The 57,671-nt window shown below is 63.2% G+C and carries 48 protein-coding genes, 4 pseudogenes and 1 riboswitch (2 of these 53 cut by a window edge); of the genes and pseudogenes, 23 read left to right on the top strand and 29 right to left on the bottom strand.

Going from position 1 to position 57,671, the window contains the following annotated elements:
• From OVA00_RS14925 to OVA00_RS14940, 4 genes are all read left to right on the top strand, one after another.
• Positions 1-133, top strand: partial view of a pirin family protein gene (locus OVA00_RS14925; protein ID WP_060516327.1) — the 3' end only. It extends 791 nt beyond the left edge of the window; the window shows 133 of its 924 coding nt (coding positions 792-924); the start codon falls outside the window, past its left edge; the stop codon is at positions 131-133.
• Between the two features lie 246 nt (positions 134-379).
• Positions 380-2,293 (top strand): 1-deoxy-D-xylulose-5-phosphate synthase, encoded by a 1,914-nt coding sequence (gene dxs / locus OVA00_RS14930; RefSeq protein WP_162770768.1) that lies wholly within the window; start codon positions 380-382, stop codon positions 2,291-2,293.
• Positions 2,294-2,431: 138 nt separating this feature from the next.
• Positions 2,432-3,202, top strand: a complete 771-nt coding sequence (locus OVA00_RS14935) for a TlyA family RNA methyltransferase (RefSeq protein WP_268089261.1) — start codon at positions 2,432-2,434, stop codon at positions 3,200-3,202.
• Positions 3,199-4,449 carry a class I SAM-dependent RNA methyltransferase gene (locus tag OVA00_RS14940; protein WP_268089262.1) on the top strand — a complete coding sequence of 417 codons (1,251 nt, stop codon included), beginning with the start codon at positions 3,199-3,201 and terminating at the stop codon, positions 4,447-4,449. Before OVA00_RS14935 ends, OVA00_RS14940 begins: the two co-directional genes overlap by 4 nt.
• Positions 4,450-4,576: 127 nt before the next feature.
• Here the strand turns inward: OVA00_RS14940 and OVA00_RS14945 are convergent, their stop codons facing one another.
• From OVA00_RS14945 to OVA00_RS14960, 4 genes and pseudogenes are all read right to left on the bottom strand, one after another.
• Positions 4,577-6,763, bottom strand: coding sequence for a methyl-accepting chemotaxis protein (locus OVA00_RS14945; protein ID WP_268089263.1), 2,187 nt, complete (start codon positions 6,761-6,763; stop codon positions 4,577-4,579).
• Between the two features lie 330 nt (positions 6,764-7,093).
• Positions 7,094-9,193 (bottom strand): methyl-accepting chemotaxis protein McpU, encoded by a 2,100-nt coding sequence (gene mcpU, locus OVA00_RS14950; protein ID WP_442780510.1) that lies wholly within the window; start codon positions 9,191-9,193, stop codon positions 7,094-7,096.
• Between the two features lie 357 nt (positions 9,194-9,550).
• Positions 9,551-10,303 carry a crotonase/enoyl-CoA hydratase family protein gene (locus tag OVA00_RS14955; RefSeq protein WP_268089264.1) on the bottom strand — a complete coding sequence of 251 codons (753 nt, stop codon included), beginning with the start codon at positions 10,301-10,303 and terminating at the stop codon, positions 9,551-9,553.
• A gap of 11 nt (positions 10,304-10,314) precedes the next feature.
• Positions 10,315-12,131 (bottom strand): annotated as a pseudogene (locus tag OVA00_RS14960) (acyl-CoA dehydrogenase).
• A gap of 289 nt (positions 12,132-12,420) precedes the next feature.
• Between OVA00_RS14960 and OVA00_RS14965 the strand changes: the two are divergent.
• Together OVA00_RS14965 and OVA00_RS14970 are read left to right on the top strand one after the other, a co-directional pair.
• Positions 12,421-13,412, top strand: a pseudogene (locus tag OVA00_RS14965) (transporter).
• 76 nt (positions 13,413-13,488) lie between these two features.
• A complete protein-coding gene (locus tag OVA00_RS14970; protein WP_090294832.1) occupies positions 13,489-13,923 on the top strand; it encodes a VOC family protein in 435 nt (144 codons plus the stop codon).
• A 131-nt stretch (positions 13,924-14,054) separates the two neighbouring features.
• Here the strand turns inward: OVA00_RS14970 and OVA00_RS14975 are convergent, their stop codons facing one another.
• On the bottom strand, positions 14,055-14,483 hold the full coding sequence (locus tag OVA00_RS14975; protein WP_060584355.1) for a BA14K family protein: 429 nt from the start codon (positions 14,481-14,483) through the stop codon (positions 14,055-14,057).
• Positions 14,484-14,899: 416 nt separating this feature from the next.
• On the opposite strand from OVA00_RS14975, the pseudogene OVA00_RS14980 reads away from it, so the two are divergent.
• Positions 14,900-15,910: pseudogene (locus OVA00_RS14980) on the top strand (glycoside hydrolase family 25 protein); the annotation flags it as partial.
• 249 nt (positions 15,911-16,159) lie between these two features.
• On the opposite strand, the gene OVA00_RS14985 reads toward OVA00_RS14980, so the two are convergent.
• Together OVA00_RS14985 and OVA00_RS14990 are read right to left on the bottom strand one after the other, a co-directional pair.
• On the bottom strand, positions 16,160-17,254 hold the full coding sequence (locus OVA00_RS14985) for a hybrid-cluster NAD(P)-dependent oxidoreductase (RefSeq protein WP_268089266.1): 1,095 nt from the start codon (positions 17,252-17,254) through the stop codon (positions 16,160-16,162).
• 1 nt (position 17,255) lies between these two features.
• A complete protein-coding gene (locus OVA00_RS14990) occupies positions 17,256-18,500 on the bottom strand; it encodes an aromatic ring-hydroxylating oxygenase subunit alpha (protein WP_060516342.1) in 1,245 nt (414 codons plus the stop codon).
• A gap of 104 nt (positions 18,501-18,604) precedes the next feature.
• Positions 18,605-18,805, bottom strand: a riboswitch (cobalamin riboswitch).
• Positions 18,806-19,122: 317 nt separating this feature from the next.
• Here OVA00_RS14990 and OVA00_RS14995 point away from each other — a divergent pair.
• The 3 genes from OVA00_RS14995 (at position 19,123) to OVA00_RS15005 (ending at position 22,352) form a co-directional block, all read left to right on the top strand.
• Positions 19,123-19,722 (top strand): DUF6656 family protein, encoded by a 600-nt coding sequence (locus tag OVA00_RS14995; protein ID WP_060602176.1) that lies wholly within the window; start codon positions 19,123-19,125, stop codon positions 19,720-19,722.
• Between the two features lie 77 nt (positions 19,723-19,799).
• Complete coding sequence (locus tag OVA00_RS15000; protein ID WP_268089267.1) at positions 19,800-20,774, top strand: L-threonylcarbamoyladenylate synthase; 975 nt, start codon at positions 19,800-19,802, stop codon at positions 20,772-20,774.
• 144 nt (positions 20,775-20,918) lie between these two features.
• A complete protein-coding gene (locus OVA00_RS15005) occupies positions 20,919-22,352 on the top strand; it encodes an FAD-binding oxidoreductase (protein ID WP_268089268.1) in 1,434 nt (477 codons plus the stop codon).
• A 69-nt stretch (positions 22,353-22,421) separates the two neighbouring features.
• On the opposite strand, the gene OVA00_RS15010 is transcribed toward OVA00_RS15005, so the two are convergent.
• Positions 22,422-24,896 (bottom strand): DUF1217 domain-containing protein, encoded by a 2,475-nt coding sequence (locus OVA00_RS15010; protein WP_034801120.1) that lies wholly within the window; start codon positions 24,894-24,896, stop codon positions 22,422-22,424.
• 343 nt (positions 24,897-25,239) lie between these two features.
• On the opposite strand from OVA00_RS15010, the gene OVA00_RS15015 reads away from it, so the two are divergent.
• Positions 25,240-25,806, top strand: a complete 567-nt coding sequence (locus OVA00_RS15015) for a DUF6101 family protein (protein ID WP_034801118.1) — start codon at positions 25,240-25,242, stop codon at positions 25,804-25,806.
• Between the two features lie 401 nt (positions 25,807-26,207).
• Here the strand turns inward: OVA00_RS15015 and ubiA are convergent, their stop codons facing one another.
• The 4 genes and pseudogenes from ubiA to OVA00_RS15035 form a co-directional block, all read right to left on the bottom strand.
• Positions 26,208-27,167, bottom strand: a complete 960-nt coding sequence (gene ubiA, locus OVA00_RS15020; RefSeq protein WP_034801116.1) for a 4-hydroxybenzoate octaprenyltransferase — start codon at positions 27,165-27,167, stop codon at positions 26,208-26,210.
• Between the two features lie 73 nt (positions 27,168-27,240).
• Entirely contained in the window at positions 27,241-28,047 is an 807-nt protein-coding gene (locus OVA00_RS15025; RefSeq protein ID WP_060516353.1) for a MipA/OmpV family protein, read from the bottom strand.
• Positions 28,048-28,217: 170 nt separating this feature from the next.
• Positions 28,218-28,808 (bottom strand): annotated as a pseudogene (locus OVA00_RS15030) (helix-turn-helix domain-containing protein); the annotation flags it as partial.
• Complete coding sequence (locus tag OVA00_RS15035; RefSeq protein ID WP_268089269.1) at positions 28,796-29,191, bottom strand: AraC family ligand binding domain-containing protein; 396 nt, start codon at positions 29,189-29,191, stop codon at positions 28,796-28,798. The pseudogene OVA00_RS15030 and the gene OVA00_RS15035, both read right to left, overlap by 13 nt.
• Positions 29,192-29,300: 109 nt before the next feature.
• Between OVA00_RS15035 and OVA00_RS15040 the strand changes: the two genes are divergently transcribed.
• From OVA00_RS15040 to OVA00_RS15060, 5 genes are all read left to right on the top strand, one after another.
• On the top strand, positions 29,301-30,497 hold the full coding sequence (locus OVA00_RS15040) for an MFS transporter (RefSeq protein WP_060516356.1): 1,197 nt from the start codon (positions 29,301-29,303) through the stop codon (positions 30,495-30,497).
• 172 nt (positions 30,498-30,669) lie between these two features.
• Complete coding sequence (locus tag OVA00_RS15045) at positions 30,670-31,710, top strand: ABC transporter substrate-binding protein (protein WP_268089270.1); 1,041 nt, start codon at positions 30,670-30,672, stop codon at positions 31,708-31,710.
• The gene (locus OVA00_RS15050) at positions 31,707-34,076 is read left to right on the top strand and encodes a putative bifunctional diguanylate cyclase/phosphodiesterase (protein ID WP_034801106.1); all 2,370 of its coding nucleotides are present in this window, start codon (positions 31,707-31,709) and stop codon (positions 34,074-34,076) included. The genes OVA00_RS15045 and OVA00_RS15050 overlap by 4 nt, the downstream gene beginning before the upstream one ends.
• A 107-nt stretch (positions 34,077-34,183) precedes the next feature.
• Positions 34,184-35,455 carry a phosphoribosylamine--glycine ligase gene (gene purD, locus OVA00_RS15055; RefSeq protein WP_034801104.1) on the top strand — a complete coding sequence of 424 codons (1,272 nt, stop codon included), beginning with the start codon at positions 34,184-34,186 and terminating at the stop codon, positions 35,453-35,455.
• Between the two features lie 105 nt (positions 35,456-35,560).
• The gene (locus OVA00_RS15060; protein WP_034801101.1) at positions 35,561-36,082 is read left to right on the top strand and encodes a plant virulence effector HPE1-like domain-containing protein; all 522 of its coding nucleotides are present in this window, start codon (positions 35,561-35,563) and stop codon (positions 36,080-36,082) included.
• A gap of 118 nt (positions 36,083-36,200) precedes the next feature.
• On the opposite strand, the gene OVA00_RS15065 is transcribed toward OVA00_RS15060, so the two are convergent.
• The 6 genes from OVA00_RS15065 to OVA00_RS15090 form a co-directional block, all read right to left on the bottom strand.
• The gene (locus OVA00_RS15065; RefSeq protein ID WP_034801098.1) at positions 36,201-36,704 is read right to left on the bottom strand and encodes a DUF523 domain-containing protein; all 504 of its coding nucleotides are present in this window, start codon (positions 36,702-36,704) and stop codon (positions 36,201-36,203) included.
• A gap of 63 nt (positions 36,705-36,767) precedes the next feature.
• Entirely contained in the window at positions 36,768-37,148 is a 381-nt protein-coding gene (locus tag OVA00_RS15070) for a cupin domain-containing protein (RefSeq protein WP_268089271.1), read from the bottom strand.
• Between the two features lie 112 nt (positions 37,149-37,260).
• Positions 37,261-39,426 carry a glycine--tRNA ligase subunit beta gene (glyS, locus tag OVA00_RS15075; RefSeq protein ID WP_060584105.1) on the bottom strand — a complete coding sequence of 722 codons (2,166 nt, stop codon included), beginning with the start codon at positions 39,424-39,426 and terminating at the stop codon, positions 37,261-37,263.
• Positions 39,427-39,538: 112 nt separating this feature from the next.
• Positions 39,539-41,479 carry a DUF2207 domain-containing protein gene (locus tag OVA00_RS15080; RefSeq protein WP_268090337.1) on the bottom strand — a complete coding sequence of 647 codons (1,941 nt, stop codon included), beginning with the start codon at positions 41,477-41,479 and terminating at the stop codon, positions 39,539-39,541.
• A 109-nt stretch (positions 41,480-41,588) separates the two neighbouring features.
• Positions 41,589-42,845, bottom strand: a complete 1,257-nt coding sequence (locus OVA00_RS15085) for a 3-phosphoshikimate 1-carboxyvinyltransferase (RefSeq protein WP_442780511.1) — start codon at positions 42,843-42,845, stop codon at positions 41,589-41,591.
• Positions 42,846-42,932: 87 nt separating this feature from the next.
• On the bottom strand, positions 42,933-43,481 hold the full coding sequence (locus OVA00_RS15090; RefSeq protein WP_134885807.1) for a LemA family protein: 549 nt from the start codon (positions 43,479-43,481) through the stop codon (positions 42,933-42,935).
• Positions 43,482-43,728: 247 nt separating this feature from the next.
• On the opposite strand from OVA00_RS15090, the gene OVA00_RS15095 reads away from it, so the two are divergent.
• Entirely contained in the window at positions 43,729-43,926 is a 198-nt protein-coding gene (locus OVA00_RS15095; RefSeq protein WP_034801082.1) for a hypothetical protein, read from the top strand.
• Here OVA00_RS15095 and OVA00_RS15100 read toward each other — a convergent pair.
• From OVA00_RS15100 to OVA00_RS15125, 6 genes are all read right to left on the bottom strand, one after another.
• Positions 43,919-44,485, bottom strand: coding sequence for an AAA family ATPase (locus tag OVA00_RS15100; RefSeq protein ID WP_268089272.1), 567 nt, complete (start codon positions 44,483-44,485; stop codon positions 43,919-43,921). The genes OVA00_RS15095 and OVA00_RS15100 overlap by 8 nt on opposite strands.
• Positions 44,482-45,438: a glycine--tRNA ligase subunit alpha gene (locus tag OVA00_RS15105; protein WP_060516372.1), complete on the bottom strand. Its 957-nt coding sequence runs from the start codon at positions 45,436-45,438 to the stop codon at positions 44,482-44,484. The genes OVA00_RS15100 and OVA00_RS15105 overlap by 4 nt, the downstream gene beginning before the upstream one ends.
• Before the next feature lie 125 nt (positions 45,439-45,563).
• On the bottom strand, positions 45,564-45,755 hold the full coding sequence (locus OVA00_RS15110) for a membrane protein (protein ID WP_034801076.1): 192 nt from the start codon (positions 45,753-45,755) through the stop codon (positions 45,564-45,566).
• 34 nt (positions 45,756-45,789) lie between these two features.
• Positions 45,790-46,656, bottom strand: a complete 867-nt coding sequence (locus OVA00_RS15115) for a S49 family peptidase (protein ID WP_110818499.1) — start codon at positions 46,654-46,656, stop codon at positions 45,790-45,792.
• Between the two features lie 172 nt (positions 46,657-46,828).
• On the bottom strand, positions 46,829-47,599 hold the full coding sequence (locus tag OVA00_RS15120; protein ID WP_060584101.1) for a tRNA1(Val) (adenine(37)-N6)-methyltransferase: 771 nt from the start codon (positions 47,597-47,599) through the stop codon (positions 46,829-46,831).
• Between the two features lie 11 nt (positions 47,600-47,610).
• Positions 47,611-47,832 carry a putative signal transducing protein gene (locus tag OVA00_RS15125; protein WP_034801069.1) on the bottom strand — a complete coding sequence of 74 codons (222 nt, stop codon included), beginning with the start codon at positions 47,830-47,832 and terminating at the stop codon, positions 47,611-47,613.
• 107 nt (positions 47,833-47,939) lie between these two features.
• On the opposite strand from OVA00_RS15125, the gene OVA00_RS15130 reads away from it, so the two are divergent.
• The 4 genes from OVA00_RS15130 (at position 47,940) to moaB (ending at position 52,415) form a co-directional block, all read left to right on the top strand.
• Entirely contained in the window at positions 47,940-48,956 is a 1,017-nt protein-coding gene (locus OVA00_RS15130; RefSeq protein ID WP_034801067.1) for a polyprenyl synthetase family protein, read from the top strand.
• Between the two features lie 160 nt (positions 48,957-49,116).
• Positions 49,117-50,952 carry a tetratricopeptide repeat protein gene (locus OVA00_RS15135; protein WP_060516379.1) on the top strand — a complete coding sequence of 612 codons (1,836 nt, stop codon included), beginning with the start codon at positions 49,117-49,119 and terminating at the stop codon, positions 50,950-50,952.
• A 7-nt stretch (positions 50,953-50,959) separates the two neighbouring features.
• Positions 50,960-51,871 carry a 4-(cytidine 5'-diphospho)-2-C-methyl-D-erythritol kinase gene (locus tag OVA00_RS15140; protein WP_268089273.1) on the top strand — a complete coding sequence of 304 codons (912 nt, stop codon included), beginning with the start codon at positions 50,960-50,962 and terminating at the stop codon, positions 51,869-51,871.
• 1 nt (position 51,872) lies between these two features.
• Complete coding sequence (gene moaB / locus OVA00_RS15145) at positions 51,873-52,415, top strand: molybdenum cofactor biosynthesis protein B (RefSeq protein WP_034801059.1); 543 nt, start codon at positions 51,873-51,875, stop codon at positions 52,413-52,415.
• Between the two features lie 293 nt (positions 52,416-52,708).
• On the opposite strand, the gene OVA00_RS15150 is transcribed toward moaB, so the two are convergent.
• Entirely contained in the window at positions 52,709-53,230 is a 522-nt protein-coding gene (locus tag OVA00_RS15150) for a glycosyl transferase (RefSeq protein ID WP_034801056.1), read from the bottom strand.
• A 175-nt stretch (positions 53,231-53,405) separates the two neighbouring features.
• On the opposite strand from OVA00_RS15150, the gene OVA00_RS15155 reads away from it, so the two are divergent.
• On the top strand, positions 53,406-54,563 hold the full coding sequence (locus tag OVA00_RS15155) for a PA0069 family radical SAM protein (RefSeq protein WP_034801053.1): 1,158 nt from the start codon (positions 53,406-53,408) through the stop codon (positions 54,561-54,563).
• A 218-nt stretch (positions 54,564-54,781) separates the two neighbouring features.
• Complete coding sequence (locus OVA00_RS15160; RefSeq protein WP_034801051.1) at positions 54,782-55,432, top strand: ribonuclease HII; 651 nt, start codon at positions 54,782-54,784, stop codon at positions 55,430-55,432.
• A 299-nt stretch (positions 55,433-55,731) separates the two neighbouring features.
• Here OVA00_RS15160 and OVA00_RS15165 read toward each other — a convergent pair whose 3' ends face one another.
• The 4 genes from OVA00_RS15165 to OVA00_RS15180 all read right to left on the bottom strand — a co-directional run.
• On the bottom strand, positions 55,732-56,217 hold the full coding sequence (locus OVA00_RS15165; RefSeq protein ID WP_034801048.1) for a F0F1 ATP synthase subunit B: 486 nt from the start codon (positions 56,215-56,217) through the stop codon (positions 55,732-55,734).
• Between the two features lie 13 nt (positions 56,218-56,230).
• Positions 56,231-56,848, bottom strand: coding sequence for a F0F1 ATP synthase subunit B (locus tag OVA00_RS15170; protein ID WP_034801046.1), 618 nt, complete (start codon positions 56,846-56,848; stop codon positions 56,231-56,233).
• Between the two features lie 76 nt (positions 56,849-56,924).
• Positions 56,925-57,152: a F0F1 ATP synthase subunit C gene (locus OVA00_RS15175; RefSeq protein ID WP_025426100.1), complete on the bottom strand. Its 228-nt coding sequence runs from the start codon at positions 57,150-57,152 to the stop codon at positions 56,925-56,927.
• A gap of 82 nt (positions 57,153-57,234) precedes the next feature.
• Positions 57,235-57,671 carry the 3' portion of a F0F1 ATP synthase subunit A gene (locus OVA00_RS15180; RefSeq protein WP_043620932.1) on the bottom strand. Its footprint extends 316 nt past the window's final position, so only the last 437 of its 753 coding nucleotides appear in the window; the start codon falls outside the window, past its right edge; its stop codon occupies positions 57,235-57,237.

A 57,671-nucleotide genomic window follows, 5' to 3' on the forward strand; every position in this document is an offset into this window, starting at 1 on the left:
CCGCCACATCTGGTGGAATTTCGTTTCGTCTTCGAAGGAGCGCATCGAGAAAGCCAAGGAAGAGTGGCGCAGCGGACGCTTCGACATCGTGCCCGGAGACGAAGAGGAATTCGTTCCGCTGCCCGAGGGCTGACCGCGACCTAAAGTGGCACAGGATGGATGCGGAAAACCGCGCAACATTGCCTCATGGCGCTTGAATCGATTTCGATTCACAGAATCATGCGCTAGTCTCTTGGTTGACGACGCAGGAACGCCTAATTTTGCATTCAGCAACGATTGCGTCTAAAGAGCCGCTTCGACGGTACCCACCAACTATCGCGCGCCCGACCTTTGGGGCGCGCATGAGGCATGCAGCGTGACACAACTGCCAACCAATCCGATGCCGGCTACTCCCTTGCTCGACAAGGTGACCTATCCCGACGATCTGAAGAAGGTCGACGACAAGGATCTGCCGCAGCTTGCCGGAGAAGTCCGGGCAGAAATGATCGACGCAGTGTCGCGCACCGGCGGGCACCTTGGCGCGGGCCTCGGCGTCGTCGAACTGACGATCGCCATCCACAAGGTGTTCAACACGCCGCATGACCGGCTGATCTTCGACGTCGGCCATCAGTGCTATCCGCACAAGATCCTCACCGGCCGCCGCGATCGTATCCGCACGCTCCGTCAGGAGGGCGGCCTCTCGGGCTTTACCCGCCGCGCCGAGAGCGAATTCGACCCCTTCGGCGCCGCGCACTCCTCGACCTCGATTTCCGCCGGCCTCGGCATGGCGGTCGCAGCCGATCTCGACGGCAAGAACCGCAATGTCATCGCCGTCATCGGCGACGGTGCGCTTTCGGCCGGCATGGCCTATGAGGCGCTGAACAATGCCGGCGCGCTCGACGCGCGGTTGATCGTCATCCTCAACGACAACGACATGTCGATCGCGCCGCCGACCGGCGCGATGAGCGCCTATCTGGCGCGCCTTGCCTCCGGCCGCACCTATATGGGCATCCGCGAAGTCGGCAAGAAACTGACCGCGTATCTCGGCAAAACCGTCGATCGCGCGATCACCCGCGCGGTCGAGCATGCCCGCGGCTACGTCACCGGCGGTACGCTCTTCGAAGAGATGGGCTTCTACCATATCGGCCCGATCGACGGGCATTCGTTCGACCATCTGCTGCCGGTGTTGCGCAACGTGCGCGACAACGCCAAGGGTCCGGTTCTGATCCATGTGGTGACGCAGAAGGGCAAGGGCTATCCGCCGGCGGAAGCTGCCGCGGACAAGTACCACGGCGTCAACAAGTTCGACGTCATCACCGGTGCCCAGGCGAAGGCGAAGCCGAACGCGCCCGCCTATACCTCTGTTTTCGCCGATGCGCTGACGCAGGAAGCCGGCTTCGACGACAAGATCGTCGCCGTCACCGCCGCCATGCCGTCCGGCACCGGGCTCGACAAGTTCGCCAAGGTCCATCCGTCGCGCTGCTTCGATGTCGGCATTGCCGAGCAGCACGCCGTAACCTTTGCCGCCGGCCTTGCCGCCGAAGGCTACAAGCCGTTCGCAGCGCTTTATTCGACCTTCCTGCAGCGCGGCTACGACCAGGTGGTCCACGACGTGGCGATCCAGGGTCTACCGGTGCGCTTCCCGATCGACCGTGCTGGTTTCGTCGGCGCCGACGGTCCGACGCATGCGGGCTCGTTCGACACGACCTATCTCGCCACCCTTCCCGGCTTCGTGGTGATGGCGGCTGCCGACGAGGCGGAACTGAAGCACATGGTGCGCACGGCTGCTGCCTATGACGCCGGCCCGATCTCGTTCCGTTATCCGCGCGGCGAAGGCGTTGGCGTCGAGATGCCGGAGCGGGGCCAGATCCTCGAGATCGGCAAGGGCCGTATCGTCAAGGAGGGCTCCAAGGTGGCGCTGCTTTCCTTCGGCACGCGCCTTGCCGACTGTCTGCTGGCCGCCGAAGACCTCGACGCCGCCGGCCTTTCGACCACGGTCGCGGATGCGCGCTTTGCCAAGCCGCTGGACCATGACCTCATCCGCGAGCTTGCCCGCAACCACGAGGTGCTGATCACCATCGAGGAAGGTGCCGTCGGCGGCTTTGCCAGCCACGTGCTGCAGTTCCTCGCCGAGGACGGCCTGCTCGACGGCGGCCTCAAGGTTCGCCCGATGGTCATGCCCGACGTCTGGATGGAACAGGCCAAGCCGGAGGCGATGTATGCCGCAGCGGGCCTCGACCGCGCAGGCATCGTCTCGACCGTCTTCAAGGCACTCGGCCAAAAGCAGGATATCGGCATCGGCGCTGCCGGCTGAGGCTTCCGTGCGACTTCAAGCAAAAACCCCGGCTCGTCCCCGGGGTTTTTGCTTTTCCGGACGGAATTGCAGGAAGGGCTCGATGGCTGCGAGCACAGGGGGCTTGCCATTGCGACGGCAAGTCGCCATGAGAAACACATGTCAGAAGATCGCCAGAACGAAGAACACAAGAACCGGGTCCGCCTCGATCAGCTGCTGCTGAACTCGGGGCTGGTCGCAAGCCGCGCGCGTGCCCGTGACGCAATCCAGCGCGGGACCGTCAAGGTCGATGGCCGCACGGTCACCAAGGCAGCGTCGATGTTTGCCGAGAACGTGACGATCACCATCGATGACCCGGCGCAGGACTATGTCTCGCGCGCCGCGCTGAAGCTGGTCGCGGCACTCGATCATTTCGGGCTCGACCCCGCAGGCCAAAGCTGTCTCGATATCGGCGCCTCGACTGGCGGCTTTACCGAAGTGCTGTTGAAGCGCGGCGCCGAGCACGTGGTTGCGATCGATGTCGGCCATGGCCAGATCCATCCGCGCATCGAAGGTGACGAACGCGTCACCAGCATTGAGGGCCTCAATGCACGCGCGATGACCGAGGAGGACATCGACGACCGCGACGTCACTTTCGTCGTCTCCGACGTCTCGTTCATCTCGCTCAAGCTCGCGCTGCCGCCGGCACTCGACATGGCGCTTCCCGGTTCGCACTGCATCCTGCTGGTGAAGCCTCAGTTCGAGGCGGGCCGCGACGCCATTAGCAAGGCGGGCCTGCTCAAGGATCCCGACAGCGCACCTGATGTCGCCGCCGAACTCGAGCGCTGGCTCGTCGAGGACATGGGCTGGCAGAGCCTTGGGCTCATCCCCTCGCCTATTGCCGGCGGCGACGGCAATGTCGAATACCTGCTGGCAGGCAAGAAGCCATGACCACTGAAGCCGTCACCATCAAGCGGCTGGGCGCTCAGGGCGACGGCATTGCCGAAGGTCCTGACGGGCCGATCTATGCACCCTTCACCCTGCCCGGCGAAAGCGTCGCGCTCGCCGTCAACAAATCGCACGGCACGCTGATGTCGGTGAGAGAAGCCTCACCCGAGCGCGTCGAACCGCACTGTCGGCACTTCGGGCCGGATGGCATCAACGGCACCTGCGGCGGCTGCACGATGCAACATGCCTCCGACACGCTCTACCACGGCTTCAAGCGCGATCTGGTGATCGCCGCCCTGAAATCGAAAGGGCTCACACCCGAGGTGGCGCCGCTCATCACCGCCGAGCCCGGCCAGCGCCGCCGCGCGGTCTTCACCGCCCGCAAGACCGAGAAGGATCTGCTTCTCGGCTTCAACCAGGCGGAAAGCCACCATATCGTCGCGATCTCGGAATGTCCGATCGCGAGCCCGGGTATCGTCTCGAAGCTCGCCACCATTGCCAAAGTCGGCGCGGCCATGGCCGTCAATGCCGAGCCATTCCGCATCACCGTGCTCGAAACGCTCTCCGGCCTCGACCTCTCGGTCGATGGCATCAAGAAGCTCGACGACCGCGAGCGCCGCCGCACGGTCGAAGCCGTGCTCGGCGAGCGCGGCATCGCCCGCGTCAGCCTCAATGGCGAGATCATTGTCGAGCCGTTGAAGCCGGTCATTGATTTCGGCGGTGTTTCCGTTTCGCCACCGCCCGGCAGTTTCACCCAGGCGACGGCGCAGGGGGAAGAGGCAATGGCGAAGCTGGTGCTCGACCATCTCGGCAAGTCCAAGCGCGTCGCCGACCTCTTTGCCGGCTGCGGCACGTTTGCGCTGCGCATCGCCCGCAAGGCGCGGGTGCATGCGGTCGAAGGCGAAGACAAGGCACTGAAGGCGCTCGATCTGGCGGCTCGCAACACGCAGGGGCTCAAGCCCGTCACCGTCGAGAAGCGTGATCTCTTCCGCCGCCCGCTCATGGCGCAGGAACTGAAGGTCTTCGACGCGGTCGTCTTCGATCCGCCACGCGCCGGCGCGGACGTGCAGTGTCACGAGATCGCCCGCTCCGGCGTCAAGAAGGTCGTCGCCGTCTCCTGCAATCCAGTGACGCTTGCGCGCGACCTCTCGATCCTCGTTGCCGCCGGATACCGCATCACCTCGGTGACGCCGATCGACCAGTTCCTCTGGTCGGCCCATGTCGAGGCGGTGGTCACGCTGGAGAAATGAGAAGGCCCGGTTTCCCGGGCCTTCGTTATCGTTCGACTTGAAGCGTCTGCCAGACTGATTCACGCTTGCGTGCTATCCTCTTGTTTTTGCACTCGTCTTAGCATGACCCGCGGACGCCGATCCGTCGTCACGCCGCGCGGCGGCGGTATCCACCCCCACCTGCGTAAGAGCCCTGCCCTTCTCCGAGGTTGAACTGGGCGAGCAGCGCATTGAGCGAGGCTGCTTCCGACGCCAGGCCATGGCTTGCCGCCGTCTGTTCCTCGACCATGGCCGCGTTCTGTTGCGTGCCCTGGTCCATGGTGTTTACGGCCGTGTTGATCTCCTGAAGACCGGTGGACTGTTCGCGCGTCGCGGTCACGATCGCGCTCACATGCTTGTTGATCTCATGAACTTCGGCAACGATCGTCTCCAGTGCCTTGCCGGTATCGCCGACCAGCGTGACACCGTTTCGAACCTGGTTTCCCGAGGTCGTGATCAGCGCCTTGATCTCCTTGGCGGCCTGTGCCGAGCGCTGGGCGAGTTCACGCACTTCCTGCGCGACGACCGCAAAACCCTTGCCGGCTTCACCGGCACGGGCCGCCTCGACGCCGGCGTTCAGTGCAAGGAGGTTGGTCTGGAAGGCGATATCATCGATGACGCCGATGATGTTGGAGATCTCGCCCGAGGACTTCTCGATCGCATGCATCGCATCTACGGCGTTGGCAACGACTTCGCCGGACTTCTCAGCGCCGGCACGGGTGCGGGCGACCAGCGCACCAACCTCTTCGGCGCGGCGAGCCGAGTCCTTGACCGTCGTGGTGATCTCCTCGAGTGCCGCGGCGGTCTCTTCGACCGAGGCTGCCTGCTGCTCCGTGCGGCGGGCGAGATCGTCGGCGGCCGAGCGGATTTCCGTCGCGCCGGCGTCGATGCCGCGGGCATTGGCACCGACGGCGCAGAGCGTGTCGTGCAGCTTGGCGACCGAATTGTTGAAGTCGGCTCTGAGACTGTCGAGGCGATCGGCGAAGGGGTTGTCGATGCGGTAGGCGAGATCGCCGTCAGCAAGACGGCCAAGGCCCGTCGCGAGACCGTTTACAGCCTGCTGGATTTCGGCCGCATCGCGCGCCTTCTGCGCCTCGCGTTCCAGGCGCTCGCGTTCCGACAGCGAGCGGTTCGCATCCGCCTCGCTTTCGAGCTGCATCTTGGCGATCGTCGCATCACGCAGGACACGCAGCGACCGGGCGAGATCGCCGATCTCATCCTTGCGCTCGGCCTCGGACAGGTCGACGTCGGTCTCGCCAGCGGCGATCTGGCCGGTGACGCCGATGACATTGGCGACGCGCTTGCGGAAGCGGCTCGCCAGTGTCCAACCGACGATGATCATGATCGCGGCGGCAACGGCAATGACGGCGATCGAAATCATCGCGAGATGCGAAAGGCCGGCAAAGACCGTGGCTTCGGGCACCGAGACCACGACGTACCATTCGGTGTCGGGCAGCAGGTTGACCGGTACGGCGACGGCCAGATGCCCGCTGCCATCCGTGTGCTTCAGCGCGAAGGCCTGGCCGGTGTGGCTCAGGAGGTCACCCCACCCCTCACCCGCGAGCGGCGTGTCTTTCAGCACCTTGCCGAGGACCTTGGCATCCGGATGGCTGATGATGCTGCCATCCTTGCTGAGCAATGAGACGAAACCGGTGCCGAAGGGCTTCAGTTTGGCGAGTTCGGTCGAGAGTTCGCCGAGCGCCATGTCGACGCCGACCACACCGATGAAGGCGCCGTCCTTCTTCAGCGGCACCATGATCGAGGTCATCAGCACGTCCTTGCCGTTGATCGGGTAGACATAAGGCTCGGTGACCATGTCGAGGCCGGTCTTCTTCGGGATCTGGTAGTAGTCGCCCGGACCCGGCTTGTCATAATCGGCCAGCGCCTCGTGGATCACCTTGTCGCCGGAGCGGGCGATATAGGGAACGAAGCGGCCGGTCGCGTCATGGCCGGGCTTGCCGACGAATTCGGCGTCCTTGCCGTCGAAGGCGTTCGGCTCCCAGCCGGTGCTCATGCCGACGGCAAGCGGATTGTCGACGATCCAGCGTTTCATCAGGGTTTCGATTTCGGCGCGCGACGGCTCGCCGGTGCCCTTTACCGCATAGAGCGCGGAGCGGATGTTGTTTGCGAGCGTCTTTGCCTCGGCAAACTTCGTCTCGACGCTGCGCGCGCTTGCGGATGCGGCATTGGTCATTTCGGCGATGCTGCGCTCGCGCAATTGCTGATAGGAGAGCCAGAAGACGACGGCGGCGGTGACCATGGAGGTCAACAGGCCGGTCATCACGATGGCGAACATGTTTCTTGCCGTTGCAGTCTTTAGGATCACCGTATGTCTCCCCTCGCGCCTCCGCCGTTGCGGTCGTGCGCGGCCAAATCATCGATTGCGTGACGGGCACGCTGAGCATTGGGACAGGTGTCTGGGGCACATCGCGATGATGAATGCTGGAGGCGACGTGCGGGCGAAGTCATTTCGCGGCGAAGAAACGGTATGCGCGAGCGCTTTATCAAAGCTTAAGAAACAAGGGGATGACTCGCGATCCTGCAGTGAAAAGCGAGAATCCTGATGCACTGCGCAAAGAAAAGGCCCGGTCTCCCGGGCCTTTTGCTTCTCAAATGTCGGCGAGGACTAGGCTGCCCGGCGGCGGTGGCTGGTCGCTGCCGCGTATACGCTCTGCGTATCGCCGAGGTTAAACTGGGCCAGCAGTGCGTTGAGCGAGGCTGCTTCCGACGCCAAACCATGGCTTGCCGCCGTCTGTTCCTCGACCATGGCCGCGTTCTGCTGCGTGCCCTGATCCATGGTGTTGACCGCCGTGTTGATCTCCTGGAGGCCCGTCGACTGCTCGCGCGTCGCGGTCACGATCGCGCTCACGTGCTTGTTGATCTCCTGGACTTCGGCGACGATCGTCTCCAGTGCCTTGCCGGTGTCGCCGACCAAGGTCACGCCGTTGCGGACCTGGTTGCCGGAGGTGGTGATCAGTGCCTTGATCTCCTTGGCCGCATTGGCCGAGCGCTGGGCGAGTTCACGCACTTCCTGCGCGACGACGGCAAAACCCTTGCCGGCTTCACCGGCACGGGCCGCCTCGACGCCGGCATTCAGTGCGAGCAAGTTGGTCTGGAAGGCGATGTCGTCGATGACGCCGATGATGTTGGAGATCTCGCCCGAGGACTTCTCGATCGCATGCATCGCATCTACGGCGTTGGCAACGACTTCGCCGGACTTCTCAGCACCGGCACGCGTGCGGGCGACCAGCGCGCCGACCTCTTCAGCCCGGCGGGCGGAGTCCTTGACCGTCGTGGTGATCTCTTCAAGCGCTGCGGCGGTCTCCTCGACCGAGGCTGCCTGCTGCTCCGTGCGGCGGGCGAGATCGTCGGCGGCCGAGCGGATTTCCGTCGCGCCGGCATCAATGCCGCGGGCATTGGCACCGACGGCGCAGAGCGTGTCGTGCAGCTTGGCGACCGAGTTGTTGAAGTCGGCGCGCAGGCGATCGAGACGATCGGCAAAGGGATTGTCGATGCGATAGGCCAGATCGCCGTCAGCAAGACGGCCGAGACCGGTTGCCAGACCATCGACGGCCTGCTGCACTTCGGCAGCATCGCGCGCCTTCTGCGCTTCGCGTTCCAGTCGCTCGCGTTCCGACAGCGAACGGTTCGCATCCGCTTCGCTTTCGAGGCGGGCGCGCTCGACTGCATTGGCCTTGAAGACGGCGACGGCGGCGGCCATCGAGCCGATCTGGTCGGTCCGCTCTTCGCCGGGGATCTCGACGTTGTGGTTACCCGACGCGAGTTTCTCCATCGCGCTGGTCATGTCCGTAACCGGGCGGATGACGAGGCGGTTGAGGAAGGTCGCGAGGAAGACGAGCATCACGCCGACCGCAAGGATCGTGGCGATGGTAGCGGCAATGCGGAACTGATCGATCGCCGAATAGGCGGCGTCGGCGTCGATGACGAAGCCGACATACCATTCGACCGAGGGCAGGCCCTGGACCGGAACGAAGCTCACCAGCATCGGCTTGCCGTCGAGCTCGGTGTTCATGATACCGGAGCCGATTGCCGGTGTGTCGATCGGGAAGGCATCGGCGAGCCACTTGGTGACCAGCTTGGCATCGGGATGAACCAGGATCTGGCCGTCCTTGCTGGCGAGGAAGGCAAAGCCTTCACCGCCGACATCGACGCCCTTGATCATCGTCACCAGGGTATCGAGCGAGAAGTCGCTGGCGGCAACGCCATAGAGCTTGCCGTCGCGCTTGACCGGAACGGCGGCGCTGATGATCAGCGCGCCGCTGGACGCGTCGACATAGGGTTCGGTCAGCACGCGAGCGTCAGCCTTGACGGCCTGCTGGTACCAGGGGCGCTGACGCGGGTCATAGCCTGCCGGCATCGGATTGTCGGGCCAGGTGATGAACTTGCCGCTTTCGTTGCCAACATAGGTCGACATGAATTCGCTGGTGAGAACGTCGTTCTTCAGGATCGGCTGGACCCCACCGTCATCCGCGACGGTGCCGGTGGCATCAGCCACCATCGCCGTCAGCGTGACGCGGCCGTTCAGCCACTTGGCGACGCTCTGCGCGGCCTGGGTACCGGAGGAGGCAATGTTCTCCTCGACGGCCTTGGTGGTCGTGTCGCGCTGCAGGCTGTCGATGTAAACGGAAAAGCCGGCGAAAGCGCCGACGACGACACAGGACGCGGCAACGAGAATGCGCGTCATGAGGTTCGATCGCTTGGACAAGGTGGGCTCCCAATGGGTGCCGGCGGCGGCCGCCGGACATGAGCTCTTGATGATTTTCGCGCAGCATCCGTCGTCCGTCCGTGAAGACGGCGCGCAGAGGCTGACGGGAAAACGTTGAACATGCCCGAAGGCGAGGCCAGCCCTGCTTCATGCGGCTGGGGCCATCCCAAAATAGGGATGGGCCTATCGCGCAGGACGCTAGCGACCGGTATTTAAGAACAAATTAAAATTGATCTATTCAAGTTCGCGATGGCGGCAGCAACGGGATCTTTACCGCCGGCCGGGTAAGAGCTTGCCCCCGAATGCAAAACGGGTGCACAGCGGCACCCGTCTCACCCATCACAAATCCAAACTGGTTTAGCGGCGCATGAAGGCCTCGAAGGCGGTCCGCGCCTCGGCACTCTTCAATTGCGCGGCGAAGTGCTTCGCCTCTTCGTCGATACGCGCCAGCACTTCGCTGCGGTCGCCACGGACGAGATCGCGGGCGATGCGAAGCGCCTCCGGCGGCTTCTTGGCGAGCCGGCCAGCAAGCGCCAGGGTTTCGCGCTCGACCGCGTCCGCGTCGACAATCTTCCAGATCAGTCCCGCGTCCACGGCCTCGCCTGCGGTGAGCGGTTCGCCGGCGGCAAGCAGCGCGAAGGCCCGCTGGTGACCCATGATGCGCGGCGCGATCAGGCTGGAGGCCGCTTCCGGCACCAGCGCCAGGTCGACGAAGGGCGTCTTGAAAACCGAGCGCTCGGACGCAATCGTCAGGTCGCAATGCAGATGGATCGTCGTGCCGATGCCGATCGCGAGACCGTCGACGCCCGAGACGACAGGCTTCGTTGCGGTCGCGAGTGCCCTCAGGAACTCAATCACCTCCATGCCCATGGAACCGCCCATGGCGAAGGCGAGGAAGTCGGCCATGTCGTTGCCGGCGGAAAAGCAACCATCGGTGCCGAGAAAGGCGGTGGCGCGCACGGCCGGATCGGTAGAAGCGACCGTCAGCGCATTGGTCATCTTCGCGTACATGTCGCGCGTGATGGCGTTTTTCTTTTCCGGCCGGTTGAAGCGGATCACCTGGACGCCGGGATGGGCTTCCGGCCGTTCGATGAGCACGTGGTCGGTCATGATGGGTCCTTTCAGGCCAGAACAGCGCGAGCGACGGCGAGGCTGTCGGCACCGTTGACGACACGGTCTTTCAGCGCGGCAGTCTCGGCCAGCAGGTTTTCGGCGGTGAAGCGGCAGAGCGCAATGCGCTGATCGTCCTTGCCATCGCTGACTTCCGCCAGACCACCCTTGGCGAGATAGGCGCCGGTCAGCGCCAGGCCGAACAGGCGCTGGTAGGCGGTGGCGCCGGCGAGTGCTTCTGCGAGCTTGCCGCCGGCAACCGCCGCAATCAACCACTCGGTCGCGGCCGAAAGATCGTCCAGCGCCGCATCGAGGCGTGCAGCCGTCTCGCCAAAACCGTCGCGGTTCGAGGCACGAACTGCCGCGGCGATCTCGCGCAACTCGGCAATGAAGCCACGCACGTGGCCGCCATCGGAAAGCGGCAGCTTGCGGGTGACGAGGTCGATCGCCTGGATGCCGTTGGTACCCTCGTAGATCGGCGCGATGCGGGCGTCGCGCAGATAGCGGGCAGCACCCGTTTCCTCGATAAAGCCCATGCCACCATGCACCTGGATACCCATCGAGGCGACATCGACGCCGGCGTCGGTCGAGAAGGACTTGGCGATCGGCGTCAGCAGGCTGGAGCGTTCCTGCCAGAACTTCGCCTTTTCGCCTTCGGCTGCATGCCCCATGTCGACGGCGTGGGCGCAGGCGTAGGAAATCGCGCGCGAGCCCTGCGTCAGCGCCTTCATCGTCAGGAGCATGCGGGCAACATCCGGGTGCTCGATGATCGGGCTCATGCCCTGCCCCGTCCAGCCAGGCGCCTTACCCTGGGTGCGTTCCTTGGCAAAGGCGATCGCCTTCTGCGTCGCGGCGTCGGCAATGGCCACGCCCTGCATGCCGACGGCCAGGCGGGCGTTGTTCATCATCGTGAACATGCAGGCGAGGCCGCGGTTCTCCTCGCCGACCAGATAGCCGATAGCGCCCTTTTCAGCGCCGAACTTGCCGTCGCCATAGATCATCGTGCAGGTCGGCGATCTCTTCTGCCATTCGCTCGAACACAAGCTCGGCATCCATGGATGCCGAGCTTGTGTTCGAGCGAATGGCAGAAGAGATCGTTGCGCTCGCCGAGCGAACCGTCCGCGTTGACCAGGAATTTCGGCACGAGGAACAGCGAGATGCCGCGGGTGCCGGCCGGCGCGTCCGGAAGGCGCGCCAGCACCAGATGGACGATGTTGTCGGTGAAGTCGTGTTCGCCCCAGGTGATGAAGATCTTCTGGCCGAAGATGCGGTAAGTGCCGTCGTCGCGGCGCTCAGCGCGGGCCTTCAGCACACCGAGGTCGGAGCCGGCATGCGGCTCGGTCAAGTTCATCGTGCCGGTCCATTCGCCGGAGACCATCTTCGGCAGATAGGTGGCCTTGAGCTCATCGGAACCGTGCTTTTCCAGCGCCTCGACGGCGCCCATGGTGAGCGTCGGGCCAAGCGCGAAGGCCATGGAGCCGGCGTTCCACATTTCCATGGCGGCGACGTGCAGCATATGCGGCAGGTTCTGGCCGCCGAAGTCTTCCGGGGCCGTCAGCCCGTTCCAGCCGCCGGCGATCCAGTTGTGGTAGAGATCGCGCCAACCGTCTGGGGTCTCGACCTTGCCTTCGACGAGGCGCGACCCCTGCTTGTCGCCGATGTCGCCAAGCGGCGCCACCTCTTCCGTCGCGAACCGACCGGCCTCCGAAAGGATGGCATCGACCAGGTCTTCACCGAGATCACCCAGCGCGCCCGATTGCAGTGCATCGCCCATGCCTGCCACGTGCTTCAGCGTGAATGCGATCTCGTCGACGGGTGCCTTGTACATGATGATCCTCCCAGATAGCCAGGTCGCGCCGGGCGCGGCCTCGTGCGCCGAACACTATTGATTTTTACGTAAACGTCAACGTCAATTGCCGTCGGCTTCCCGAACATCGGGCTACGGCCGCCCGTAACAAAACTGTCATCAACGGCGCATAGAAGCCAAGACAGATAGTGCCGCGCGTCGTCGCAGGACGCGCGACTGTCACTTTAGCACTTTGAATGGCTGCATGTTCCTCCCTCCCGTTGCCAACGATGGATCGGAACAGGCAGCGGACCCTGGACAAGGCGTTCAGATGAACCTGATTTCCCCTGAAATACCCGGCATCGTCTGGGCCTATCGTTTCCTGCCGGGCGAAAGCCGCTGCCAGCGGATCGCCACCGACGCCTCGATCGACAGCCTGCTATCCGGGGAAGGATGGGTGTGGGTTCACCTCGCGCTCTCGGACGCGCGAACGCCTGCGGTCATCGAGCGGATCGGCAACCTGCCGCCGCTCGCAGTCGCCACGCTGACGAGCCACGACACCCAGGCGGCCATCACCGTTTCGGACGATATCGTGCACGGCACGCTCGTCGATTTCGAGCGCACCTTCGACGCGGTGACGAAGACGATCGGCTGGCTGCATTTCGCCGTGAGCGACCGCATCATCATCACCACCCGCCTGCATCCTTTGCGCAGCATCGACCGCGTCAAGGCAGCGGTGGAAAAGAGCACGAAATGCGCACGGTACCGATCGACCTCTTCGAGATGATCGTCGTCGAATTCCAGCGCACGCTGATCTCGCTGGTTCTGGAACTGACCGAGGATCTGAACGTCATCGAGGACCATGTTTATGGCGAGGCCGGGCATCGGCAGCAGCCGGGGCTTGCGCCGCTGCGGCGCACGGTGGTGCGGCTGCATCGGCACCTTCGCACGATCCTCGCCTTGCTCAGGCGGGCGGGCGCATCGGATGAGGACGAGGTACCGCCCGGGTTCATCGACGCCGCCGAGCGGCTTTCCGATCGGCTCGAAGCGGTCGACCGCGACGTCTTCGCGCTGCAGGAACGCGCGCGTCTGCTGCATGAAGAGATCGACAGCAAGATCTCGTCGGAGACCAATCGGCATCTTTACATCCTTTCGCTGATGACCGCCTTCCTCCTGCCGCCGACGCTCGTCACCGGCTTCTTCGGCATGAACACCGGGGCGCTGCCCTTCGCCGACGGCACCGGCACGCTCTATGCGGCGCTGTTCATCGCACTCTCCATGGGCTTTGCCTGGTGGATTCTCCGGCGGATCGGCATTCTCTAAGACGCCGGTCGGAACTCTCCCCAGGCGTTCGGTGTTGTTTGGAGCGACGTCCCCGTAGACCGTGAAGATTGGAAACATGGCGCTCAAGCGAATGGACAACATAGGCATCGTCGTCGAAGACCTCGAAGAGACGGTCGATTTCTTCCGCGAACTTGGCCTTGAGCTCGAAGGGCGGGCGACGATCGACGGGGAATGGGCCGGGCGTGTCACCGGGCTCGGCGATCAGCATGTCGAAATTGCCATGATGCGCACGCCGGATGGCCACAGCAGGCTCGAGCTTTCCCGTTTCCTCGCGCCACCGGTCGTCGCCGATCACCGGACTGCCCCGGTCAATGCGCTTGGCTACCTCCGCGTCATGTTCGCGGTCGACGACGTCGACGAGACGGTTGAGCGGCTCCGCAAACGCGGCGCGCAGTTGGTCGGCGAAGTGGTCCAGTATAAGGACGCCTATCGGCTTTGCTATATCCGCGGTCCCGAGGGGCTGCTCATCGGGCTCGCCCAAGAACTTTAGCCACTGCAGGACAAGTTTTCGCCAGGCACGGCGCGATCATCGGCCAGGCCCATCGCTCGCAGCTATGGCGGCCTCATGTGATCCCAGGCGAAGAAGGGCCAGGAGCGGAAGCGCCCGGCCCTGCCTACCCTTTAACTATAGGGCGAATAGCACTGGCGGCGCGGGCCGCCATAGGGCTGATAGGTATTGTCGTAGGCCCGGTATGAGCGGTAGCGGTCGTAGCACCACTGCACATGGCGGCTGCCATAGACGGGGGCAGGACGCGTGTAGCGCGGCGGCTGGGCGATCGCTCCACCGATAATCACTCCGGTGCCGAAGGCTGCCATCGGATACCACCAGCCATTGTAGTAGCGATAGCCAGGGCGGCGGTAGTTATAACCGCGGTAGCCGTTGTAGTAGTAATAGCCGCCACGACGCTCCATGCCCGGTCGGCGATACTGGACGTTCTGTGCATCGCTCTGCCGCTCAAGGCGCGGCGGTGTCGGCGTGAAGGCCTGCGACGGGGCGGCCGACGTCGCCAGCACAGCCACCGCAACGGCCACGGAAAACCACCGGCTCATCCCGGAATTGAGAACGTTCTTCATAAAATCCCTCCATCACCGAACGCATTTTGCGCGGCCCGGTTTCGGGTTGCCGCGGCATTTCAACCTTTCCATGATTTCACCCGGACCGAGGCCGATACGGGGATGTCCCTCAGCCGGGAAATCCGAAATCGACCGATAACGCGTAAGTCACCGGTTTTGTTCCATCTTCCGCCTCCTGCGGGATCAGGTGGCGGGGCCAGCACCCGTTGCTGCAGCAAGGCATTGCCGCATCGTCGACCAACGCCTTCCCGGCTGATCGTCAGATCGCGAACATGAAAGCAATTGCTTATATACAGCCACAGGTCGGTATACATTCGCGCGTCGCTCCCGCACAGTCCGCTCGGGGGCTGGGATTTACGATGCGTTAACGATACTGTCGGCAATCTCAGAGAATGGCAAAGCGGTGTATCTCCACGACAGGGATGATTCTGCGCCTCGCGACCTTCATCGGTCTGGCTTTCGCGGCGGCGATCGCACGCGCCGGTGAACTGGAACCCTGGAAGACCAAGTCGAATGCCATCATCGTCGACGCCTATGAGATGAACAGCATCGACTGGGAAACGATGCTTGGCGACAAGCGCGTTTCCGGTTTCATCGCCAAAGCCTCCGACGGCCTGCCCGAAAGCTTCTCCTGCACCGGCGACCACAACGGCGACACCTTCAACCACTGCAAGACCATGTGGCGCAAATACGCCGTCAGCCGCGAGCTCTACCAGACCCGCCGGATGATTGCCCGTTCGCACGGGCTGCTGTGGGGTGCCTACCATCTTGCCCGCCCGGGCAATCCCGTCGACCAGGCGAACCATTTCCTCGATTACGCCGATCCGCGCGACGACGAGCTGATGGTGCTCGATCTCGAGGGCATCGATCCGGACAAGTACATGTCGCTGGAGGACGCCGCCATCTTCGCCGGGCACATCAAGACCCGGACCGGGCGCTACCCGATCCTCTATACCAACCACATCACCGCCAAATACATCGCCGCGCACCGGGCCAAACACCGGCTGCTGTCGCGCCTGCCGCTCTGGTACGCCCGTTACAAACCGGATATCCGCCAGGTTTTCCCGATGGGCAACTGGGACAGTTACGCGCTGTGGCAGTTCTCCTCGGGCATCAACTGCGGCAAGCGCCGCTGCCCCTACCGCGTGCCGGGAACGCTTGACGACATCGACGTGAATGTGGCGGCAATGTCGCCGCTGGCGCTGAAAGCGATCTGGGCACAGGGCGTCTTGCTGCCGGAAAAGCCACTGCCACTGATGCTCGTCGCCCAAGCCGAGCGAGGAACGGGCATGCTGGCGGTGGCAAGGGCGACTGCGATGTTTACCGAGCCGCTGCTCGTGAGCCGCGCTGACGCTACGAGTGGCGCCGGCAGCGGTGTCGACATGCTGGTGACCGGCTCGATCGATTTCGCCCGCCAGGAACATGCCCTGCAGGTGGCGATCGCCGGCAATGATGCCGCCCAGGGCGCCTGCTCCAAGACGGGGGCCGGCACCGACGCCCCGGCAAGCATGTCCGCCAATCCGATCCCCTGCAACGCGCCCTAAAGCCTGTCGCGTGAAAAGCATTCACGCGACAGGCATTAAGCGCTTGTTGTTATGCATGTCGTTGTCGCAAAACCGCTGTACACTTTTTCACGATATGCGTCAGCGCCTTCAGGCTTCGATCTGGACATCGCCAAGCGGTCGCGAGCAGCAGGCAAGGATGTAGCCCTCATCGATCTCGTCGTCCAGAATGCCGCCATTGTGGCTCATATCCACCTCGCCTGAGACCTTCATCACCCGGCAGGTGCCGCAGATGCCGCCTTCGCAGGCAGCGCCGATGCGCACGCCGTTGGCGCGCGCCGCCTGCAGGATCGTCTGGCCGGGCTTGGCCTCGATCTCCTTGCCGCTCATGGTGAAGGCGATCTTGGCGGCCTGGACCTCGCCCTCGTCGGCGGCGCCGGCGCGCACGGCAATCTCTTCCGCGGCGGGTGCCGCCGCCGGCTGGAAGCTCTCCTCGTGGTAGCGGCCCATGTCGAAACCGGCCGATTTCAGCATCTCGCGCACGCCGCGCATGAACGGTTCGGGGCCGCAGCAGAAAACGGTGCGGTCCATGAAATCGGGCGCAAGCAGCGGCAGCTTGGCGCCATCAATGCGGCCGCGAAGCCCGTGCCAGCCGTGGCGTGCCTCATGTCCCTCGACGATGAAGCCGAGGTTCAGCCCGGACATCTGCGTCGCCAGAACCTCCAGCTCCGAGCGGAACAGCAGATCGTCCGGCCGACGCGCGCAGGAGATGAAGGTCACATCCGTTTCCGGCACGCAGTCCGCCATCCAGCGCGTCATCGACATCATCGGCGTGATGCCGGAGCCGGCCGAGATGAACAGGTACTTGTCGCCGGGATGGCGGACGAAACTGAAATCGCCGAGCGGGCCAAAGGCGCGGAGTTTCATTCCGGGCTTCAGGTGCTCGAACATCCAGCGGGTGCCGATGCTGTCTGACTGCGCCTTGACGGTCACGGCGATCGACAGCGGCCGCGAGGGCGTCGACGACAGGGTGTAGGTGCGCATCACTGGCTCGTCGGCGACGGGCAGTTCGAGGGTCACGAATTGCCCGGGCAGATAGCGAAACCAGGCGGGCTTTTCGGCCCGGAAGGTGAAGGTCATGACATCGGCGGTCTCGACGACCGCGGATGTGCATTCGAGCATCTGCTGCCGGTCGATCCAGACATGCAGCGCGTCGAAATGGTGAAACGAAGAGGCCATCTGCATGTCAGGCGACCCTTGAAAGCGGAGCCGCGTCGCCGGCAAGGCGCTGCTCCATGAACTTGCAGTACCACTCGACGAACTGCATCACGCCACCCTCGTGCTCGGGCGAATAGGGACCGGGCTCATAGGCCGGTGAGCGGATGCCGAAGGCATTTTCCTCGACGATCTGACGGTCCTGGTCGTTGGTCTCGGTCCAGACATGCGTCAGTTCTTCTAGATTGTAGTCGACGCCTTCGACCGCATCCTTGTTGACGAGCCACTTCGTCGTCACCTGCGTCAGTTCGGGCCCGAGCGGCAGCACCCGGAAGGTGATGGCGTGGTCGGCGAGCACATGGTTCCAGGTGGTGGGATAGTGGAACATCAAGAGCGTGCCGATCTGGCTCTGGGAGACGTCGGCGGACAGGGCCCGCCTGACGGCGCGGGCGCCCGACATGGTGTAGCTTTCGGCATTGTCGACAAGCGGCATGCGGGCGGCGCGGAACTGACCGGTCGGCGACATCTTAAATTCGCTCGGCAGGCCCTCGGCCTCGCACTTCGCCCAATGTTCGGCGATCACAGGATCATCCTTGGCGCCCTGCACCCCGGTCGCCGTCGGCGCCTCAGGATAGGTGCGGCAGAGTTCCGGATGATTGGCGGCGCAATGGTAGCATTCGCGGTTGTTTTCCCAGACGAGCTTCCAGTTGCCCTTCTCGATGATGGTGCTTTCGAACGCGACCTTGGTTTCGCCGAGCCGATGCGGCGCGAGATAGGGCAAGGCCATGTCGCGGAACGCCGTGAAATCCATCGGCTTTTCCGACAGGTTGATGAAGATGTAGCCGCCGACCGTTTCGCAATGGATCGGCTTCAGACTGTGGGCGGCCTTGTCGAAATCCTCTCCCATCTGCCGGGCGAAGAGCAGCGAGCCATCGAGTTCGTAGGTCCACTGGTGATAGGGACAGACAAGCTTTGCCGACGAGCCTTTCGCCTGCGTGCAGACGCGCGAGCCGCGGTGGCGGCAGGAATTGTGCAGCGCCCGGATGGCGCCCTGGCGGTCGCGGGTGATGACAACGGGGTAGTCGCCGACCTGGACGGTGAAGTAATTGCCGGCCCGCGGGATCTCGCAGTCATGGCCGATGAACAGCCAATCCTTGTACCAGATGTTTTCCAGATCCTGCCTGTAGTAGTCGGGATCGATGTAAAAGGCCCGGTCGAGGCTGTAGCCGTCCCGCCTGCCCTTCAGCTTTCGAAGCATATCGTTTCTGGTGTCCATGTCCTGTCCTCATGCGCCATGTTTCGGAGAGGCAGGACAGGAACCCGCACGGGCGCACACCCATGCGTTTGAGGCTCCGATCCGGCTGCCCGCCGCAACCCGTTACGGTTATGTCCGTCAAGGCTGGTTTCCGGGCTCAGGAGCCGTCCTTTCGGACCTGCCCGGCGCCTTCCCGGACGAACCGTCCAGTGGCCTTTGCCGAGGCTTTCGCTCCACCACCGTTGCGGGGGCAGCGCCGGGATTTGACCGGCTTCCCAATTCTCCATCTTCCCTTCGAAGACGGCACCTTGAGTAAGGATATGTAATCGCGGAAGTCGCCTTGGCAGCTGCCCGATAGCGACATCCAATTCCAGAATGACGACACGGAAAAAACCGCCACAAAAGGCCACCGTCTTAGAATTTTTACATTGCAAACATATAGATAGATCACATCTTGGGCATTTGCCGACTTTTGCGGCGCGGTCGGCGCAGATGCGGGAGGGTTTCGCCCGTTTGCGACATCGCGTCAGATAGAGAACGCTAATGATGCAGCCAGGGGGAAATCATTCATTAACCATGAGCCGCTAGCCTAGCCGGCGGACGAGAGAGGTCCTGCAGGCAGGCAGATGGCGCGCTGACGATCATGGCAAAGTTGAGATACTACGACGCGGCAGCCGAAAAGCTGCCGACAATCCCGCCGAAGGTGGCGGTTCATACCGAATTCCTGCGCACGGGCCGGATCAACCGCAGGCAATGGTTGCCGAGCGAACGCAGGTATTTGAGCTATGAGGAAGTCGCAGACAGGACGGGCAAGAAGCTCAGCACCGCCGGCGACACGACCCATAAGCGGATCAACGGGTTCCACACCTCGATCCAGTTCCCGAAGATGATCTTCCACCGCACTCTCGTCGGCCGGCCGCATCTCGGCTACTGTCACGTGACGGCGGCGCGTACGCCGGTTACTCCCTCCAAGGACATCACCTGGTCCTTCTACTTCGCCAACTTCTTCTGCAACCTGGGCGACGAGACGCATTTTTTCGAGAGTATCCAGCCCGGCTATTCACGCATGTACTTCGCCGTCGCCATCGAACCGGGCGCCGAAGCCGGGCAAATGGTCATCAACCGCAACTTTCGTGACAACGGGCTGCTGTTTCGCACGGATGATCCCAAGGTCGCGCTGAAAAACGTACTGATGCTTGGCGCCAAGGATGACGCGTTGCGTCGCATCATTCGCAGCCTCTGAGCCGAACCGGTTCCTTCAAAGAAAATCGTTCTGTTTTTCCGGTGCGTCCGTTAAGGAAGCGTCGGAAAGGAAACGGCATGGCTGAGATCATCGACACGGATAGAGAACCGGACCGCGCGATCGCGCGCGCCTGCGCCGTTCTTGCCGAAGGCGAGCCGGTCGCGATTCCGACCGAGACCGTCTACGGCCTTGCCGCCGATGCTACCAATCCCGATGCGATCAGTCGCATCTACGAGATGAAGGGGCGCCCGCGCTTCAATCCGCTGATCGCGCATGTTTCCGACATGGCGATGGCCGAAGCCCATGTGCATTTCGATCCGATTTCGAGGCAGCTGGCCGAAGCCTTCTGGCCCGGCCCGCTGACGCTGATCCTTCGGCAGCGCGCCGACAGCACGGTTCATGCGCTGGCGTCCGCCGGCCTCGACACGCTCGGCATCCGCATGCCCGACGGTTTCTCGCGCCGGGTAATCGCTCACTTCGGGCGACCACTGGCCGCGCCCAGTGCCAATACGTCGGGCAAAATCAGCCCGACCAGTGCGGTCCATGTGGAAGCCGATCTCGGCGACAAACTGAAGCTGATCCTCGACGCCGGCCAGGCCCAAATCGGCCTTGAGTCGACGATCATCAAGGTCGACGGCGACGAGATCCGGTTGCTTCGGCCGGGTGGCCTCGATGCCGCCGAGATCGAACGCCTGCTTGGCCGTCCGGTGACCCGGCCGGAGACGGCGGGAGCGACGATCGAGGCGCCGGGCATGCTCGCCTCGCACTACGCGCCCGGCGCTGCCGTCCGGCTCGATGCCGCCGAGGTGCATGCCGGCGAAGCCTTGATCCGTTTCGGCGGCAATCGGATCGCCGGCGAAGAGCAGGCGGCCGTCGTTCTCGATCTCAGCCCGACTGGCAATCTGCGCGAAGCCGCCGCCAATCTCTTCGACTACATGAAGCGGGCGGATGCCAGCGGCGCAGAGACCATCGCCTTCGGGCCGATCCCTTCGGACGGGTTGGGGGAAGCCATCATCGACCGGTTACAACGGGCGGCGGCACCACGAGGGTAAGATAGTGTGCGGCATCTTCTCCGCACCCACCCTCATCGAACGGCACCAATTGCGGTTATGATCGCCGCCGACCAGGAACCGAGGACCAGATCCTCAGATCGACCGATCCGATAGCGCGCGCAGGCGCAATGCGAAGTGAGGCCCATGACCACCCTTCCCTCTCCCGAACTCATCGCTTCCTTCGCCGAGATCGTCGGCAACACCAACGTGCTGACGGACGAAGCCGACAAGGCGCGCTATCTCGTCGAATCGCGCGGACTTTACCGCGGCACGACGCCGATGGTCCTGCGTCCGGCCAACGTCGACGAGGTCTCGCGCATCATGAAGCTCGCGAGCGCCACCCGCACGGCGATCGTGCCGCAGGGCGGCAACACCGGCCATGTCGCCGGGCAGATCCCGCGGGAGGGCAAGGCAGACATCGTTCTTTCGCTGGAACGGCTGAACCGCATTCGCGACATCGATCCGGTCGGCAATGTCATCGTCGCCGATGCCGGCTGTATCCTCGCCGATATCCAGAAGGCGGCGGACGAGCACAATCGCCTGTTCCCACTGTCGCTCGGCTCGGAAGGTTCAGCCCGCATCGGCGGCAATCTCTCCACCAATGCAGGCGGCACCGCCGTGCTTGCCTATGGCAATATGCGCCAGCTCTGCCTCGGCCTCGAAGTGGTGCTGCCGACCGGCGAAATCTGGGACGGGCTGCGCCGGTTGAAGAAGGACAATACCGGTTACGACCTGCGCGATCTCTTCATCGGTGCCGAGGGCACGCTCGGCGTGATCACCGGCGCCGTGCTCAAGCTTTTCCCGAAGCCGCTCGGGCATCAGGTCGCCTTTGCCGGAGTCGGCAGCGTCGAGCATGCGCTCGCTCTGTTCGAAAAGGCGTCCAGCCTTTGCGGGCCGGCGTTGACCGGCTTCGAGCTGATGCCGCGGCTCGGCGTCGAATTCACCACCAAGCACATCCCCGGCGTTCGTGATCCGATGGAAACGGTCCATCCCTGGTACGCGCTGATCGATATCTCGACGTCCGATAGCGCCGAAAGCGCGGAACGGATGGTGCAGGACCTGCTGGAGCAGGGATATGCGGCCGGCCTCGTCGAGAATGCAGTGATTGCCGCCAACGAGACACAGGCGAAGGCGCTGTGGCACATGCGCGAGAGCATGTCGCCGGCACAAAAGCCCGAGGGCGGCTCGATCAAGCACGATGTTTCCGTGCCCGTCTCCAGCATCCCGGCCTTCATGAAGGAGGCGGATGCCGCCGTCGTGAAAGCGATCCCCGGCGCCCGCATCTGCTCCTTCGGCCACATGGGCGACGGCAACATCCACTACAACATTTCGCAGCCAGTCGGCGCTGACAAGCAGGCCTTCCTCGACCGCTGGCGCGAAATCAACGCCATCGTCCACGGCATCGTGCTTGGGTATAACGGCTCGATCTCCGCCGAGCACGGCATCGGCCAGTTGAAGCGCGACGAGCTCGCCGAGGTCCGGGCGCCGATCGAAATCGAGCTGATGCAACGCATCAAGCACGCGTTCGATCCCGCAGGCATCATGAACCCCGATAAAGTGCTGCGCGCCGACGGTTGACGACGCGCCGTTTCGCGCGGCGCGCGGCGATGCAGCAACAGGCTTGGGCTGACCGTCAGACGGCGTGCGTCAGCGGCCGCCTGCGCGCAATTGCGAGAGCGACAGCAAGGTCTCGGCACTGACGCCAGCGCTGCCGCCGCCAGTCAGAATCGCGAGACCGGGCGATACATCCTGGTTGTTCTCGACGTCGTAGAGCGCCGTGAAGCGTTGCAGAAGCTTCTCAAGCTGACCCGGCTGCTGCAGTTCCTTGATGTTGACGGTGCGCTCGATAAAGGCCGCCTGGGCCTCGATCTTGGCGTTCTGCAAGCCCTCCGGCATGCTGTAGGCGGTCTTGATGACCTCGAACAGGGCGCGATCGGCCAGGATGTCGTAGGCCGTGTTGATGTCCGAGGCCTTGCGCTTGAAATAGAGCGCCAGGCGAATGCCGCCGTTATCGGCGCCCTCCTTCTCTTCGAGCGACTGATTGAGGAAGAGATCAACGGTGGTGACGAGACCGCGGCGGGTCTGGATCTGCCCTGCCTCGCCCCTGACGATCTTGCCGTCCTTGTCGAAGTTGAAGGACGAGACGATCTCGCGATACTTCAGCCCATTCGGGTCGGTGTTGATGAAGCTCTTCGGATCTTCGAGATCCGACGTAAACATACTCCTGAGATAGTCGGACTTGACCGTCTCCGGATCGATACCTGCGCCGACGAGAACCATGTCGACCAGCCGGCGGTTCTTGAGGAAGGCATCCAGCGTTTCGATCTTCGCGATCTCGGAGGTGTAATATTTGGCTTCTTCCTGGGCCTTTTCCTTCGCGATCTTCTTCTCGTCGTCCGTACCGAAGCGGGACTTGGCGACGATATAGGCCCGCGCCGTATTCATGATGTCGCCGTCGCTCTGGGCGAGTTTTGGTGCGCCGAGAGTCCCGTCCGGATTGAAGTTGAACGCTTTCACGAGCTTGACGTAGCGTTCGTCGCGCAGCGTGTTGACGTAGCTTCTGGGATCGTTGAGATCGCTCGTCAGAATGCGCTTCAGATCACGCTTGCTCAGGCCCTCGTCTTCGAGGCCGAAGGCGCTGAGCGTGAACTTCAGTACGCCATTGTCGGCCAGCAGCTTGTCGACCGACTCCATCGAATTGACCAGCAGCTTGAAGCGCTTGACCAAGGCTTCGTCTTCGGCATCGCCCTTGTCATTGTAGCGGACCATGTAGCCGTCGGACGTCTTCTTCAACTGATCGGCGTCCTGCGCCGTCTTGCCGGGCTGCAGCGTGCCGTCGGGCCGGAAGTTGAAGGCTTTGTGCATTTCCTTAAAGGCGGCATTGTACTCGCCGCCCTGCGTGTTGACGTAGCTGTTCGGGTCGTTGATGTCGCTGGTGAGGATGTTTTCGATCGTCGACGGCACTGTCGTCGACGCTTTGAGGCCGAAGGCCGTGACGAGGTAGTTGAACAGCCGGCTGTCGCTGGTCAGCTCGGAGATGCTGGTGACGCCGGCGATCTTGCCTTCGTAATATTCCTTGTTCAGCAGTGCCCCGGCGCCGGTCAGGCGCGCGCCGCCGAGCGGCGTTTCGCCCGGTTTCTTGAAGACGTAGATGTTGTTGAGTTCCGTCTTCTTTGCGTCGCTTATCGCCTTTTCGCCGGCCGGAACGCTGCCATCAGCGTTGAAGTTAAAGGTTTCCGCCAACTTGATGTAGGTTTCGAGATTGCGGATGCGCCCGTTCAGCGTGTTCAATTCCTCGCCGAGCGATGCGAGCAGCGCGGGCGCCTGATCGCGTGGCGGAAGCTTGGCATCGAGATCGGCGACGATCGCGTTGTGCTCGTCGATCTTGGCCTGAATCGCCGGCTTGTCGGCAGCGGGCGCCTCCGCAAGTTCGGACGTCAGCCTGTTAATCTCCCCGAGGGACTTGAGCCGCGTCTGAAGGTCAGTCTGCAGCTTGAGCGCTTCTTCCCGCCTCGTCACAGCGGCCGTGCGGCTTGCGGTCAGAGCGGCAGGGTCGCTGGTCAGCGCGTCGCGGACCTCGGTGTAGTTGAACGTCTTCGGGTCAATATCGAAGACGGTGAAGGCAAACGAACGCAGTCGTTCGTTGCCGAGGAACTTGTCGACATCGGTGACGAGATCCATGGCCGCGCCAAAATAGGCCATCTCGCCGCGCATGGCCGTGTCGAGGCTGGCGATCCGCTCGTTGTAGAGACCGATCAGCGCATCCTGCTGTGCGTTGGTTTGAGCCACCGGCTTCGACGAGCTGAAGCTGAAGGCCTGCGCGAAGTTGCGGTAGCGTTCATCGGTGAGACGGTTGGCAAAGCTGCTTTCGTCCGAAAGATCGCTTTCCAGCACCTTGCGCATGAAGGCCTTGGCATAGGTCATGTCCTCCAGGCCATGCGCTTTCATCGCGTATGAGTAGAGTCGATAGTCGTTCAGAAACTCCTCGACAGTTTTCACGCTGCCGATGTTCTCTTTATAATACTCCGCTTCGCGCGCGATCTGCGGCTGCTGGGCAATGCGGTTGAGGCTGCTCCTCATGTCCCGCGTGATGCGACTGTAGTCGAGATAGGTCGATACCATGCCCTGGCGCCTTGTCGGTTACCCATGGGGACAGGCTGGACCCGAGCCCCGAAACAGAATTCTGACGCGTCATGATTGCAGGACTGGCTTGCGTGTGGCTTTTCCCGGCAGTTCGAACGACGGCAAAGGTGCGCCTGATCGGAACGAATGCGGCCGCGCTGTTGACGAAACGGAAACCCTGACCGGTCGGCTTTTGCTAACCATCGAGAAACGCAAAGTTTTCTTAACCGCGAATTTTAAGTCGTTCGGAAAGGGCGCCGCCTATTCTCCCGCTCATAGAGGACGAAAAGTCCCGACGAGAAGACCGGAAACCGGCTCTCAAGGAAAAACAAGGGCGATTGAAATGCGCAACACACTCTCTCAACCCGCATGGGTCGAAAACACGCTCCGTCTTGATCCGCAGCGCTTTCCACAGCAGGCGAGCTACGCCTTGCGCGGTCACACCGGTAATGTCACGATCAGCCTGGACGAGCGTGGCGCAGTTCTGCGCAAGGTGCTACCATCGAGCGGCCTGCCGCTTTCGATCGCACTGCCGGCGCGCGCATTCAAGGGGGTCGCGGCTCGCGCGATCGATCACGGCGACGGAGACGTTACAGTGACGCTGGAACTTCATCACGACGACCCGGACCTCTGTGTCCCGCTGCTCGTCGCACACGACCTGTCCGACATCGCAGCCGACTGGCGCGCCTGGGCAGAAGCTTATCGCATTCCGATGCTCATGGTCGAAGCGGATGGCGTGGCAAGGCCGCTCGAAGAGCACCTTGGCGACGTGCGCACCGCGCCCGTCAAGCCGCGCCGCCGCCACTCCTTCTTCGCAGAGCGCCGCCCGCGCTTCCTCGTGCGCCGCTCCACCGGCACGCTTGGCGTACACATGAAGATCGACGGGCGCGAGATCATCGCCCGCAGCTGATTGAAGAGCCTACCTCCAGCGCGACAGCCGGCCGTTCCCTGCGGCCGGCTGTCGCGTTTGGCGAGGTCAGATCTGTCGGGACATTTTCTTCGTGCACGCATGCACTGGGGTCGTCGCCGCCTCCCCCGACGATTTACCGAATGTTCCCCCGGAAACAGTTGCGTCGCCTTCTTCGTGCCATATGGGCTGCATAGCCAAGACCACGAAAGAAGGAGAAACCCGATGCGCAAGCACATCGCCTCAGTCGTTGCCGCCGTCCTGTCCAGCTTCCGTGCGCGTCACGAGGCGAGGAAGCGCAAGGCCGCCCGCGACATCAGCTGGGCCTGAGATTTTTGCGGCCCGCAACAGGCAGGCCGACCATGGGGCAATGAAGACGATCCTCCGCCGCAACGGAGGATTTTTCATATCAGGCGCAGGAGAAGCGCCAGCACCAGCCCGGCGAAGATGATCAGACCGACGATGCTGTTGAACTTGAACAGCGCCAGGCACTGTGCAGGATCATGGATGTTCAGGACGAGGATCTGATAGGTCAGCATCGCTGCTGCGATCAGGAGGCCGACATAGGCGACGGCACCGGCGCCGGCTGCAACGAACGACAGAAGGACGAGCAGCGTCGCGATGCCATAAAGGCCGATCAGCCAGGGGCGCGGGTTTTCACCGAAACGCCGCGCCGTCGAGCGCACGCCGATCAGTTCATCGTCCTCCTTGTCCTGGTAAGCGTAGATCGTGTCGTAACCGATCGTCCAGGCGATGGCCGCGCCGTAAAGCAGAACGGCGGCAACCGACAAAGTGCCGAATTCGGTCGCCCAGCCCATCAGCGCGCCCCAGGAAAACGCCAATCCCAGAAAGAACTGCGGCCAGTCGGTAAACCGCTTGGCGAAGGGATAGATCGCGACGATCGCCAGGGACAGAATGCCGAGCACGATCGAGAAGGTGTTGAACTGCAGCAGCACGACAAGGCCGACAAGTGCCTGCAGCACCGTGAACACCTTGGCCTGAAGGCGCGAGACGCGCCCCGACGGCAGCGGCCGCGAGCGGGTACGGGCAACCTCCATGTCGATGTCGTGATCGACGATATCGTTGTAGGTGCAGCCAGCACCACGCATGGCGATGGCGCCGACAGTGAACAGGAAGCAATGGAACAGGAAGCGGCCGAAGGAGAATTGACCGGCACTCGCCGACACACCCGACGCCAGGGCCACGGACCAGAGGCAAGGCAGCAGCAGCAATTGCCAGCCGATCGGACGGTCCCAGCGGGCAAGCTGCGCATAGGGCCAGAGCGCACGCGGCAGCACGCGATAGACCCAGTTGTTGGACGGCGCGTCCTGAACGCGGCCGGAATCGGCAGAGATTGTGTTCATATCCCTGTTTGACGCCGCGGGCCCGGCCGGTCAAGCGGCGAGATCGCCGCCGACCACGGGAGGAAACGCCTGATCAGGGAAGCGTGAAGTCGAAGCGGTAGGTGGCCGACAGACCGACGAGAACCTGGTTGCGGCTGCCGCGTTCGCGAACGAGGCTGGAATCGGCCGCCGGGCCAAGCAGGCGCTTGTATTCGGCATAGGCGCTCGTCTCGAGCTTTTCGGTTGCCTGCCAAGTGATCGCAGCACCGATACCGGCCGAGCCGACGCCGCCATGCGGGGTATAGTTGCTGAGACCGGAGGCCGTCGCCTCGCGATCATTCACGCCGTAATAGGCCGTGTAGTAGCCGCTGCTGGCTGCCGACAGGCGCGGGCCGCCGGAAATGCGGACATTGCTGCTAACATCGGCAAAGGCGTCCGCCGCGACATCGGCAACGACGCCGTGGTGACTGCGGATACCCTGGCGGACTTCGGCGCGCACACGCAGCCAGTCGGTCGGGTAGACCTCGGCAAAGCCGCCGGCTTCACCGCCGAACTTGACCGGATCAAGTCCCTTGAGGTCGCTGGACGTGCCGGCATCGCGTTCGAAAATCAGCTTTCCGACGAGACCGGCGCGGAAGCTGCCCTGGTCGACCAGCGCATAGGACATGTTGTCGTTGCGCGAGGAGAAGCGGACCGTGCTGCCGGCCTTGCCGAGCGAGATCAGCGGGGCCGCCTGGAACATGCGCTTGGAAGCGCCTTCGTATTTCGGGCCGTAAAAGCCGGTGGCGCCGACCTTCAGGTACCAGTCACCGGACCAGAAATGTTGGCCGTCACCGGCGGAGGCGGCATTTGCCGACAGCAAAAGGGTTCCAGAAAGGAAAACAAGAGAACGGATACGCAAGAAACAACTCCGGAAGATTCATTCGCCGGGGCGAAATTGGCCGTGCCGTCGGGCCGAAGGAGGGAGTGGGCAGGAACGGCACAGGGCGAGTTATTGGCCCTTGTTCCTACGATTCCGTTAACCAGGTCAATTCAGCTTTCGTTTCCCATGAGCGCCGTAGCTGCCCGCGGTCACTGGCCGAGATAGGTCTTCAGATAGACGCTCGGCGGGCTGCCGAGCATGCGGCGGAACATCGTCGTAAAGGCCGCGACGTTCTCATAACCGGCATCGAGCGCCACATTGATGATCGGCTCGCCGTCGGCCAGAAGCGGCAGCGAGGCGAAGATGCAGGCCTGCTGGCGCCAGGTGACGAAGCTGACGCCCGTCTCGTTGCGAAACAGCCGCGTGAACGAGCGGCGGCTGAGACCCAGCCTGTCGGCCCACTGGTCGATGCTTGCGGCCGCCGACGGCGCCTGCAGGAATTGCCGGCAGAGCGCCGCAAGCTTTTCGTCGCGCGGGAACGGCAGGCCGAGTGGGCGCTCCTGCAGCCGGCCGATTTCCTCCAAAAGCAGATCAGTCACCAGTTGTTCGCGCCGCTCCGACATCGCCTCGTTCTCTACGCTGACGAGCGCATCGACGAGGCTGCCGGCCAGCGGGTTGATTTCCATGACCATCGGCCGCTCGGCGCGCAAAAGGTCCGGCGCGAAATAGATCGAGTGCATGCGCACGTCGCTGATCATCTCGGCCGAATGCTCCACGCCCGCCGGGATCAACAAAGCGTGGCGGGCGGTGGATGGTGCCGCCCGGCCAGCGGGTTGATTTCCATGACCATCGGCCGCTCGGCGCGCAAAAGGTCCGGCGCGAAATAGATCGAGTGCATGCGCACGTCGCTGATCATCTCGGCCGAATGCTCCACGCCCGCCGGGATCAACAAAGCGTGGCCGGGCGGCACCATCCACCGCCCGCGCTCGGTGCGCATCAGCACGACGCCGCCGCGCGCCCACCACAGCTGGGTCCGGGTGTGTTTGTGAAAAGGCACGAGGAGGCCGGCATTGTAATCCCGTCCGAGCGCGAGCACCGGGGCGTTTCCCGTCTCGACCCAGTCGAGGTTCCGGAAGTGATCGTCATCGGGAAGCTGCGGCAGCGGATATCGGCGGATCGGCATTTGGCCCACTCACGAAAGAAATCGACCAGATCACAAAAGCAGGCCAACCGCAACCTCAGTAGAGATAGGCCACGCCGCACACAACCTTCGAGACGGCAAGGAATCACCCATGTCTACCGTGACTTCAACTTCCGGGATCTCCCCGGAGAAGACGGCTTTCTCCGTCATCCTGGCAGTCAGCTTCTGCCATATGCTGAACGACATCATGCAGTCGCTGCTGACGGCACTCTATCCGCTGCTGAAGGCGAACTACTCGCTCGACTTCGTGCAGATCGGCCTCCTGACCTTTACCTTCCAGCTGACGGCATCGATGCTGCAGCCGGCCGTCGGCATCATCACCGACCGCTGGGCCCTGCCCTATTCCCTGCCGCTTGCCATGCTGTCGACCTGCAGCGGCCTGATCCTGCTCGCAAATGCGCATGATTTCTGGGTCCTTCTGGTTGCTGCCAGCCTGATCGGCGTCGGCTCGGCGATCTTCCATCCGGAGTCCTCCCGCATCGCGCGCCTCGCCTCCGGCGGCCGCCATGGCCTGGCGCAGTCGCTGTTCCAGGTGGGCGGCAATGCCGGCAGCGCCATGGGTCCGCTGCTCGCCGCCTTCATCGTCATCCCCTTCGGCCAGGGCAGCCTCAGCTGGTTCTCGATCGTCGCGATCATCGGCTTCTTCGTGCTCTCCTGGGTCAGCACCTGGTATGTCCGCCATCGCCGCACGACCATGAGCCGCGCTGCGCCGAGCCGGGCACTGCCTCTGCCGAAGGGCCGGGTGATGTGGGCTGTTGCCGTGCTCGTGCTTTTGACGGCCACCAAGAACGTCTACATGGCGAGCATCTCCAGCTACTTCACCTTCTTCGTCATCGAGAAATTCGGTATCGACGTACAGCAGGCGCAGTTGATGCTGTTCCTGTTCCTGGGCGCTGCCGCAGCCGGGACCTTCCTCGGCGGCCCGATCGGCGACCGCTACGGCGCCCGCTTCGTCATCTGGTTCTCGATCCTCGGCGTCATCCCCTTCGCGCTGATGCTGCCCTATGCGAACCTCTTCTGGACCGGCGTGCTCTCCGTCATCATCGGCCTGATCTTCTCCTCGGCCTTCTCGGCGATCGTCGTCTTCGCCCAGGAGCTGGTTCCCGGTCGCGTCGGACTGATTGCCGGCGTCTTCTTCGGGTTCGCCTTCGGTTTCGGCGGTATGGGCGCTGCCGTACTCGGCATCTTCGCCGACCGGCAGGGCATCGAGTTCGTCTACACGATCTGCTCCTATCTGCCGCTGCTCGGCATCCTGACGATCCTCCTGCCGAAGATCCCGACGCGATAGCCGCCCCGGCAGAAAAAACAGAAAATCGGACCGGGCGCCGCCATGCGGCGCCCGGTTTTCGTCTGCGCGGCCAACGGCACGCGGCACCCCGGCCACTCGTCGCAGCCCTACGTAATCATTCATCAATTTTTGCGCGCTACGGTCGTCTGACGGGCTTGGGCAGGGGTACACAATGCAGGGGCGAACGGCGATTCCGGCCTTACTGGCGACGTTGCTCTTTGCAACGGCGGCACCGGCCGAGACCCTGAACCTGCTCATCTGGGAATCCTATATCGACCAGAAGATCCTCGACCGCTGGTCGTCGATTACAGGCGTGTCAGTGCACCAGGTCTATTACGACAGCGGCGATACCCGCGACGAGGTGCTGGCCGATCCGAACAGCCGCGTCGACCTGGTGGTGACCGGCGAAAACAGCGCCGCCCTCTTCGGTCGCAAGGGCGTTCTCGAAAAAATCGACGAGACCAACGTCGCCTCGCTCAGAGACTATGACGAGAGCTGGCGCAAGCGCTGCTCCGGCCGGGGCCTGCCCTATCTCTGGGGCACGATGGGCATTCTCTACCGTTCCGACGTCTTAGCCGAAGCGCCGACCTCCTGGCAGGATCTGATGCGCCCTGCCGCTGCGCTTGCCAAGCATGTGGCCATGTACGACGACCACAACGAGGCCTTCGTCGCCCCGTTGATACTGCTCGGCCAATCGATCAATACCAACGACAGCAGCACGCTGAAGGCCGCCTTTACGCTGATGAAGGAACAGGCCCCTTCGGTGCTCACCTACGAATACATCATCAGCGCGATCCAGAACCCTGCAGTCAGCAAGGACATCTACATGGCGCTCGGCTACAGCGGCGACCAGCACGTGCTGAACGCCAAGGCCGGCACCCCTGGCGTGTGGCGTTATGCGGTTCCGAAGGAAGGCACACTCTCCTGGCTCGACTGCATGTCCGTCGTTGCCAATTCGCAAAACAAGGATCGGGCGCTGGCGCTGCTCGACTATCTCGGTTCGCCGGGAAGTGCCGCCGCCAACGCGCTGGCGCTCAACATGCCGACGGCAAGCCGGGCGGCCCACGCACTCCTGCCGGAAGAGGTTCGCTCCGACCCGGCGATCTACCCCTCGCCCGACATTCTGGCCAAGAGCCAGTATCAACAGGAACTGTCCACAGAGTCGGTGCAACTGCGCCGGCGTATCATCAGCACATTGGCGAATTTCCAGTGAACCTCGGCAAACGCGCGCTCATCCTGATCTTTCCCGTGGTGCTTGCCGGCTATCTGCTGGCGGCGGTCTCGGTCCACGTCACGCAGAGCCGCTCCATCCGCGCGCTCGAGCATGCCAAGCTGTCGCAGCGCCTTGAACATGCGGCCGCCGTCTTCCAGAACGAGATCGGCCGCAGCAAGGGCTTTCTCAATGCGCTGCTGAACGGCAATTCGCTGCGCCAGTACGTTTCCGAAACCGATGCGAGCTACAGGGCCAATGCGCTCGGCGTCCGGCTGCAGGAGAGCGTCAAATCGCTGCTCGACGATCCGACGGGCTATGTTTCGCTCGCGCTTCTGAGCTCGGAACTCAAGTCCGAATACTATTTTGAAAACAGCTGGGATCCGTTCGCCGAAATCGACGAGGCGCAGCTCAACCTTGCCCGCCGGCTGATCCGCGAAGACAAGCTCGCTGACTGGACCTATCTCTACGAAGCGGGCCAGAGACCGCGCATCGTCTATTCCTTCTTCCTCGACCCCATTGCCTTTACCCGGCCGTTGCCGAGCAAGAAATCGAACGCCCTGCTCGTCCAGGTCGCGATCCAGCCCGACCGCTTCCTCGACATGCAGCAGGCGCTGAAGAAGGAATACGGATCCGACATCGTTCTGCAGCCCTGGCCGCAGGCCATCACCGACGACCTTTCGGCAAGCGTGCATCTCGGACCTTCGCTCTATGCGACGCTCACCGTTTCGAGCGAGCATTTCGACGCGCTGATGGCGCGGCAGAAAATCCTGCTGGCGCTCGGCGCCGTCGCCATGAGCCTGTTCTCGATCTGGTTGATCATCATGTTGATCCGCCGCTTCATCACCGATCCGATCGCCACTCTCGACGCCAATGTGATGGCCGTGATGGTGGGTGCGCGCGACGAAATCCGCGATATGGAAGAAAAGGGCGAGATCGGCCGCCTCACGGAAAACATCCGCGAACTGCACCGCCAGTCGGTGCAATCGCTGAAGCTCGTGCAGCGCAGTTCCTGGACCGATACGCTGACCGGGATCAGCAACCGCGGCCACTTCAACGCACTCGCTGCCGGCGTCGTTCGCGAGGCGATCGCGGCCGGCGAGAAGTGCAGCCTGCTGTTCATCGACATCGACAACTTCAAGTTCGTCAACGACAAGCATGGTCACGAGATCGGCGACGAACTCCTGAAAACCTTGGCGGCCCGCATCGCCGAGCGGGTCGACGTGATCACCGAGCGCCGCGGCCAGAAGCCGGCGATCCTCGCCCGCCTTTCGGGCGACGAATTCGCCGTGCTGGTGCGCTCGCGCCCGGGCGACGGAACGGTCCGGGAAATCTCGGGCGCCATCCTCTCGCTGTTCGAGGACGGCTTCGAAGTCTCCGACAAGCGTTATCCGGTGACCGCAAGCATCGGCGCTGCGATCTGCCCGGATGACGCCACCAACCTCACCGAACTGATCGCGAATGCCGATGCGGCAATGTATCAGGCCAAGACCAGCGGCAAGAACCGCTCCGCCCGCTACTCGCGCGCGCTTCACGACAAGCGCACGCGGCTACGCCAGATCCAGGACGAGCTGCGCTCGCTCGATCCGGACGAACAGTTCCACCTCGTCTACATGCCAATGGTCGATACCGAGGGCCGGGTCACCGGCTGCGAGGCGCTGCTGCGCTGGTACTCGCCGGTGCTCGGCAACGTCACGCCGGATGAATTCGTGCCGATCGCCGAAAGCTCGGGGCTCTTCACCAAGATCGACTGGTGGGTGATCAACAAGGCGATGTCCGACTGCGGCCAGTTGAAGGCCCTGTTCGGCCCCGAAACAGTGCTCGCCATCAACATTTCCTCGGCCGAACTACATTCCAAGGCGATCGCCGACCACTTCGCCGACTGCCTGGAACGGCATGGGCTGGAGGCACGCTCGATCGAGATCGAGCTTACCGAAACCTTCGCCGTCAAGTTCAGCGACCAGCTTCGCCGCAACATCGATGCGCTCCGCCAGAACGGCTTCCGGCTTTCGATCGACGATTTCGGCGCCGGCTACACGTCCGTGCAGCAGATCATCGAATACACGGCCGATACCATCAAGCTCGACCGGGCGCTGGTGTCGAACCTCACCGCGTCGCATTCCCTGCCGGTATTGAAGGCGTTGATCGCGCTCTGCCACGCCAAGGACGTCGCGGTCGTCGGCGAAGGCATCGACACGCCGGAGAAACTCTCCATGCTGACGGCTGCCGGCTGCGACCTGTTCCAGGGCTACCTCATCAGCAAGCCGCTGCCGATCGAGGATCTGGCGATCTGGGCGCTGACACGCACCGCGCGTTATGCGCACGACGAAGCGCTGGACGAGCAACAGAGCCGCCAGGCCATCGCCTGAGATGTGGCGATTGCGAGAATCGCCACCCGAACTCCCGTTTTCCCTTGACCTTGCCGCCCTGCCGTCCTAACCGCAGCGCAACATTTTTCGGGATATCGGGGGCTGCAATGAAGGTTCTTCTGATCGGATCGGGTGGGCGCGAACACGCCCTTGCATGGAAGATCGCGCAGTCGCCGAAACTGACGAAGCTTTATGCCGCACCGGGCAATCCCGGCATCGCCGAAGAAGCGGAAATCATCGCCCTCGACACGGACGACCATGCAGCGGTCGCCGACTTCTGCCGCAAGGAAGCGATCGATTTCGTCGTGGTCGGACCTGAGGGTCCACTGGTCGCCGGCATCGCCGACGTGCTGCGCGCAGCCGGCATCGCCGTCTTTGGCCCCTCTGCCGCGGCCGCCCAGCTTGAAGGCTCCAAGGGCTTCACCAAGGATCTCTGCGCCCGCTACGATATTCCGACCGGCGCCTATGGCCGCTTCACCGATGCGGAGAGCGCCAAGATCTATGTGCGTGAACAGGGCGCACCGATCGTCATCAAGGCCGATGGTCTCGCCGCCGGCAAGGGTGTCACCGTCGCCATGACGCTCGACGAGGCGCTCGCCGCCGTCGACGACTGTTTCGCCGGCGCCTTTGGCGCCGCCGGCGCCGAAGTGGTCGTAGAAGCCTACCTCGACGGCGAAGAGGCAAGCTTCTTCTGCCTCTCAGACGGCAAGACGGCGCTGGCGCTCGCGTCGGCCCAGGACCACAAGCGCGTCGGCGACGGCGATACCGGACCGAACACCGGCGGCATGGGCGCCTACTCGCCGGCCCCGGTCATGACGTCAGAGATGATCGAGCGCACGATGAAGGAAATCATCGAGCCGACGATGCGCGGCATGGCGGAAAGCGGCCATCCCTTCTCCGGCGTGTTCTTTGCCGGGCTGATGATCACCGCCAAAGGACCGGAACTCATCGAATACAACGTCCGCTTCGGCGACCCGGAATGCCAGGTGCTGATGATGCGCATGAAGAGCGATCTTCTGCCGCTTCTCTATGCCGCGGCGACCGGCACGCTCGCCGGCATGACTGTGGAATGGCGCGACGAGACGGCGCTGACCGTCGTGATGGCCTCCAAGGGCTATCCGGGCAGCTACGCGAAGAACACCCCGATTGACGCCCTCCCCGCAGCATCCGACACCACCAAGGTGTTCCACGCCGGCACAGCGATGAAGGACGGAGGCCTGGTCGCAACCGGTGGCCGTGTGCTCAACATCACGGCGACAGGGGCAAGTGCCGGCGAGGCCAAGGACAGGGCCTATGCGGCGCTGTCGGCCGTTTCCTGGGACAACGGCTTCTACCGGCACGATATCGGCTGGCGCGCGGTCGCACGCGAGAAGGCCTGACCGGAAACCGGTCAATTCGCGGATCATTCTATTTTTACCAATTCTCCTGACGGGAAAGTAAGGGAGCGCGCATATTCTCGCCGGTAACGATCCGGGAGAAAAACGATGCGCCTGTTGCTGATCACCACCGTCCTTGGGCTTGCTGCTGGCAACGCCGCGGCGTCGTCGATCGAAGCGATCGCCTCCGGCACGACCGACAATGCCAGCGTCTCCACGGTTTCCTGCGCCGATTGCCCGCCGTTGCAGTCGCGGAAGAAGGTCACCTACGTCGTCCCGACGATCGCGGCGGGCGACGAGACGATCGAGCTCAAGAAAATCAACGGCGAGATGAAGATGGTGCGCACGGAGGCCTGGCTCGGCGGGTCGCCGGTGGTGTTCGTCAGCAAGCCGTCCCACGAGATGATCAGGACGGCCGCGGCCGAAACCGACGATGCTGCAACGGTGACCGTCTCGAACATCGCAAACGACCAGAACCCGCAGGCGTCCAGGCCGGAGTTTCTTTCCATCGATCAGACCGCAAAGACCGCCGCGGTGACCCCGATCGGCGCGTCCATGGTGGCTGCGCCCGTGGCCGACGAGAGCTCACAGGATTTTGATCCGTCCACCCTCGAACTTCGGCTAGACTGATCGCCTATCGGGAAAGTTCCCTGCCCCGCTCAGCCGTCCCCTGCATTTAAAGGCTGACGGGCGTATCGCTGTAAGAGCGAGAGATTGCGCCCCTGAGAGAAGCGGGGGCGCAATCTTTTTATTGCGAGCCTTCCAATTCATCGATCCGCGCGACCAGCGCCTCTATCTGTCTGTCAGAATAGACTTCGACGCCGTTGGCGAGGAGCAAGGCGGCCGTTACGCCTTCACCCGGATGGCGCGCGCCGGAAAAGCTCCCGTCATAGACGAAACCCGACCCGCAGGACGGGCTGCCATCGATCAGGAGCGCGAAGCGACAGTCGGCTTGCCTGGCAAGCGAAAGAGCGTTTTCGGCAGCCTGTATGAACCCCTCGGTGACGTCGCCGCCGTCTATCTCCACCACCCTCGCCTTGCCGGCGAGCACGTCCTTGCCGACAGCGCCGGCGGCGATCTCGGCCGGCGGACGCGGCACCGGCATGCCGGCCGACATTTCCGGACAGATGGTCACGAGACGGCCTTCCGCGCGCCAGCGGTCGATCGCCGGGTGCAGGAGCGGCTTCGACTGGCCGTCATAGCGGACGGCATGGCCCATGAGGCAGGCGCTGACGAGAATTTTTGCGGGCATGCCTTTCTCTACTCCGGCGCCATGTCGGTCAGCAAGCGAGATCGTAGTGACCCGGACAAGGGATCAGATCCAGCGTTCGTTTTCCGCGGTGCGTTCGCCACCCTCGTGGCCGGTGTTGAGCGTGCCGCGCGGCTCGATCAAGAGCATCTTCACCTCGCGCTCCGCATAGGGCTTGTGTTCGACGCCCTTCGGCACGACGTACATTTCGCCGGGACCGAGCGTCACAGCCCCATCGCGGAAATCGATGCGCAATGTTCCTTCGAGCACGATGAAGGCCTCGTCGGTATCTTCATGATCGTGCCAGATGAAATCACCTTCGATGCGCACGATCTTGAATTGGTAGTCGTTGAGTTCGGCAAGAACGCGCGGTTGCCACTGATCGCTGAAGAGCGAGAGTTTTTCGGCAAAATTGATCGGCTTGTAGGCCTTTGTCGCGATAGTCATCGGCTGTCTCCCTCTTGCGTGATGGAGACAGCATATAGGTCGCCGGGCAGCGAGCCGCTTGAACGTTTGTGCGCGGGTGTGAGGCCGCCGGTCTCCCGGCGGCGACCCGGCCTTAGCCGACGATCTTCGAGAAGTCCGCGACCGTGCCGGTGGCCGAGCGGATCAGGCCGAGCAGCGCCAGACGGTTCGCACGGATTGCCGCATCATCGTCATTGACGAGTACGTCGTTGAAGAACTGGTCGACCGGTTCGCGCAGCTTGGCCAGCGCTTCCATGGCCGAACGGAAGTCTTCCTTGGCGATCGCATCGCGTGCTTCAGCCGAAGCAATTTCGACAGCCTGGTGCAGCGCCTTCTCGGCGTCGAGACGGAAGAGGCCGGCATCGACGGCGTCGGCGACGGCGGTGCCCTTCTTCTCTTCGGCTGCGAGGATCTGGGTGGCGCGCTTGGTGCCGGCCAAGAGGTTGCGGCCCTCCTCGTCGGTGATGAAGGCGGTCAGCGCTTCCACGCGGCGGGCGATCATCAGCAGGTCGTCGGCTTCCGGCGTCAGCACGGCGTCGATCAGGTCGTGACGGGCGCCGAGGTCGCGCAGATAGACCTTGAGGCGATCATGGAAGAAGGAGAGCAGATCGGCCGAAATGTCGTCCGCAAGCGCCGGCTTCTGCGCGCGCAGGGCGACGAGTGCCGTTTCGAATGCAGGCAACAGCGCCAGGCGCGCCTTGCCTTCCAGGATCAGACGGATAACGCCGAGTGCGGCGCGGCGCAGCGCAAAGGGATCCTTCGAGCCGGTCGGCTTTTCGTCGATCGCCCAGAAGCCGACGAGCGTGTCGAGCTTGTCGGCAAGCGCAACGGTCACTGCCACCGGATCGGTCGGCGCACGGTCAGAGGGACCATTCGGCTTCCAGTGGTCCTCGATCGCCGTGGCGACAGATCCGTTCTCGCCCTGAAGCAGGGCGTACTTGTGCCCCATGATGCCCTGAAGCTCAGGGAATTCGCCGACGGCTTCAGTGCGCAGATCGGCTTTGGCCAGCACGACGGCGCGGTCGACGAGCTTGGCGTCGGCGCCGGTGACCTTGGCAAGTTCACCAGCAAGCGCGCGGATACGGGCGACGCGTTCGCCCTGGGTGCCGAGCTTGGCATGGAAGGTAACGTTCAGCGCATCGAGCTTGGCCATGCGCTGATCGAGCGGCTTGCCGAGGTCCAGATTGAACTTCTTGGCGGATGCTTCCAGCGTTTCGAGATCCGGCAAGTTGCCCTGGTCGCGGTGCCAGAAATGCGCTGCGTCCGAAAGACGGGCGCGCACGACCTTGCCGTTGCCATGCACGATCTCCTTGCCGCCGTCCTTCGCCTCGATGTTCGAGACCAGGATGAACTTGTTGGAGAGCGTGTCGGCGCCCGGCGCGCGGGTGACGAAGCACTTCTGGTTGGTCTTGATCGTCAGCCGGATGATTTCCGAGGGGATCTCGAGATAGGCTTCCTCGAAGCTGCCCATCAGCACCTGCGGCCACTCGACGAGGCCGGAGACTTCTTCGAGCAGGCCTTCGTCTTCGACGAGCTCGAGGCCGTTGGCGAAGGCGACATTGCGGGCGTCGGCCAGGATCATTTCCTTGCGGCGCTCGCCATCGAGAACGACCTTCGCCTTTTCCAGCTTCTCGGCATAGTCGGCAAAGCGACGAACCGTGATCGCTTCCGGTGCATGGAAGCGGTGACCATAGGTGACGTTCGAGGCGACTATGCCGTCGACTTCAAACGGGATCACGTGGGTTTCCTCGGTTTCCGAACCGAAGGTGCAGACGATCGACTGCAGCGGGCGGACCCAGCGCAGCGCGCCGGGCCTGGCCGATGCCACGCCGGAACGCATCGGCTTCGGCCAGGGGAAATTGCGGATGATATCCGGCATCGCCTCGGCGATGATCTCTTCGGCGGGACGGCCCGGCTTGACGATATGGGCGACGTAGAAGTCGCCCTTCTTCGGGTCGCTATGGACGTGCGCCTCGCTGATCGAGGAAAGGCCGGCGCCGCGCAGGAAGCCTTCGATCGCCTTCTCGTTGGCGTCGGTGCGCGGACCCTTGCGCTCTTCGCGAACATCGGCGGAGCGGGCGTTGAGGCCGCGGATGTCAAGCGTCAGCCGGCGCGGTGTCCAGTACTCGCGCGCGCCCTCATAGGTCAGGCCCGCTTCGACCAGGGCATCGGTCAGCAGCTTCTTGAGGTCACCGGCCGCCTTGCGCTGCAGGCGGGCAGGAATTTCCTCGGAGCGGAGTTCGATAAGAAGATCGGGCATGGGAGTGACTTTTTCTGTTCCTGACGGTTGCGGCGGACTTAGCAATCTCTGGCAAGATTGTCACCAAGCGCCGCGATGAATTTGGTTTTCCAAGGGCAAGTGCGAGGCGGATTTACCAGCCGCCGCCACCACCGCCACCACCGCCGCCGCCGGAGAAGCCGCCGCCGGAAGAAAAGCCCGACGACGACGATTTGGGCGGCGGAGGCAGCGACGACGTCATCGTGTCCGCCATGGATCCGGCAAAACCGCCGATGCGATCGCCGAAGGTGCTCGAGCCGAAGCCGTCACCGTGATACCAGCCCGGCTGATAGGCAGCGGCCGCAGCCGCCCCAGCCGCCGCGGCAAGCAGCCAACGATCGAAGGTCTCGGTCCAGGGCTTCTCGACGCCAAGCGCCACGGCGTAAGGGAGCAGCGTCTCGAAATGCCGGGGCGACATTTCGGGCGCGCCTTGCATGTTCATCCGGTCTTTCTCGGCGAGCGTCATGTATTGCCTGAGCCCGTCGATGCCATTCATCATCCGCGTTCCGAGCGGCGTCGGCGCACCCATCAGGAAGAAGAACAGCACGTTGACGAGCACGATCGCGCCGATCACGAAGAGCAGCGGCAGTTCGTCGGTTTCGGCTGCCGAATAGAAGACGGCCGCAAGGATGGTCGAGAAGATGGTGAAGGCGACGAAGCCGATGAAGGCGACCACGACGATCGACATGATCCGGCTCATCAGGCTCCTTTCGCGGCGAAGCGACTTGCCGAAGGAGACTGCGAGGATCGAGACGAAGAAGGCGATGAAAACAGGAACGATCACCAGCGGCAGGCTGTCCTCGCTGAGATCCCCGAACAGGAACACGGCCGCAACCGCCAACACCGAAAGGATGACACCGGCGACGATGTAACCGCTGTTGGCGTGGTAGTACTTGCCGCGATGCTCGCGCTCCATGGCGTTGCGGAAATCAGCGCCGGTCGCCTGCACCCGTGTGCCATGGGCGCGGTCGATGGTGAGCTTGCCGCCAGCGGCATTGACCGCCTTCATCACGGCCGCCTCGCCGGTCGGCAGCTTTTCGTCGGGTTTCTTGCCGGTGGCGGCAATGACGATGGCGTTCTTCAGGTCTTCGAGAACCACGTGGCCCTTGACCGCGAGATTGAGTGCTGCCGCCGACAACGCGGTCCAGCCCTCACCGGAAAAGCCCCTGTTGTCGATGTAATTGACGAGCGCCGGTGAGATGCCCTCCGGCGGATCCCAGCGCGGCACCATGACGCCGCGGTCCGGGTCACGCCCGGCCCTGAGCCAGGCCTGGCTATAGTAGAGCAGGACGACGGCAAGGCCGGCACCGGCGATGACGAGCGCCAGATGGTCGTGCAGCCACCAGGCATTTTCCTGGCTGGAGGTGGGCCTGTCGATGCTGCCCTTCGGCATCTTGATGGCGATCGTCAGCCCTTCGCGCGGGTCGAGACGTCGGGTGGTGGCAAAGAAGATTTCGCTGCCGTCCCTGGATGCACGCGCATCCTTGCCGGTCGCGCCATAGCCGCCAGTGAAGTAATCGAGCGCTTCGGCCCTGACGCCGTCCGGCAGCGTCACGGTCGCACTCGCCTCGTCGATCGGGAAATCCCACTCCGTACCGGTGACGTTCCAGTAGAGTTCGTCGTGATCGTCAAAGAAGCGGATCTGCCGGCCAGTCTCGTAGGTGAACTGGAAGGTATGCTCGCCCCGCTCCAGAAAGACCTCGGCCGAACCGGTGTAGATGCGGATGCCGCCGTTGATCGTCTCGGTGCGATAGGGCTCCTCCTCACCGTCACGCTCGACCGAGAGCAGCTTGAAATCGACCTTGCTGCGCTTGCCCTTCGCGTCGGTGAAGGTCAAAGGCATGTCGCGATAGATACCGCGGCGGATCTTGTTGCCCTCGACCGTCGCCGTGATCGTCTCGGTCACCGTCATCGTGCCGTACTTGGCGACATCGATGACGGAGCGATAGGCGGAGAAGACCTCCTCCGCCCGACCGACGCCTGCCGTTGCCAGCAAAAACACCAGAACGGCAAATGCGGCAGCGAAACGGACCATGCGGATCAAGCTTTCTTCCGGTTGAGGTTCAAGACACGAGACCGGTTCTTATGGGTGAGAACGGGATGCGCGCGGAAACCGCAGACACGGCCGCACATCCCGCACGGTATCAAGGCCGGTCGCCGGTAAATTCGACGCCGAGCGAGGCGAGCGCATCCCAATAGGCCGGGTAGGTTTTGGCAACGCAGCCTGGATCTTCGATGGCGATCCCGTGGATCTTCAGGCCGGCAAGCGCAAAGCTCATGGCGATGCGATGGTCGGCGAAGGTGTCGATCGAGGCGGGCAAGGTCTGGCCGGCAAGCGTGGGATCGGAAGAGACGATCAGGTCGTCGCCTTCCTCATGCGCCAGATCCGGCCGGATCGCTGTCAGACCGAGCGACAGCGCGCGCACGCGGTCGCATTCCTTGACGCGCAGGTTGGCGAGACCGACGAAGCGCACCGGCGTCTTGTTGAAGGCGGCAAGCACGGCGATCGTCGGGATCGCGTCCTGCATCTGCGAGCCGTCGATAACGGCGGGCAGATTCGGGAAGCTCGCGATCACCGCATGGGCGCGGGCATCCGGCTGCGAGAAGGCGTCCGCCGGAACGCCGATATCGATGGCGCCGCCGGTCAGGACTTCCGCAGCCCAGAGATAGGTCGCCGCCGAAGCATCCGGCTCGATGACATAGTCGGCTGCCTTGTAGCCGGTCGGCGCGACCTGCCAGACGGAGGGGCTCAGTTGCTCGACTTCGGCGCCGAAGGCGCGCATCGCGGCAACCGTCAAGTCGATGTAACCGCGCGCGCCGATCTCGTCGCCGGCAAGCTCGATGCTGACAGGGCCCTTGGCGCCAGGAGCCGCCATCAGCAGGGCCGAGACATACTGGCTCGACAGGCCGGCATCGATGACGACGCGACCGGCCGGGAAGCCGCCGGTGCCCTTGACGATGACCGGCGGGCAGCCGGTCTCGGAGGTGACTTCGACGCCGAGCGCTCCGAGTGCCTCGACCAAGGGCTTGATCGGCCGCTTGCGCATGTGCTGGTCGCCATCGACCACGACCGTGCCATCGACGAGCGCGGCAGCAGCCGTCAGGAAGCGTGTCGCCGTTCCGGCATTGCCGAGGAACAAGGGAGCTGCCGGCGGGAGCAACTTGCCCGTGCTGGTGACGACGAAGGTCGTTTCATCCGGCTCGCTGACCTCGACGCCCATCGCGCGCAAGGCTTCCGCCATGTAGCGGGTGTCGTCGCTCTTCAAGGCACCAGTCAGCCGGCTCGTGCCCTTGGCAAGGCCGGCCAGAAGCAGCGCCCGGTTGGTGATCGACTTCGAGCCCGGCGGGCGCACATGACCGCGGAGCGGGTGGTCGGTCGGCAGGATGGTCAGTTTTTTCATGCTATCGGAGGTCATCGAATAGGTCTCTTGATGCGAATGGCGCCGCGGCGGGATCCCGCGGCGAGGAATGTTCGGGAGGCGTGGCGGTCAGAACTTGACCTGCGGCACCGCGCGGTCGGCTTCGTTGGTGATCTCGAAATAGCCGGCTTTGACGAAGCGGAAGGTGTTGGCGATCAGGTTGGACGGGAAGCTCTCGACCTTGACGTTCAAGTCACGGGCCGCACCGTTGTAATAGCGGCGCGACATCTGGATTTCGCCCTCGATCGTTTCCAGCGAGCGCTGCAGCTCGGCGAAGTTCTCGTTGGCCTTGAGGTCCGGATAAGCCTCCGCCAGCGCAAAGAGCTTGCCGAGCGCCTGGGAGAGCGCGCCTTCCGCCTGGGCCCGCCCCTCGACGTCGCCGGCTGGCACCGCCTGCGCGCGGTTGCGCATGGCGATCACCTCTTCGAACGTCGACTTCTCGTGTGCGGCGTAGCCCTTCACGGTTTCGATCAGGTTCGGGATCAGATCGGCGCGGCGCTTCAACTGCACATCGATACCGGACCACGCCTCCTCGGCGATCTGCCGCGCCTTGACGAGACCGTTATAGACGAAAACCAGATACAGAATTACGACGACGGCGATTGCCAGACCGATCATAGGGCACCCTCCAAAAACTCGCGCAGAGATTAGCATTCGCTTCTCAGCTTCAAAGCGCTTTCTGCAGCATTTGGCCAGAGAAACCTGCTCCTCCCCAATTCCCGCCTGCACCGTGAACACTGTGTTTCCCGATGCCACGCCTTTTCACGTCAAAAGACCGGCTTTCCTGTTCCATCGGGAACGGCGACCGGACCGGTGATGGGCGATAGTCGGTTCATCGAACAACCCCGGAAACGAAGTGAAGACCATGAAAACGCTCGCAACTCTCATCAACGTGATCGCCTTTACGGCGCTCTTCGTTGCCTATGCGAGCGCCCATTCTCCGGAACGGCCGAGCGGTGTTCGCCGCGCTCTTCAGACCTACTCCGGTCAGGTCTATACCGGCGCCTATCCCACAATGAAGCCGTACTGCAAGAACGACGCCGGCACGACCTTCGTCATCTGATCGCTGAAGGTTCTGCGATCCGCGCCGCGATTGCCGCTGCCGCCTCATCAGCGCCGAGCGTCGACACATCGATCTCAATCAATCGGTCGCTTCTGCCGCGTAGCAGCCGGTGCGCGCGCCGCAATCCCAGAAGAACTTCCGGATCGGTCAGCTTGTGCAACTTGCTCCGGCCGGCGCGTGTCAGGCGCTTGAGATTTTCCTCGACGTCGCAATCGATCACGACCGCAACGAAGCGAGCGCCGCGTTTTTGCGCGAGTGCGGCGCAGTCCTCGAAGGCACGCGTGTCGGTGGCATCGTCCGAGAGCGCATCGGTGAAGATGAACGACCGTTCGGCTGCCGCCCTTTCCAGGTGCTCGAACACGCTTTGGCGGACCGCCGATCGAAGCGAGCGATAAAGCGGGTCACTGCGCGCAAACAGTGCCTCGGCCGGATTGATCAGCGTGTGATTGTCGGCGAGCCGCGCGCCCAGCCTTTCAGCAAGATGGCGCGCGATCGTCAGCTTACCGGTGCCCGGCCAGCCGTTGATGTGAACGACAAGGCCGGACGGTTCTACGCTCAAGCGGCGTCCCGGTTGAGGTTCGCGCCACCGGCGTCGGTCAACAGGAAGGCTTCGCCGCAGGCCTTGGCGAGCGTGCGCACCCTAAGGATGTAGCTCTGGCGCTCGGTGACCGAGATCACGCCGCGGGCATCGAGCAGGTTGAACACATGGCTTGCCTTGATGCACTGGTCGTAGGCTGGGAAGACGCATTTGTGCAGGTGGTTGTTGCTGTGGTCGCCCGGTGCTCCGGCAGCCAGCAACGCCTGGCACTCGGCTTCCGCATCGATGAAGTGCTGATGCAGCATCGCCGTGTTGGCGTATTCGAAATTGTAGCGCGAATATTCCTGTTCGGCCTGCAGGAAGACATCGCCATAGCTGATCTTCTCCGCGCCTTCGCGACCGTTGAAGTTCAGGTCGTAGACGTTGTCGACGCCCTGCACATACATGGCGAGGCGTTCGAGACCGTAGGTCAGTTCCCCCGAAACCGGCGAGCACTCGATGCCGCAGACCTGCTGGAAGTACGTGAACTGCGACACTTCCATGCCGTCGCACCAGCACTCCCAGCCGAGACCCCAGGCGCCGAGCGTCGGGCTTTCCCAGTCATCCTCGACAAAGCGGATATCGTGCAGCAGCGGGTCGAGGCCGATCGCCTCGAGCGAGCCGAGATAGAGTTCCTGCAGGTTGGACGGGTTCGGCTTCAGGATTACCTGATACTGATAGTAGTGCTGCAGGCGGTTCGGGTTTTCGCCGTAGCGGCCATCGGTCGGGCGACGCGACGGCTGGACGTAAGCCGCACGCCAGGGACGCGGGCCCAGCGCGCGCAGGGTCGTTGCCGGATGGAAGGTACCGGCGCCCACTTCCATGTCGTAGGGCTGCAGCACGGCGCAACCCTTGTCGGCCCAGTAATTGTGGAGTGTCAGGATCAGAGCCTGAAACGAGCGCTTCGGGTTCATATGATCAGGCAGAGTGGTCATGGATCGCGTCCGGATTTCTTCTAGAAAATGTGCCGGACAGGTGCCACGCCTGATGACAGGGGTCAAGCGCTACGGCAGCAGGCGGGCAAATAGACCGCAGCCACACTGACGCGTTCCGACCGCCCTCACTCGCCGTCGCGCTTCAGCCTGTATTCGCCGGTCTCCGGGTCCTGCACCAACGTTCCCTGCGCCCCGGTCTGCTCCTCGCGGCGAGCCTGTTCGCGCTGGCGCGTCAGCTTCTGGGCATCCGCCACGAACTTGCGATAGCCGAGCCAGAAGACGAAACCTGCGATCAGGAGCAGGATGAGTTGCGGCATTTTCCCTCCAAGGACATTTCAGGCCGGGCAGGCATCAAAGCCCGAACCGCGCCCACAATGCCCTTTCCTCGATGGCTTCGGCAAGTCCCGCCGCTGCGGAAGCGGCCATTGGCTCGACCAGAGCACCGGCAATGGCCGCGCCGCTCTGCCGGCGGCCAAAAAGGCTGCGCACCGGCTGGATGAGCTCGAGCCGCGCCTTGTCGCCATAGCGCTTCTTCACCTCGCCGCGCAGATCGCCGAGACTATCGATGATGCCGAGCTCCAGCCCGCGCCGGCCGGTCCAGAAAAGGCCGGAGAAGATATCCGGATCGTCGGCGAGCAGCTGGCCGCGACGGGCCTTGACCATCTGGATGAAGGTATCGTGGATATCGAGCTGCAGGTTCTTCAGGAATGCGATGTCGTTTTCCTTTTCCGGTTGGAACGGATCGAGCATCACCTTGTTTTCGCCAGCGGTATAGACACGCCGCTCGACGCCGATCTTCTTCAGGAGTTCCGGAAAACCGAACCCGCCGGAGACAACGCCGATCGAGCCGACGATCGAGGTCGGGTCGGCAATGATCTCGTCGCCGGCAAGCGCGATCATATAGCCGCCGGATGCGGCGACGTCCTCGACGAAGATCAGCACACGCTTTTTCTTCTCCTGGGCGAGATCGCGGATGCGTTGGTAGATCAACCGCGACTGCACAGGGGAGCCGCCAGGCGAATTGACGGAGATCGCGACAGCAGGCGCGTCCTTGTTTGCGAAGGCCTTTTCGAGAAGCGGGGCCGCTGTCGCCAGGTTGAGCGCCGGCCGGAACTGACCGCCGCCGGCCATGATCGCGCCGTGGAGCCGGACGACGGGGATCGTCACGCCTTCCTTGCGAAAACGCTTGGGCAACAACCGTCTCAAGAACGTCTTCATTTCAACTCCTGCCTGCTGGGACATGCCATGATTTTGAGCCGGAACGACCGGAAATCATAGACATGACCGCGTCTCATCGGCGAAAGCGGAATGCTTCGCCCGATCGCCCGCCAGGGGCTCTTCCATGCCATGTATGCACTGATGCGGCGAACGCAATGCCGCATACGGTAAATCAGCGGCGGCGATAGGCGGCGCGGCCATTGTTGAGGTCGTCGACATGGTCTGCGAAGCGATGCCCCTCCTCGTGCATGACGAGCGGGGCGCGGAAGACCAGCCGTTTGCGACTCTGCTTGATCGCCGTCACCAGGATGCGCACGGCGTTTTCACCGACCCGCGGATGCAGCGCCGTGATCTCGATGCCGCCAAAGCGGCGGCCGCAAGCGGCGATGATCTCGGCGATCGATTCCGGCCGAGCGATCAACGACAGTTGCCCGCCGGGCTTCATGATCGCGCCCGCCGTCTTCACCCAGATCTCGAACAGCCCGTCGCTCATCGCATGGGCCTCGGCCTTGAGCGCATCCGGAGTCTTGCGGTCCGAGGCATCGTTGAAGGGTGGGTTCATGATCACATGATCGAAGCTGTCATCCGCCAGACCCGTCGCGACACGCGCCTTGCCGGTCAGTGAAACGTCGGCCTCAACGACCGAGACGCGCGAGGAAAGACGGGCGTTTTCGGCAAGCGCCAGGCTGCGGCGGGCAAACTCCGCCATAACGGGCGAGCGCTCCACCAGCACCACTTCCGCATCGTCGATCCGCGAGGCGACGGCCATGCCGGCTGCACCCGCGCCCGCACCGAGATCGGCGACCCGGCAGGGACGATCCGATGCAACGAGCGACGCAAGCAGCATGGCGTCCATGCCGGAGCGATGCCCCTGGCCGAGTGGCTGGACAACATGGAACTTGCCGCGGTGAAATGCATCGACGGTTTCGGTCGCAGCCGGCATCGGCTCCGTGCTCAAGGGCGCAACTCCGCCTCGAGCCCGGCATCGATCAGGATCCGGCGCGCCGCGTCCGCGTCTTCCTCGGCGACCAGAAAGCGACGGGGCAAGAGGCCGAGCGAGCCCTCAAGAATGCTCATCCCCTGGTCGGCGATGAGGCTTGCGATGCCGGCATCCTTCATCAGGCTCTCGGCAAAGGAGAGCACGACGGCATCGTTGGTACGGATCAATTCCTTCATCCGGCGGTTTTTCCTGTCCTATTTCAGCAAGCGGGACAATTCGCCTCTTGCCGCACGGGACACCCCTTCCTATTGTCGAAAGCGACAATGAAAACAGGAGTCCCGGTGTGGGCGTAGTGATACCGCTGGAAGACAGCAAAAACAAACAGGCGTCCGTAAAGCCGCTCGTTGATCTGACCGCTGCGGACATGGAGCGCGTCAACCAGCTTATCCTGTCGAAGGCCGGCTCCGACGTTCAGATGATTCCCGAGGTCGCCAACCACCTGATTTCTTCGGGCGGCAAGCGTCTGCGCCCGATGCTGACGCTCGCCTCCGCTGCGATGTTCGGCTACGAGGGCGACGCCCACGTCAAGCTCGCAACCAGCGTCGAATTCATGCACACCGCGACGCTTCTCCATGACGACGTCGTTGACGAAAGCGACCTTCGCCGCGGCAAATCCACCGCACGCACGATCTGGGGCAACCAGGCAAGCGTGCTGGTCGGCGACTTCCTGCTCGGCCAGGCCTTCCGCATGATGGTCGATGTCGGCTCGCTCGACGCGCTCGACGTGCTGTCGACTGCAGCTTCGGTCATCGCCGAAGGCGAAGTGCTGCAGCTCTCCGTCGCCAAGAACATGGAAACGACCGAGGACGACTATCTCCAGGTCATCCGTGCCAAGACCGCAGCCCTTTTTGCCGCCGCCGCCGAAGTTGGGCCGATCGTTGCCCAGACCAGCAAATCGGACCGCAATGCGCTGAAATCCTACGGGATGAACCTCGGCCTCGCCTTCCAGCTCGTCGACGACGTGCTCGACTATGGCGGCTCGTCGAGCGACCTCGGCAAGAATGTCGGCGACGACTTCCGCGAGGGCAAGATCACCCTTCCTGTAATCCTCTCCTATCGCCGCGGGACGGCGGAAGACCGTGCCTTCTGGCGCGAGGCGATCGAAGGCGGCGACAGCAGCGACGCGAACCTCGACAAGGCACTCGGCCTGATCAAGCGCTATGGGGGCTTGAGCGACACCATCGCTCGCGCCCAGCATTACGGCACGATTGCCCGCGATGCGCTGGCGCCGCTGCCGGCGTCTCCCTGGAAATCGGCGCTCACCGAAGTCATCGACTTCTGCATCGATCGCGTCAGCTGACGGGCTCCGGGCAGGTCAGTACAAGCGACAGGATTTTCTTGCCGCGTTGCGCCAAAAAAGCCATTCTGTTCCTCAAGAGTTGCGTTGGGCTATATGTGGCTGACTCCGAAAACAACCCTTAGTGGTGCGAAAGCCGAGCAATCGGCGCGAAAGGTTTGACATGCGGCAAAAGACGATTCTCCGCCTCCTCAGCGGCGCAGCACTGCTGGCTCTCGCTGCTGTCAGCGGCGGCTACCAGGCATTTGCCGAGGAGAAGACCGCAGCCGTCGAGGAAACTGAGCCGTTCGACATCAAGTCGGTCAATACCTTTTCCGGCGCGTTTCTCGCTGCCCGCACCGCCGATACGGACCGCGACTTCGCTTCCGCCACGGAACTCTACCGCATCGCGCTGCAGTTCGAGCCGAACAACAACGACGTCAAGCAGCGGCTGATGATCACGCTTCTGATGGCGGGCCAGTTCGACGAAGGCGCGAAGATTGCCGAGCAGTTGAAGTCCGACCCGGCCGTCGAGCGCATCACGACGGTCATTCGCGCGATCGAGGCGATCCGCAAGCGCGAGTATCGCAACGCACAGAAGCTTCTGAACTACCAGGGTCCGAACGATCTCGACCGGCTGATGAACGGACTGCTTTCGGCCTGGGCGAAATTCGGCCAGGGCAAGCCGAAGGAAGCACTCGCCGAGATTAACGGCCTTGACGGTCCTGAATGGTTCCGCGTGTTCAAGAACTATCATGCGGGCGCGATCGCGGTTGCTGCGGGTGACAAGCAGACGGCGCGCACCAGGCTCAACGATGCCATTCTCGACCGCGAGGGCGGAAGTGCCGCTCCCGACACCTTCATGCGCGCGGTCGAAGCGCTTGCCCGTTTCGAGGCGCGCGAAGGCAACAAGCAGAAGGCGCTCGATACCGTCGCCGTCGGCGAAAACATGGTCAACAACTACACGCCGCTGCAGGCGCTGAGGACCGATATCGAGAATGGTGTTCCGCAGGAACAGCAGGTCAAGAACGCCACCCAGGGCGCTGCGGCCGTGCTCTTCTCGATCGGTGCGGCACTCAACCGCGACGGCGCCGAGGACATCGTCTCGCTCTACCTGCAGACCGCGCGCCGGCTCGACCCTGACAGCGCCGACATCCTGGTCATGCTCGGCGGCATCGCCGAAAACCTGAAGAAACCGAACGAGGCGATCGAACTCTACAAGGCCATTCCCGAGACCTCGCCGATGCGGCGCGTTTCGGAACTACAGCTCGGGCTCAGCCTCGCCAGCATCGGCAAGGTCGACGAGGCGAAGAAGCACCTGAAGGCGCTCATCGACGTCGATCCGAAGAACATCCGCAACTATCTCGCCTATGGCAGCGTGCTTTCCGACGCCAAGGACTACAAGGAGATGGGCGAACTCTACGATCGCGCCGTCGAACAGATCGGCTCCGTGCCGAAGCGCAGCGACTGGACCGTATTCTTCCAGCGCGGCATCGCCTATGAGCGCCAGAAGCTCTGGGACAAGGCCGAGCCGAACTTCCGCAAGGCGCTGGAGCTCAATCCGGACCAGCCGCAGGTGTTGAACTATCTCGGCTATTCCTGGGTCGACATGAACATCAACCTCGAAGAGGGCCTGGAGATGATCCGCAAGGCCGTCGAGTTGAAGCCGGATGACGGCTATATCGTCGATTCCCTCGGCTGGGCCTATTTCCGCATGAACCGCTTCGACGACGCAGTCGTGGAACTGGAGAAGGCAGCCGAACTGATGGCCGGCGACCCGACGATCAACGATCACCTTGGCGACGCCTACTGGCGCGTCGGCCGCAAGCTCGAAGCCGTGTTCCAGTGGACGCAGACGCTCGAACTGAAGCCCGAGGAAGCCGAGATCCCGAAGATCAAGGCAAAGATCGAGAACGGCTTGCCGCCGCTCAAGGAAACGGTCCCCGCCTCCGCCGATGCCAAGGAAACCGCTCCGAAGAAGGTGACCCCGGAAGCACCGGCGCCGGACAAGAAGTCCTGACCGTTCCATGTCGGAAGGTGACATCGCGGGCTTCGCGCTGACGCGCGCAGCCCCCGCCAAGATCAATCTGGCCCTTCACGTCGTCGGCCAGCGCGCCGACGGCCACCATCTTCTCGAAAGTCTCGTCACTTTTGCCGATCGCGGCGATCGCATCGGTCTCTCGCCGGCGGATGCGGATCGCTTCACGGTTTCGGGCGCGTTTGCCGCCGCGCTGCCGATGGATGCCGGCGCGGGCGGCAACCTGGTTCTGAAGGCACGGGACCTGCTGCGCGCCGAACTGCAGGCACTTGACCCCGACACGGCCGGGCCGGTCCACCTGCATCTCGAGAAGAACCTGCCGCTCGCCTCGGGCATTGGCGGCGGATCCGCGGATGCGGCGGCGACGCTTCTTGGGCTTCTCGATCTTTGGGGCGCGACGATCGAACCCTCCCGCCTCGGCGCCATCGCGCTGCAGCTCGGGGCGGACGTGCCGATGTGTCTTGCCGGCACGCCACTGCTCGCGAAGGGGATCGGCGAGGACATTACGCCGCTTGCGGATTTCCCCGCGCTGCCGGTCGTGCTGGTGAATCCGCTCGTCGCCGTCTCGACTCCGGTTGTCTTCCGGGCCCTCGCCAACAAGACGAACCCGACGCTCGTTGCGCCTCACAGAGCCGGTACGGCGGCCGAGTGGATTTCTGCCATCGCCACGATGCGCAACGATTTGCAGCTGCCGGCAGAGGGCCTTGAGCCCGTGATCAGCACGGTCTGCAAGGCATTGACCGAAGCCGGATCGGCGCTCACGCGCATGTCGGGCTCAGGCGCCACATGCTTCGGCCTTTTCGACAGCGACGTGCGCGCGGCTGCGACAGCGCGCGCTCTTTCGGAGGCCTACCCCGGGTGGTACGTTCTCGCCTGCAGGACAGTGGGCAAAGGGAAATAGCATGGCCGGTATCGACGAAAAGCGTCCGTTCATTCCTGTCGGGATCGCCATCCTCACGGTCTCCGACACGCGCACGCGCGCCGACGACAAGTCGGGCGACACATTGGAAGCGCGGGTGCGTGACGCCGGTCATCGGCTTGAGGCGCGCGCCATCGTTTCCGACGACAAGACGAAGATCTACGATCAGGTAAAGGCCTGGACGCTCGATCCCAACATCGACGTGGTGATCACGACAGGTGGAACGGGCTTCACCGGGCGGGACGTGACGCCCGAGGCGCTGGAACCGTTGTTCGAGAAGCGCATGGACGGGTTCTCCGAAGTCTTCCACCGTATCTCCTTCGAGAAGATCGGCACCTCGACGATCCAGTCGCGGGCAACTGGCGGCGTTGCCAACGCCACCTTCATCTTCGTGCTTCCGGGTTCGCCCGGTGCCTGCCGTGATGCGTGGGACGGCATCCTCAAGCAACAGCTCGACTATCGGCACATGCCCTGCAATTTCGTGGAGATCATGCCGCGGCTCGACGAGCATCTGAAACGTGGCTGAAGAGCTTGGATCGTTCCAGCTTGGCCGACCTGTTACCTTAGTAACTGACGGTCGCTTCTCCTCTAGTTAGTCTCCAAGCGTTGACACAGCGAGGAACGACCGCCGCACGTTCTATTCCTCGCGCCGCAAGACCCTTCCGCCTCTGTCCCCCAGGCGGAATGCAATGTTGGATACGACGGGTAGCCAGAATGCTGCCCGGATAGAAATCTACCAAACAAGGTCATTTGAGAGCCGCTTGGAGGTGCCGTCCCCCCGGGACTGGCACCTTTAATTTTGCGCGCTACGAACCGGCGTTACCGCCTGGCTTCGACGGCGACCCAGGCCGGAACAAGTTCGGTCGAGAGCTTGCGGACAGAGCGGACATTCGTCATGGCATCCAGGCCCGTATTGCCGCGGGCGGCCGCAAGAGCATCGTTCTTGCGCAGGAGAAAGCCTGTCTCCAGCGGCTTTCCCCGCCGGGTCAGCCGGCGGAAGAAAGGCCTGCGATGCAGTCTCGAACCGGAGAAGCGGGCCGGTGCCTTGTTCATCGACACGTACTCGGCCAGTTCATCGATCCAGCGGCCGATCGGGCGGGCGCCCGGCTCCAGCAACATCAGCCATTCGCCACGCGCCGAACCCACCACATCGGCGAGATCCCAATCCCGGCAGAAACGGCATCCAGCGGCATCGGCCACATCGGACGAACCATCCTTCGAACCATGATCGAGGATGATCACATCGCTGACCAGCCCCTCCACGGCGCCGGCAACCAACACAGCAAGCGTCTGCGCCAGTTCGGCTTCGTTGTCGCGGGTTTCCATGATGATCGTGAGCATGGTTTCTCGTAACGCATCGGCACGGCAATTGCTACATCCAGGACATCGACCGAAGCGGTGCCTTGATCGACAAAACCGAAATTCCAATTTTTTGTTCTTGAATTGTTCCCTAATTCGCGATAGGAAAATAATCAGAACAAAACGGGATCAAATATCTGATTCCGGGGAGATTCCAATGACCGAGCTGTCTCAGATCAGGCAGGGTGCCCTTGCGCCCGCCAACACGGCAGATGTGGCCGAAGCGATGATGAGCGCAACGGGCCTCCGGATCGACATCGATCGCCGCCGGGGGCGCGGCGCCGGGATCAACATGTCCGGCAGGTTCGAACCGCGCAGCCGCGAGACGTTCGACGACGGTTGGGAAAGCCTGGAGGATCTGCCGCCGTTCAAGACCGAGGTTCAGGTCGAGAAGCCGCGCACGGTGATCACGAGGAACGAGTCTCCCGACATCTCCTTCGACCGCTCGATCAATCCCTATCGCGGCTGCGAGCATGGTTGCATCTATTGCTTCGCCCGCCCCACGCACGCGTATATGGGCCTATCGGCCGGCCTCGACTTCGAAGCGAAGCTGTTTGCCAAGCCGGATGCACCGCGACTTCTGGAGCGCGAACTGGCGCGGCAGGACTACAAGGTGAGGCCGATCGCCATCGGCACCAACACCGACCCCTATCAGCCGATCGAGAAGGAGTGGCGCATCATGCGCCAGATCCTCGAGGTGCTGCGGGACGCCAACCATCCGGTCATGATCGTCACCAAATCAGCGATGGTCACCCGCGATATCGATATCCTGGCGCCGATGGCGGAAAAGGGACTGGTGCGCGTCGGCATCTCCGTCACGACACTCGACCGGAAGCTCGCCCGCACGATGGAGCCGCGGGCCTCTACGCCGAGCAAGCGGCTGGAGGCGATACGCATGCTTGCCGAAGCGGGCATCCCGGCCGGTGTTCTCGTTTCCCCTATCATTCCGGCGCTGAACGACCACGAGATCGAGCGCGTGCTCGAAGGAGCAAGGACAGCCGGAGCAACGGAAGCAAGCTATGTCCTGCTGCGGCTGCCGCTCGAGGTCAGCCCGCTCTTTCGCGACTGGCTGCTGCGCAATTATCCGGACCGCTACCGGCACGTCATGTCGCTCATCCGCTCCATGCGTGGCGGCAAGGACTATGACGCCGAATTCGGCAAACGCATGAAGGGCGCCGGCCCCTATGCGTGGCAGATTGGCCGCCGCTTCGACCTGGCGGTCAAGCGCCTCGGCTTCAACCCGACGCGCCGGCAGCTGCGCGACGATCTCTTCGTGCCGCCGCTCGGAACGGGGGTGCAGCTCTCGCTTCTTTGAAGGCTTTCCGATCGCCTGGTAGCATCCGCAATTTCGTAATCGGCGCGCAGCGAGAGATGATCGCCCCGCACCGCCAGGCGAACCCGATGGGGGGCGCCTCAGATCGCATAGCAGTTCCGGTGCCCCTTACCCGCCGTGGGCCCCGGTAATCCCCCGTCCGCCGCCGCACTCGGACCTGGGGGCTTGAAGAGAATCGGTCGATCATGCGAATTAGACTTATGTCTCGCAGATCGTCCGATTCTCCCCTTTTTCCCGATATCATCGAAGCGCCCGATTTCAGTTTCGAGCTTTCGGCCAAGGGCGATGGTTTCTGGCCGGTCGCCGGAGCGGATGAGGCCGGGCGTGGGCCGCTCGCGGGACCGGTGGTCGCCGCCGCCGTCATCCTCGATCCGGACGCCATTCCCGCGGGCCTCGACGACAGCAAGAAGCTGACGGCGCAGGCGCGCGAAAAACTGTTCGAAGAAATCCTCGCCACGTCCGAAGTGTCGATCGCCTCGGCTTCGGCCGGCACCATCGACGCCACCGACATCCGCAAGGCAAGCCTTGAAGCCATGCGGCGCGCCGTGGCCGGCCTGCCCTCGAATGCACGCTTCGTGCTGGTCGACGGCCGTGACGTTCCGCCCGGCCTCACCTGCCACGCCAAGGCGGTCGTCAAGGGCGATGCGCGGTCGCTGTCGATCGCCGCCGCTTCGATCGTCGCCAAGGTCACCCGCGACCGCATGATGGCCCGTGCCGATCTCGCACATCCCGGCTACGGCTTCGCGCTCCATGCCGGCTATGCGACGGTGACCCACCGTCGCGCCATCGAGACCCACGGCCCCTGCCCGCTGCACCGCATGAGCTTCCGGCCGCTGCGCCGGGACGACTAACCTTTGCGCAATCCCTGACCAGCGCTACGCAGGCGTTTTCGGTTCCGCTTCCGACATATCTCGTCAACAGCTTTTCTCACGTCAAAAGCCATACCGGCGGCGCGCATGCTGACGTGCGCCACGCTAGCCCTTGAACACTGGTCCTACTTCGGCAGCCGAACCTGATGTGGCGAAACGCCTACGGAATTCTCTGACGGAGGCTGGCGCCACCCATTGGTCGGGCCAACGCGGTCTCTGCAGACAGGCATAAAAAAAGCCCCGCACGAAGCGGGGCTTTCTCCAATCGAATGTCCGAGCGCTTAGTTCAAGCGTGCCTTGACGTCGCCAAGTGCCTTCTTGAACAGATCGCTCTGGGCGCCGGCGTCCGCCTTGGCGGCAATGACCTTCTCGGCAGCGGCGATCGCGAGATCGACGGCAGCGGAACGAACCGCGTTGATCGCGTCGCTTTCGGCCTGCTTGATCTTCTGTTCCGAAAGAGCCGTGCGACGAACGACGTATTCCTCGGTCTTCTGCTTGGCTTCCGCGGTCAGCATTTCGGCTTCGCGCTGGGCGGCAGCGACGATGCCGGCAGCTTCCGCTTCGGCATCCTTGCGCTTGCGCTGGTACTCAGCGACGAGGCCCTGTGCTTCTTCGCGCAGGCGCTTGGCTTCGGTCAGCTCGTTGCCGATCTTTTCGGCGCGGGCGTCGAGCGCCTTGCCGACCATGCCCGGAACCTTGAGATAGGCAATCAGGACGAAGAACAGGATCAGGCCAACGAAGGCATAGAAAGTTGCATCAAGATGCATAGTTCAGTGCTCCTCAGTTGCCAGCCGATGCCTTGACGGCAGCGGTGATCTCGGCCTTGGTGACGGTTCCGCCGATCAGCTGCTTGACGACAGCCGTTGCGGTTTCCTCGGCGATGGCGCCGACGTCGGCCAGTGCTTTTGCCTTGATGTCGGCGATGCGGTCTTCTGCAGCCGAGATCTTCTTGGCAAGGTCGGCTTCGACGGCGGTGCGGTCAGCATTGGCCTTGGCTTTTGCGGATTCGCGGGCGTCGTCGGCGATCTTGTGACCCTTGGACTTGGCGGCTGCCAGGTCCTGCTCGTAGGAAGCGATGGCAGCGTCGGCTTCGCCCTTGAGGCGGGACGCTTCATCGAGATCCTGAGCGATCCGATCGTGACGGGTTTCCAGAATTCCGCCGATGCGCGGAATGATGACCTTCGACATCAGGAGATAGAAGAGGCCGAACGTGATCGCGAGCCAAAGCAGCTGCGATGCGAAATGGGTCGTATCGAAGGGCGGGAACACGCCGGAGCCAGCCTCGCCTTCGTGAGCCACACCCGTTTCGGTGTGCACCTCACCGGCCGCAGCGGCATCGTGTGCTTCGGCGCCTTCAGTGGTGGTTGACTGCTGGGCATAAGCCGCGGTCACAAACATGCTCACCTCCAGGTGCACTCAAGAATATGCGCGGCCGCGACCTTTTGACGGGTCGCGGCCGAAACTCCAGCCGATATTAGACGGCGAAGAGGAGGAGCAGGGCTACGAGCAGCGAGAAGATGCCCAGAGCTTCCGTAACGGCGAAGCCGAATACGAGGCGGCCGAACTGGCCGTCAGCAGCCGACGGGTTACGCAGCGCGCCAGAGAGGTAGCTGCCGAAGATGTTGCCGAGGCCGAGAGCCGTGCCGGCCATGCCGAGGCAAGCGAGACCTGCGCCGATGTACTTTGCTGCTTCCGCTTCCATGTTTGAACTCCTTCGAATGGTGTTGCGGCTTAGGATTGCGCTTCCGGCGGAGGTCCGGCCGGAAGCAAGCGACTGTTATTCCTTAGTGGCTTCCGGGATGGACAGCGTCGTTGAGGTACATGCAAGTCAGTACCGCGAAGACATAGGCCTGGAGGAAGCAGACGAGGAACTCAAGACCGGTAATGGCGACGGTCATGATGAGCGGCAGGATGGCGCCACCGATGCCGACCGCGCCGAGGGCGCTGAGCGAGGTGACGAAGCCTGCGAAGACCTTCAGCGTGATGTGGCCGGCCAGCATGTTGGCGAAAAGACGGACCGAGAGGCTGATGGGGCGGGAAAGGAACGAGATGACTTCGATCGCGACGACGAGCGGCAGAAGGACGCCAGGAACGCCATGCGGCACGAAGAGCTTCAGGAAGCCGAGACCGTGCTTGTAGAAACCGTAGAGAATGACGGTACCGATGACGAACAGCGCCAGAGCGAAAGTGACGATGATCTGGCTGGTGACCGTGAAGAAGT

This window comes from Ensifer sp. SL37 (genome assembly GCF_026672675.1).
Classification (GTDB): domain Bacteria; phylum Pseudomonadota; class Alphaproteobacteria; order Rhizobiales; family Rhizobiaceae; genus Ensifer; species Ensifer adhaerens.

Bases quoted from the DNA above. Each gene is read 5' to 3' on its own strand.
- OVA00_RS15160 (WP_034801051.1), top strand. From the start codon at position 54,782: ATGTCTCGCAGATCGTCCGATTCTCCCCTTTTTCCCGATATCATCGAA.
- moaB (WP_034801059.1), top strand. From the start codon at position 51,873: ATGGCCGGTATCGACGAAAAGCGTCCGTTCATTCCTGTCGGGATCGCC.
- OVA00_RS15155 (WP_034801053.1), top strand. From the start codon at position 53,406: ATGACCGAGCTGTCTCAGATCAGGCAGGGTGCCCTTGCGCCCGCCAAC.
- glyS (WP_060584105.1), bottom strand. From the start codon at position 39,426: ATGCCCGATCTTCTTATCGAACTCCGCTCCGAGGAAATTCCTGCCCGC.
- OVA00_RS15125 (WP_034801069.1), bottom strand. From the start codon at position 47,832: ATGAAGGAATTGATCCGTACCAACGATGCCGTCGTGCTCTCCTTTGCC.
- OVA00_RS15105 (WP_060516372.1), bottom strand. From the start codon at position 45,438: ATGACCACTCTGCCTGATCATATGAACCCGAAGCGCTCGTTTCAGGCT.
- OVA00_RS15070 (WP_268089271.1), bottom strand. From the start codon at position 37,148: ATGACTATCGCGACAAAGGCCTACAAGCCGATCAATTTTGCCGAAAAA.
- OVA00_RS15045 (WP_268089270.1), top strand. From the start codon at position 30,670: ATGCAGGGGCGAACGGCGATTCCGGCCTTACTGGCGACGTTGCTCTTT.
- OVA00_RS15175 (WP_025426100.1), bottom strand. From the start codon at position 57,152: ATGGAAGCGGAAGCAGCAAAGTACATCGGCGCAGGTCTCGCTTGCCTC.
- OVA00_RS15115 (WP_110818499.1), bottom strand. From the start codon at position 46,656: ATGAAGACGTTCTTGAGACGGTTGTTGCCCAAGCGTTTTCGCAAGGAA.
- OVA00_RS14995 (WP_060602176.1), top strand. From the start codon at position 19,123: ATGGCAAAGTTGAGATACTACGACGCGGCAGCCGAAAAGCTGCCGACA.
- OVA00_RS14975 (WP_060584355.1), bottom strand. From the start codon at position 14,483: ATGAGCCGGTGGTTTTCCGTGGCCGTTGCGGTGGCTGTGCTGGCGACG.
- OVA00_RS15165 (WP_034801048.1), bottom strand. From the start codon at position 56,217: ATGCATCTTGATGCAACTTTCTATGCCTTCGTTGGCCTGATCCTGTTC.
- OVA00_RS15015 (WP_034801118.1), top strand. From the start codon at position 25,240: ATGCGCAACACACTCTCTCAACCCGCATGGGTCGAAAACACGCTCCGT.
- OVA00_RS15120 (WP_060584101.1), bottom strand. From the start codon at position 47,599: ATGCCGGCTGCGACCGAAACCGTCGATGCATTTCACCGCGGCAAGTTC.
- OVA00_RS14955 (WP_268089264.1), bottom strand. From the start codon at position 10,303: ATGACCGACCACGTGCTCATCGAACGGCCGGAAGCCCATCCCGGCGTC.
- OVA00_RS15095 (WP_034801082.1), top strand. From the start codon at position 43,729: ATGAAAACGCTCGCAACTCTCATCAACGTGATCGCCTTTACGGCGCTC.
- OVA00_RS15140 (WP_268089273.1), top strand. From the start codon at position 50,960: ATGTCGGAAGGTGACATCGCGGGCTTCGCGCTGACGCGCGCAGCCCCC.
- OVA00_RS14985 (WP_268089266.1), bottom strand. From the start codon at position 17,254: ATGCAGATGGCCTCTTCGTTTCACCATTTCGACGCGCTGCATGTCTGG.
- dxs (WP_162770768.1), top strand. From the start codon at position 380: ATGCCGGCTACTCCCTTGCTCGACAAGGTGACCTATCCCGACGATCTG.
- OVA00_RS15110 (WP_034801076.1), bottom strand. From the start codon at position 45,755: ATGCCGCAACTCATCCTGCTCCTGATCGCAGGTTTCGTCTTCTGGCTC.
- OVA00_RS15090 (WP_134885807.1), bottom strand. From the start codon at position 43,481: ATGATCGGTCTGGCAATCGCCGTCGTCGTAATTCTGTATCTGGTTTTC.
- purD (WP_034801104.1), top strand. From the start codon at position 34,184: ATGAAGGTTCTTCTGATCGGATCGGGTGGGCGCGAACACGCCCTTGCA.
- OVA00_RS14990 (WP_060516342.1), bottom strand. From the start codon at position 18,500: ATGGACACCAGAAACGATATGCTTCGAAAGCTGAAGGGCAGGCGGGAC.
- OVA00_RS14935 (WP_268089261.1), top strand. From the start codon at position 2,432: ATGTCAGAAGATCGCCAGAACGAAGAACACAAGAACCGGGTCCGCCTC.
- ubiA (WP_034801116.1), bottom strand. From the start codon at position 27,167: ATGAACACAATCTCTGCCGATTCCGGCCGCGTTCAGGACGCGCCGTCC.
- OVA00_RS15005 (WP_268089268.1), top strand. From the start codon at position 20,919: ATGACCACCCTTCCCTCTCCCGAACTCATCGCTTCCTTCGCCGAGATC.
- OVA00_RS15035 (WP_268089269.1), bottom strand. From the start codon at position 29,191: ATGCCGATCCGCCGATATCCGCTGCCGCAGCTTCCCGATGACGATCAC.
- OVA00_RS15080 (WP_268090337.1), bottom strand. From the start codon at position 41,479: ATGGTCCGTTTCGCTGCCGCATTTGCCGTTCTGGTGTTTTTGCTGGCA.
- OVA00_RS14970 (WP_090294832.1), top strand. From the start codon at position 13,489: ATGGCGCTCAAGCGAATGGACAACATAGGCATCGTCGTCGAAGACCTC.
- OVA00_RS15085 (WP_442780511.1), bottom strand. From the start codon at position 42,845: ATGAAAAAACTGACCATCCTGCCGACCGACCACCCGCTCCGCGGTCAT.
- OVA00_RS15170 (WP_034801046.1), bottom strand. From the start codon at position 56,848: ATGTTTGTGACCGCGGCTTATGCCCAGCAGTCAACCACCACTGAAGGC.
- OVA00_RS14945 (WP_268089263.1), bottom strand. From the start codon at position 6,763: ATGTTCGCCATCGTGATGACCGGCCTGTTGACCTCCATGGTCACCGCC.
- OVA00_RS14940 (WP_268089262.1), top strand. From the start codon at position 3,199: ATGACCACTGAAGCCGTCACCATCAAGCGGCTGGGCGCTCAGGGCGAC.
- OVA00_RS15135 (WP_060516379.1), top strand. From the start codon at position 49,117: ATGCGGCAAAAGACGATTCTCCGCCTCCTCAGCGGCGCAGCACTGCTG.
- OVA00_RS15060 (WP_034801101.1), top strand. From the start codon at position 35,561: ATGCGCCTGTTGCTGATCACCACCGTCCTTGGGCTTGCTGCTGGCAAC.
- OVA00_RS15040 (WP_060516356.1), top strand. From the start codon at position 29,301: ATGTCTACCGTGACTTCAACTTCCGGGATCTCCCCGGAGAAGACGGCT.
- OVA00_RS15065 (WP_034801098.1), bottom strand. From the start codon at position 36,704: ATGCCCGCAAAAATTCTCGTCAGCGCCTGCCTCATGGGCCATGCCGTC.
- OVA00_RS15150 (WP_034801056.1), bottom strand. From the start codon at position 53,230: ATGCTCACGATCATCATGGAAACCCGCGACAACGAAGCCGAACTGGCG.
- OVA00_RS15000 (WP_268089267.1), top strand. From the start codon at position 19,800: ATGGCTGAGATCATCGACACGGATAGAGAACCGGACCGCGCGATCGCG.
- OVA00_RS15010 (WP_034801120.1), bottom strand. From the start codon at position 24,896: ATGGTATCGACCTATCTCGACTACAGTCGCATCACGCGGGACATGAGG.